Source organism: Hyphomonas sp. CACIAM 19H1, from assembly GCF_003325995.1.
GTDB classification, from domain to species: domain Bacteria; phylum Pseudomonadota; class Alphaproteobacteria; order Caulobacterales; family Hyphomonadaceae; genus Hyphomonas; species Hyphomonas polymorpha.
Genome location: NZ_CP016437.1, coordinates 878,578 through 932,250, shown reverse-complemented (window position 1 = coordinate 932,250; position 53,673 = coordinate 878,578). Strand labels below are relative to the sequence as shown.

The following is a 53,673-nucleotide window of genomic DNA, read 5'->3' as shown; positions in this document are numbered from 1 at the left end:
ATGGAAAGGCTCGCCCGCGCCGGCGCGGAGCTGTGCCTGCCCCGCATGGAGGAAACCGGCATCAGCTGGCGGCTCTGGTCGCCGGGTGAGCCGCTGGACCGGCGCCCTTTCGGCCTGTCGGAGCCCCCGGCGGATGCACCGGAAGTCACCCCAACCCTCGTTCTGACGCCCTTGCTGGCCTATGACACGATGGGAAACCGCCTCGGCTATGGCCGGGGCCATTATGATGGGGCCCTGGAAAAGCTGCGCGCCAAAGGCCGGGCCTTTGCCTGCGCGGTCGCCTATGCGGCCCAGCAGATCGACAAGGTGCCCGCCGAGCCGCATGACCAGCCCCTCGACTGGGCCATCACGCCGATTGGATCGGTTCCGCTGTTCATGATGCGAAACCGCAGCGCCCTGACAGCCCCCGCCAATGGCGGCGAAGACGCCTCCTGATACTCCCGGATGGGGCGAAGGGGTTTTGCTTAACAAATAGTTGGCGCATAACTTGCTCTTCACGAAGGATTAACCTTCGGAGGCAGTCATGGCCCACATCGGCAACACTCAGTCCGCAATCTGGACCCGGTTTTCCAGAAGCATCGATCTGGCTGTTGTGGCTTGCCTGGCGATTGTTGCGGCCACCGGCGCGATTGCGCTGTCGCCCCCGGCGCCTGTCGCAGAAAAGACTGTAATTGTTGCTGAAATCTCGGCACCGCCTGCCCCGAAAGCCCCTTCCGTCCGCCAGCGTGCCCCGCAGCTTCAGCCTCAATTCTTCCCTTGGAAGGCCCCGGAAACCTACACGCCGGTGCTGCCCGAAGCGCCCAAACCCGCGATCCCGAACCGCCAGCAGGAGGCTTTCCTGACCCGCATGCGCGGCCAGACACCTTTCCGGGCCTCCACCCATGATAACCTTGCGACCCATTATGGTGGCAACTGGCGCGAGGATAACGTCAGCGAGACGTCCAGCGGCACGCTGCTCTCGATCCACCGGGTAAAGGGCGAGAGCATGCCCTACACGATCGCCGAGCTGCAGAGCCCCGGAAAATACGGCTATGGCCGCTATGAGGTGATCATGCGCCCCGCCCGCGGCTCAGGCACCGTCTCGGCCTTCTTCACCTTCACCGGCGCGCACTTTGGCGATCCCCACGACGAAGTCGACATCGAATTCCTCGGCCAGGACACGACCAAGGTTCACTTCAACTATTTCCGGAAAGGCAAACGCGGCGCCTTTGAGGGCTTTGACCTGCCCTTCGACGCCGCTGACGCAGATCGCCTCTATGCCTTCGAATGGACCCCGGACCGGATTACCTGGTTCATCGAGGGACAGCCCATCTATTCGACCCCGACGGGAGACGCAGGTATCCCCGCAGCCCCCGGCAAGATCATGATGAGCGCCTGGGTGGGCAAGCCCTTTATCGAGGGCTGGACCGGAAAGCCGACCTTCACCTCCGGAACCGGCGCCCACTATAGCTGCGTGTCATTTGTGCCGATGGGTGGCACGGGCCCCGGCTGCGGCGATAACTATACGCCGCCGGTGGTCCTTAGCCCTTGATATCGTTGATGATCTGCTCGCGCGCGACGGGCAGAAGACGGGCCATTTCCTCACGGATTTGGACATCCGTGCGCACAATCCCGGCCTTTTCGAGGTCGCCGCGCACCTTGCGCACGACATCATCATCGCCGGCCTCTTCCAGATCCGCGATCACAACTGATTTGGCATAAGCCTCAGCGTCGCCGTCCTTCAGGCCCAGAAGTTCAGCGGTCCAGAGGCCCAGCAGCTTGTTGCGGCGGGCGTTGATCTTGAACTGGGTTTCCTGATCCAAGGCGTAACGGGCCTCCTCTGCGCGTTCACGATCATCGAATGTGCTCATGGAGGTGGCCCTTTCACATCTGCCGGTGTCTATCGGCGCTGATATAGGGTGGATGCTCAGGTGTTCGCAATAATTGTTTCTGTCGCGGGTTTGGCGTAACAGTCCGCGCTTCAGGGGAGCGGGGTGAATGATTCCCGTTGGCAACGCTATCCCCGCAGAACGCGCAGGAAAGGCCGGTTGAGATGAACAAGCGCCGCGTCATCTACGAAGGAAAAGCAAAAATCCTCTATGAGGGCCCCGAACCGGGCACGCTGATCCAGTATTTCAAGGACGACACAACTGCGTTCGACGCGACCAAGAAGGCCGTGCTGGATGGCAAGGGGGTTCTGAACAATCGCATCAGCGAGTTCGTGATGACCCATCTGACCAGCGTGGGCGTGCCCAACCACTTCATCCGCCGCCTCAACATGCGTGAGCAGCTGGTGCGGAAAGTGGACATCATTCCGCTGGAAGTGGTCGTGCGCAACATCGCTGCAGGCTCGCTCTCCACGCGCCTCGGCATTCCGGAGGGTCAGTCCCTGCCCCGCCCGCTGGTCGAGTTCTACTTCAAGAACGATGCCCTGCACGATCCGATGGTTTCCGAAGAACACATCGCCGCCTTCGGCTGGGCCACAGCCCAGGAATATGACGACATCATCGCCCTCGCCCTGCGCGTGAACGATTTCATGTCCGGCCTCTTCGCCGGTGCCGGCATCCGCCTTGTCGACTTCAAGATCGAATTCGGCCGCTGGTTCGAAAACGATCACGACATGCCGCGCATCCTGCTGGCCGACGAGATCAGCCCGGACAGCTGCCGCCTGTGGGACGCCAAGACCGGCGAGAAGATGGACAAGGACCGTTTCCGCCGTGATATGGGCGGCGTTACGGAAGCCTATGCCGAAGTCGCACGCCGTCTCGGCATCATCCGGGAATCAGGCGAAGAGACCGACAACGTCATCCACTTCACCGGGGGCAGCAAATAATGAAAGCGGTCGTACACGTATCCCTCAAATCCGGCGTGCTGGACCCTCAGGGCAAGGCCGTGGCCGATACCCTGGCCCGGATGGGCTATAAGGAAGTCGACGGCGCGCGCGTTGGCAAGGTCATCGAGCTGGACCTGACGGGCCAGACGGACAAGTCGGCGGCCGAGGCCCGCGTCAAGGAAATGTGCGAGAAGCTGCTGGCGAACACCGTGATCGAAAGCTACCGCATCGAACTGGTCTGAGCCTTGGCGGCAGAACGTTTCAGGGGGCCTTCCGGCCCCCTTTTTTTGTTCCGGCATCCGCGCAAGGCCATTTTGTGAGCGATTGATCACTTGCAATCATTGCATGCCTGTGTAATACACGGGGCACGAAGATCAGAGGAGCTGTCGCCCATGGCCCGCAAAGCCACCCCCGCTTCCCCGTCCGGCAAACCGTCAAGGCGCGCCCCTGCCAAGGGCGCACGCACCAAAACAGCAGCCAAACCGGTCGTCACGAAAACGGACGCTGCCGGCCGGCGCCCGCGTGTGCGTGATGCCCGCCCGAAAATCGAGCGCGCGGCGCTCGAACTGTTCGTGAATGTCGGCGTCGATGCCGCCACCACGCGGGAGATCGCCGAAAGCGCCCAGGTTTCGGAAGGCGCTCTCTATCGCCACTATAAAGGCAAGGAGGAGCTTGCCCTCGCCCTGTTCATGGAAACCCACAATCGCCTTTCGGTCATGCTGGCCGAAGCTCTGGGCGGGACCGGCACTCTGGATGAGAAGGTGCATGCCGCCGTCGCCGCCTATTGCGCCCTGGCGGATGAAGATTTCCTGCTCTTCTCCTTCCACCTCGTCTCGCTTCACAAATACCTCCCCTATGACCGGCGGCGCGAGGATGATCCGGTATCCGTCACGGAACAGATCATTTCGGGCCTGATGGATGCCGGCGCCGTTCCGAAGGGAGACCCCGCCCTGAAGGCCGCCATGGCACTGGGCGTGGTGATGCAGGCAGGTCAGAACAAGATCTACAACCGCCTGCCCGGCCCGCTTTCCCGGCATGCGCCTGCCCTGGCGCGCGCCGTTCTCGCCGTTTTGAAGTCCTGACAGCCCCCTGACCGTTCCCCCTACGGAGCATTTCCATGCGTGGCACTCTCTTCCAGCTGGCCTATTGGGTTCTCTCGATTGGCTATGTGCTCGTCTCGCTGCCTTTCCTGGCCTGGCCCGGCCATGGCCCGGTGCGCGCCATCATCCGCAGCTATACGCGGGCCATGAATTTCGCCCTGCGCCACATCGCCGGCATCCGCAAGGAAGTCCGCGGCCGTGAGCGCCTGCCCGAAGGCGCCTTCGTGATCGGCGCCAAGCACCAGAGCTGGGGCGACGGCTTCCTGATCTATCCGGAAATCAAGGATCTGGCTTTTGTCACCGGCGATCATCTCGAACGCTTCCCACTGGTTGGCGGCATCCTCAAGAAGCTCGGCGCCATTGTCATCGACACGTGCGGCGGCGGCGAGAAGAAAGCGTCTTCGCTGGCCAATGGCATGCACAAGGCCAAGGCCGATGGCCGCCGTGTGCTGATCTATCCCGAAGGCCACCTTGCCCCGGTTGGCTATCATTTCCGCTACAAATCCGGCGTCTGGCACATGGCCGAGGCGATGGGCGTGCCCGTCGTGCCGGTTGCCACCAATATCGGTGTGTTCTGGCAGCAGCAGGAAAGCCCTCGCCGCCAGGGCACTGCCGTCATCGAATTTCTCGAGCCGATCCCGCCCGGCCTGCCCCGGGACGAGTTCATCGCCCGGCTGACCGAAGCGGTTGAAATACGCACGGCCGAACTGGTGGCTGAAGCGACCGGTGAGCCCGCCGCCCGCGCCCGCCTCATTCCAGACCCGCCCAACGGCTTCGAGGCTGCCCCGACCCTGGAAGACCTTGCCGCCTACAAGAAGGCTTGAGCCTCGCCCCGGAATGACTATCTAAGCAGTACAGGCAGGAGGACGGCCTCCCCCATACCGGGAACGCTTCGGGACGGCCCGTTTCTGCGGGAGCTTCCCATGCCTTGGGGCCTTCTTGTCGTCGCCGGTCTGCTGGAAATCGTCTGGGCCGCTGCAATGAAACAATCGGCTGGTTTCACCCGGCCCATCCCCACCCTCATCATGATCGCGGCCATGCCGGCCAGCTTTGCGCTGCTGGCAATGGCGATGAAATCCCTGCCGCTGGGTACGGCATATATGGTCTGGACCGGTATTGGCGCGGCGGGCGCGTTCATCTTCGGCGTCATCTGGCTCGGCGAAGCGGCCACCCCGATGCGCATCCTCGCGGCAGCCATGATCGCGGGCGGCATCGTGTTGATGAAGCTGGCGAACTGACGCGCGGGGCTATTCCTGAGGACTGCCCAGAAGGCCCGATCGCCAAAGCGCCAGCTTGTCCTCGAAGCGGCGCGCGGCATGGGCGGGGCTGGTTGAAGGCAGTGTCACGGCCTCTGCGCCCGGCGGCACATGAACCGCCGCGTATTTCCGGAAACTCGCGGCCGCCTTGCCGCCATTAAGGCCGATCCGGCGAATACGCGGATGGACGGCAAAGAAAGCGCCAAAGTCATTGGGCACCTCCTCGCGGATATCTGCGTCGAGGCTGCCCGCCCGCAGGCATAGCTGCAGCACATCCCACACCGCGACCTTTTGCTGGCGCAGCCGCATGGCGCGGTCAGCATAGGCAAGCTGCGGGCCGGCGCCGAAGAGGTGGCCCATGATGGGCCAGAAGGCATTGCGGGCATGGGCATAATACTGCCCCGCTTCCAGCGAGGCGATGCCGGGCATGCTGCCGAGAATCAGAAGCTCAGCGTCTGGCGCCGAAAGAGGGGGAAATCCGCGAACCTGCATCAGCCCGCCGGGCAGATTACTCGGCCCCGGCCGGCACGATGGTCACGCTCTCGCCGCAGCCGCAGGCATCGGTCTGGTTGGGATTGCGGAACACGAATTTCTCATGGAGCAGCGTGGTTTCATAATCGACTTCGCTACCAAGCAGGAACAGCACCGCCTTGGCATCAATCAGGATGGTGACGCCATTATCCTCAACTACCTCGTCCAGCGGCTGAGGCGCCTCGGCATAGTCCATCACATATTCCATGCCCGCGCAGCCGCCATTCTTGACGCCGACGCGCAGGAAACCCAGACCGCGCTCGGCCATGATTTCCTTTACGCGCGCGGCAGCGGCGTCGGTCAGGCGAACGGGTTTGGGGCGGGGTCTGCGGGCCATGGTCTGTAGATAGGGGCGCAAAGCCCCTCCTTCAATCAAAGCATGTTGAGCGCGAGGCGGGCCTCATCCGACATCCGCGAAGGATCCCAAGGCGGATCGAAGGTCAGGGAGACTTCGACAGCCTCGATTCCCTCAACGCTCTTTGCGGCGTTCTCAACCCAGCCAGGCATTTCGCCGGCCACGGGGCAACCGGGCGCGGTCAGCGTCATTTCGATGTCTACCTTGCGGTCGTCATCGATATCCACCTTGTAGATCAGGCCCAGCTCATAGATGTCGACCGGGATTTCCGGGTCGAAAACAGTCTTGAACGCAGCGATCAGCTCATCGGTCAGCCGGTCGAGTTCCTCCTGCGGAATCGCAGAGACAGCCGCAGGATCGCGGACACCGAGCAGGTCTTGGGAGGTCATATCATCGGCCATATACGTATTTATACCAGCATTTTGCGCGCTTTGGCGAGCGCTTCGCCCAGCGCGTCCACTTCAACCTCGGTATTATATAGGGCAAAGCTCGCCCGGGCCGTAGCCGGGACGCCTAAATGCTGCATTAAGGGCTGCGCACAGTGATGGCCCGCGCGGATGGCGACGCCGTAGCGATCAAGGATCTGGGCAAGGTCGTGCGGGTGGGCGCCCTCAAGGCTGAAGGCCAGCACAGCGCCCTTGCCGGCGGCCTCACCATGGATGCGGATGCCGTTGACCTGGCGCAGAATGCCCGCCGCGCGCTCGTAGAGGGCATGTTCGTGGGCGGCGATCTCCGCCTTGTCGAACTGCCCCAGCCAGCGCAGGGCGGCGCCAAAGCCAATGGCTTCCAGGATCGGCGGCGTGCCCGCCTCGAACTTGTGGGGCGCGGTGTTGTAGGTGACCCGCTCCCTCTCGACGATCTCGATCATCTCGCCGCCGCCCTGATAGGGCCGGGCGCGGTCCAGCGCAGCGGCGGTGCCATACAGCGCGCCGATACCCGTCGGGCCATAGATCTTGTGGCCGGTGATGACATACCAGTCACACCTGATGGCCTGCACATCGACGGGCAGATGAACCGCCGCCTGGCTACCATCGATCAGGATTTCGGCGCCAGCGGCATGGGCAAGCTGCGTGATCGCGGCCACATCCGTCACCGTGCCGAGCACATTGCTCATATGGGTGATGGCCACCATCTTCGTCTTCGGGCCAATGGCATCCGCCATCGCCTCCATATCAAGCGAGCCATCTTCCTTGAGGCCGACCCAGCGCAGCACGGCGCCATGACGCTCGCGCAGGAAGTGCCAGGGTACGATATTGGAATGGTGCTCCATGATGGAGAGCACAATCTCATCGCCGGGCTGGATGCGTGCGGCGAGCGCAGAGGCAACAAGGTTGATGCCCTCGGTAGAGCCTTTGGTGAAGATAATATTATCCGTAGACGGCGCATTCAGGAAAGCGCGCACGGTTTCCCGCGCAGCCTCGAAGGCTTCGGTCGTCTCGTTGGCCAGCGTGTGCAGGCCGCGATGCACGTTGGCATACGCCGTGCGCATCTGGCCGGCGAGCGCGTCGATGACAGCATTGGGCTTCTGCGCGCTGGCAGCGTTATCCAGATAGACCAGCGGATGGCCATTCACCTCACGCGAGAGGATCGGAAATTCAGCGCGGATGGCGGGGATATCGAGCTTGCGGGACATGGGCTTCAGACTTCCGACAGCCAGGACTGTGCCTCTGCCCGCAGGGCCTCTTGATGATCGCCGGCCTCTTCCAGAGCTTCGGCAATGAAAGCTTCAGTCAGCAGCGCGCGGGCCTTCTCCAGAGGAATGCCGCGCTGACGCAGATAGAACAGCTGGTTCTGGTCCAGCGCGCCTGAGGTGTTTCCGTGCGCACACTGAACATCATCTGCCAGGATTTCCAGTTCCGGCTTGGCGAACACTTCCGCGCCTTCTTCCAGCAGCAGCGCGTTATGCTGCATCGAGGCGTCGGTCTGCTGGCCGGCATTGCGAGGCACATGGAACTTGCCCTGGAACACGCCGCGCCCGCCATCCAGCACAGCGCCCTTGGTCACCTGCCTTGTCACGCAGGCACGCGCGCCATGGCGCACATGGCTGGTGAAATCGATGTGATAGCCGTCGCCCGCCAGATAGGCCGCATTGAGCGTGGCGTGAGAGCCGGTTTCCTGGTGCACGAGGCGCGTCTCGATGCGCGCGACCTTCGCGCCGAATGCCAGCACGGTCTGCTTCGTTTCAGCGTCCGCATCCTGATGGATCAGCGCCGTGATCGCCTGCGCTTCGGTCTTGCCGCCGCGCTGATAGACGACGCGGGAGAGCTTTGCGCCTTCCTGCAGGGTGTATTCGACCAGCGCCGTGGAGAAGGCCGCGCCGCCCAGATGGCTTTCGGAAACCTCAAGCCGGGCGCCGGGGCGCAGCAGAAACACCACACGCGCCGCATTGATGGCGCCGGGGCCGGAGAACACCATGTGCAGCCGCACAGGCGCCTCATCCGTAACTTCCGCGAGCAGCGTTGCCGGAGCGTTCTTCGCTCCGGAGAGCGCAGCGGCCAGCGCACCGAGGGGCGCGTTTTCAGCGCCGCTCATCGCCTGAGCCTCATCCTTCGCCAGAAGGCGGAGGCCGGGTGGCAGAGTGGCGGGCGCGGTATAGCCCTGCGGGGTAAATTTCAATGTGGTGACACCGTCCGTAGCCAGAGGGTCCGCTGCGGGCGGCGCAGCTGGCACGTCCAGCCCGGTAACCGCCGCTTTGAAGTCGCTCCAGCGCCACTCCTCATTGCGGCGATGCGGCAGGCCGGTCTGCGCAAAGGCTTCAAACAGGCGCTCGCGGCGCGGGTCTGCCTTCAGGGCGGCGTATCGCGCGACCAGTTCGAGTTCCGCAACCGTCGGATTACGGATCATATCTTTCAGGGCGGCGCTCACACTGCCTCCGCCAGCACGCCGTCATAGCCTTCTTCTTCAAGGCGCAGGGCGAGTTCCGGGCCGCCGGTCTTGATGATGCGGCCTTTGGCGAGAACGTGCACCTTATCCGGTTTGATATGGTCCAGCAGGCGCTGATAGTGGGTGATGACCAGCATGCCGCGCTCTGGCGCACGCAGGGCGTTGACGCCCTCGGCCACGGTGCGCAGGGCGTCAATGTCGAGGCCGGAATCTGTTTCGTCCAGCACCATGAAGCGCGGCTCCAGCATCAGCATCTGATAGATTTCCAGACGCTTCTTCTCCCCGCCGGAGAAGCCGACATTCACCGGACGCTTCAGCATGTCGGCGTCAAGGTTCAGCATCTTGGCCACTTCACGGGACTTCTTGAGATAATCCGGCGCGGAGATTTCCGCCTCGCCGCGCGCCTTGCGCTGGGCGTTCATCGCCGTGCGCACAAAGGTCATCACCGGCACGCCGGGGATCTCCACCGGATATTGGAAGGAGAGGAAAAGGCCGGCTGCGGCGCGGTCTTCCGGCTCCATGGCCAGGATGTCCTGCCCGTCGAGCGTGGCGGCCCCTCCGGTAACCTCATAACCGTCCCGCCCGGTCAGCACATAGGACAGGGTGGACTTGCCAGCCCCATTCGGCCCCATGATGGCATGAACTTCGCCCGCAGGCACTTCCAGCGACAGACCATTGATGATGGTCTTGGCCGCTTCGCCTTCGCCAACCGTGGCGCTCAGATTCTGGATCTTCAACATGGCGGGGATTTAGGGCGCCCTGCGATGATTTGAAAGCGCAAAGCGCCGAAAAGCCGCTGCAGCGCCCCTAACCGATCACAGCAGCCAGCAGCGGAGCGGCAAAAATGGCCAGCGCCAGCAGCACATAGCCGCCAATTTCCTTGAATAGTCCCGACATGGGTGATGCTCCCTCAGGTGGCCCCACCGGCCCCCGCCGGGCTGTCATCAGCAAGAATTGTGCCCGATTGAACCGTTCAGCGGGCCGCGCAAAAGCCGGCGGGCTCAAGCCCCGGCGCAAGCCGGAGGATTTCGCAGCGCCCTCCGCGCCGGGGTGGCTGGCTCCCTGCCGCGTGGACCAGGGCGAGCTCCTGAAGCGCGGCGCCGGTCACGCGGTAATAGGCGGTTTCCCAGTCTGACGCGCCGGTGCGGCTGGCTGCGGCGATCATGCCGCCGGCTGTCCAGGCGATTTCGGCGCCGGTCACCTGCCCGGCATGAAGAAAATCGCCGCTCTCCTGCTGTATCCACAGGGCATAGACCATATTTACGGCGTCCGTAGAGCGGGGAATGATGAGGTCCGCGCGCCGGTCGCCGTTCACGTCCAGCAGCTGTGGATAGACGTACAGCCCGTGGATGACTTCGGAGAAATCGGCGATAGGGCGGCCTTGGCGATCCATCACCGAAATACTCACAAAGCCCGAAGGACCGAGCATTTCCCAGTCCAGAGGGTCGGTTTTGAGGATCAGGTGAAGGCCTTTCACCCCGCTGAAGCGGCAATCGGGGAGCCGCTCGGCACGGTCACCAGTAAGGGTTTGAGCCGCCGCGCAGTCCGGCAGCAGCGACACAGCGGCCAGCCGGGCACGGCGCTCGGCTGTTTCTTCGGGCGAAATGTCTGGATTTGTGGCGCAGGCAGCCGTCAGCATCAGGGCGGCGAGGCCCAGACCAGCAGCGATTTTAACCAGGTTTTTCATGCCAGAGTCCCTGCGAGCCGGCGGTTTCCTGCCGCCAGCCCAGCAAGTTTCGTGCCTGCCCGGCTTTATTCGGTGGGCGCGTCAGCAGCCGGCTGGCAGAAAGGCGCGATATCCACCCCGTCGGCAGATCGGATGACTTCGCAGGCGGGCCGGTCTGACGCCGGCTCGCCTTCCTCCGGATCGGCGCGGGTCACCACGACGGCAATCTCCTTCAGGGCACCATTCTCGACCGAATAATAGCTCGTCTCCCATTCGAAGGCAGAAGAACGGCCAGACGCAGCGATCAGGCCGTCGCTGCCCAGCGTGATGTCAAAGCCCCCAAGCTCGCCGGCCCGGCTGAACAAGCCATCAGCGCCCTGAATCCAGAGCGCATAGCTGATGTTCACCATGCCGGAGAGTTGCGGCAACATCAGGTCCGCCGCGCCATCGCCGGTCAGGTCTTCCAGGAAAGGATAGTTGTAGAAACCGGTGGCCGCTTCTTCGATGACCTGCAGCGAGGCGCCATCAGCGCCTGTAAGCTCGGCGCGAAGCGTGCCTTCGCCATCCGTCATCTGTGTAGAGCCGACCACAACATTCCTGCCATCGCCCAGTTCCAGCCGGCAGCTGGTAAGCTGGGGCAATTGCCCGCCGCTCGTGGCCTCGGCATCCGCGCAGGTGGGAAGGCTGGCGGCCGTGACGGCGGCTTCTTCCGCAACGGGGGCGGTTTCACCCGGCGCCTCCGCTTTCGGCGTACAGGCGATCAGTGCGACAAACGGCAAAGCCGCAAGCAGTTGGAATTTCATGGGTCTCTCCTCCGGCACTGATCCTATCGCGCGCCGGGAGAAAAACGCAATCTAGCCAACGCTGCCTTCGAGGCTGACTTCCAGAAGTTTCTGCGCCTCGACAGCAAACTCCATCGGCAGTTCCTGCAGCACTTCGCGGACGAAGCCGTTGACGAGCAGCGCCACTGCCTGCTCCTCGCCGATGCCGCGCTGGCGGACATAGAAAAGCTGGTCTTCGGAAAGCTTGGTCGTCGTCGCTTCATGCTCGAGCTGCGCGTCGGCGCGGCGGTTTTCGATATAGGGCACAGTATGGGCCCCGCACCGGTCGCCGATCAGAAGGCTGTCGCACTGGGTGAAATTGCGCGCGCCTTCAGCCTTCTTGTGAATGGAAACAAGACCGCGATAGGTGTTGTCGGATTTGCCCGCCGAAATGCCCTTGGAGATAATCCGGCTTTTCGTGCGCTTGCCCAGATGGATCATCTTGGTGCCGGTATCGGCCTGCTGGCGGCCATTGGTGACGGCGATGGAATAGAACTCGCCGACAGAATCGTCGCCCCGCAGCACGCAGGACGGATATTTCCAGGTGACGGCAGAGCCGGTTTCCACCTGCGTCCAGGAGATCTTGGAGCGCGCGCCGCGGCAATCGCCGCGCTTGGTTACGAAGTTGTAGATGCCGCCCTTGCCATCCTCATCGCCCGGCCACCAGTTCTGCACCGTGGAATATTTGATTTCGGCGTCATCGAGCGCCACGAGTTCAACCACGGCGGCGTGAAGCTGGTTCTCGTCCCGCATCGGCGCGGTGCAGCCTTCAAGATAAGAAACGTAGGCGCCCTCATCGGCGATGATCAGTGTACGCTCGAACTGGCCGGTATTCTCCGCATTCATGCGGAAATAGGTCGACAGCTCCATCGGGCAGCGTACGCCCTTGGGAATATAGACGAACGACCCGTCGGAAAAGACAGCCGAATTGAGCGTCGCATAGAAATTGTCGGAGGTCGGAACGACAGAGCCGAGATATTTCTTCACCAATTCCGGATGCTCATGCACGGCTTCGGAGATCGACATGAAGATCACGCCGGCTTTCTTCAGCTCCTCGCGGAAAGTGGTGGCCACAGACACGGAGTCGAACACCGCATCGACAGCCACCTTCGGCCGCTCGCGCGCCGTCGCGGCTGTTTCGGCCGCGCCTTCGACGCCGAGCAGCACTTCGGCCTCGCGCAGAGGGATGCCGAGCTTCTCATAGGTCTCGAGAATCTCTTTGGGAACTTCGTCCAGCGACTTGTATTTCGCGCCGGCCTTGGGCGCCGCGTAGTAATAATAGGCCTGGAAGTCGATCTTGGGATAATGGACGCGCGCCCAGGCGGGCTCTTCCATCGTCAGCCAGCGGCGATAGGCTTCCAGGCGCCATTCAAGCAGCCATTCAGGCTCGCCCTTCTTGGCGGAGATGAAGCGGACGGTATCCTCGGAGAGGCCCTTCGGGGCCATGTCCATTTCAATGTCCGTGACGAAACCGGCAGAATAATTCTCCGACTCCAGGCGCTTTGCCGCCTCGACCGTCTTTGCATCAATGCCTTCCTTCACCTTCACCTCGGTGCACTCGTCATCATGCTCTTCAATTCCGCCGCAGCATTCCATACCGGTCCATCCGTCTGCGCCTAGTGAGAGCCCTAGACATGGCTGTCATCGAGCCAGCTTCAAGGTTCGCGCGCCGTTCTTTCGGCAGCATTAGCCGGAGACATCTTGCGGCGGAACCCCGCAAAAACGCAGCCGGCAGGAAAGCCGAACGCCGCACAGAAACAAAAGCGTCAAGAAAAGACGAGCATCCAGGCAATTTATGGTTGGCATATTGACAACAAATACCTGGCCAATAAGCGTTCCGCCTGCAATCGGGGGGGTAACTCATGACTCATCGCTCTTTCGCGGCGTGCGCCGCAGTACTTTGTTTTGTATTCGCTTCTCAGGCGAACGCGCAATCCGATAAAGATCCTGTTCTGGCCCTGGATGCCGAACAGATTCAACTAAACCGTGTGGTTCTTATGTCTACGGGCATGCCTGAGCGGGCAACCGGGGAAGACATGCCCATAGACATGTCGGTAGGCAACGCGACGGCCCAGTCGATGGTCAATTCGGGTCAGGTCTCACCAGGCGCCGGCGCCGCAGGCGGCATTCTGGGCGCGCTGGTGGTGGCCGCAATCGATGCAGGCATAGACTCCAATCGGAACGGCAAGATCGAGCGGATGCTGGCCGAGCAGGGCTTCGATGCCCGCGCCATTTTTGAGGAAGCTCTAGTGAGCGCTCTTTCAGCAGGCCATATCGAAGCCAGCCACAAGCCGGTCTCGCGCGCGAAGGGGACATTCGTTCCCGTAACGGCGGACCCTGCCGCCGAACACGATGCGTCAGTGGATGTCCTGATCCGCCAGTATGGTTTCACCATCGACAACATGGTCTGGTATCCTTCCGTCTTCGCCCAGGTGAAGATCCACGACGCCAAGACGGGCAAGCTGCTGATGAACGACGCGCTGAGCTATGGCCGCCCAGGGCTGCAGGCGCCCGTCCAGATGAATCCATACCAGCCCGCAGACCCCAATGTTGGCTCCACAACAATCGTCGTGCCCTATGTTCTGGACAGCGCCTTCAAGAATGTTGACGCCTACACCCAGGATGAGCCCGAGCGCGCCATGGCCGCGCTGACCCACGCCCTGCAACGCACCGCGCAGGCAACTGCCGCCCTCATTCTCGCAGCGGCGCCCGACACAGACACGGTAGCCGAAACGCTGTGATCGCAACTTTCCAGAAGGCTTTGTTCCAGATGAAACTTTCCCACTTGCAGGCCGCCTCTGCGGCCGCCGCCCTCTGCATGGTTGCCGCCTGCGCGACGCCGCCACCACCACCGCCTCCGGCCAGCCTGTCATTTGATGGGGCGGCGGGCTGCACGCAGAACATTGAGGCGCATACAGCTCAGACGGTGACCATCAAGAAGCGCCAGCGCGCCGGCACCCTGTCAATCATCGCTGGCCCGGAAACCGCCTGTCAGGTCGTCAACGAGACCAAGCTCCCCTACGTGCTGTACAAGCTGCCCGGCTCCGTCGAGATTTCCACCATTCAGGCTGGGGGCGTATTCGAGGCCAAACGCCTGTTTGCCTCTGAAGTCGTTACCCTCGACGCGGAACTGGCGCCTGTTCGCACATTCGGCCCGGAAGCCTTCCTGCAACGCGGCGGCACATGGTCCGTGTTCTTTCCATCCCGCGCCAACGAGCGGTATGTATTGATCCGCGCAAATCCCGACCTCATCGGCAAGGCTTACCTTTTCACGGAACAGCCCGCCAACCCTGCCGAAACGCAAATTGGGACCGCAGCAGATGCTGGCCCCAAGACTGAGTATTCCTATGGAGGCTACGTATTCGCCAGGGTCTTCCTGGAAGAGCCCGCAGCCGTCGGCCCCAAGGAACAGTAAGCGCTGGGCTGTGAACGTCAGGGTCAGGCGCCCAGTTTTGAGCTTGCCCGCTGGTTTACCTGAAGCCAGGCGTCAGCGACGTTGCGGAAGTCTTCCGGTTGGCTGTTCCAGCCAAAACTGGTGCGGATGGCCGATTCCGCAAGGGCGTCATCTGCGCCCATCGCCATAAGCACAAGCGATCTTTTCACCTTGCCCGAGGAGCAGGCAGAGCCGGCGGAGACACAAACCCCTGCCAGATCAAGGGCCATCACCTGGGTTTCCGCCCGAAAGCCAGCGCGGGCGAAGCAGGATACCCCCGCAAGGCGCGGGCTGCCTTCGCCGATCACGGTGACGCCGCCTTCGGACTTCAGGCGCGCCTCCATCGCGTCACGATGGGCCCCAAGCGCGGCATAGCGCGGCAAATCCTGGACACTTTTGGACACAGCCACCCCAAAACCGGCAATTCCGGCGACATTCTCGGTGCCTGAGCGCAGGCCGCGCTCCTGGCCGCCGCCATACTGAACGGCTTTGAGCGGCGCGCCCGCCCGGTGCCACAGCGCGCCCACCCCTTGCGGCCCCCCGATCTTGTGGGCGGAGAGGGCGATGTAATCGACACCCAGCAGGGCGGCATTGACCGGCACCTTGCCGAGGCCCTGAACGGCATCACACACGGTGAGGCCGCCCGCCTCACGCATCAGGGCGGCGGCCTCCTGAACGGGCTGGAGAATGCCGGTTTCATTGTTCGCCAGCATCAGCACGATGATGGGCGTGCCTTTCAGGCTCCGGTCCCAGGCGGTGAGGCGGGCCTTGAGGTCGTCAAGGTCAACCTGGCCGCTGGGGAGGACGTAGGCGGTCTCGACTGGCACGCCGGCATGGGCGGCGGCCTTGGTGGCGGCATCATGCTCTATGGCGGAGACGATGAGGGTGGCGGCGCCATCGAGCGCGGCAACGGCGCCCTGAATGGCAAGGGCGAGAGATTCGGTGCCCCCGCTGGTAAATACGATGTCTTCAGCGCGGCTGCCGATAGCGGCGCCGACCTCGGCGCGGGCCTTCTCCACCACGGCGCGCGCCGCCCGCCCGGCCTTGTGGACGGAGGAGGGGTTTGTGGCCCCCAGATCAAGGGCAGCCAGCATGGCCGCCCGGGCCTCTGGCCGCAGGGGGGCGGTGGCGTTGTAATCGGCGTAGATCATGGTTCCTTTTATATAGTGTTTTCCGGGCAATCCCGCACCCTGCAGAAAAATTTGCATTTTGAAGGCGAGTTGGCCTATCTACCCCCCCTTCTGTGGAAATAATGCCGAGGTTTGCGATGGCCGAGATCATCATTCCTGGCCCTCAGGGCCGTATTGAAGCGCGTTACACCGAGCCGCCGTATCCGGGCGCGCCGATTGCGCTGATCCTGCACCCCCACCCGAAAGCGGGCGGCACGATGCAGGACCCGATCACGATCATGCTCTACCAGCTGTTCGAAAAGCATGGCTTCGGCGTGCTGCGCTACAACTCCCGCGGCGTGGGCCGCAGCCAGGGTGCCTATGACCAGGGCATCGGGGAACTGGAAGACGCCGCCTATGTGCTCGACTATCTGGAAAACCTGTCGGAATCGCCGCGCTTCGTCTGGTGTGCGGGCTATTCCTTCGGCGCGTGGATCACGCTGCAGCTGCTGATGCGCCGCCCGGAGATTGACGGCTTCCTCGCCATCTCGCCGCCGGCCAACCATTACGACCTCTCCTTCCTGGCGCCGTGTCCGGCCTCCGGCCTGATCGTGGCCGGCGACAAGGATTCCATTGCGTCTCCCGAAGATGTGGAACGCGCGCTGACGAAAGTCCGCGTACAGAAGGGCCAGAAGGTTGACCGCGCCAAGGTGGCCGGCGCCAACCACTTCTACCAAGACCGCCGTGACGAGCTGATCGCCGTGTGCGAGGAATACCTGCTGCGCCGCCTGTCAGAAGCCGAACAGGAACTGCGCAACGAAGCCGACGAGGATAGCGGCGCGGATGTCGTCGTTGAGGACGAAGATTTCGAGGATTGATCCTTACCGGAAAGGCCCGCCCCCAAGGCGGGCCTTTTTGTATCTGACAGAAGGTTTCAAGACATGCACCGCATTCGTTTCGCGCAGGCGGCCGATACGCCTGTGATCCTCGGCTTCATTCGCGCGCTGGCTGAATATGAAAAGCTGGAACACGAATGTGTGGCCACGGAGGAAGCCCTGCGCGCCACCCTGTTCGGGGAAAAGCCTTATGCCGAAGTCCTGCTGATCGAGGAGGAGGGGAAGCCGCATGGCTTTGCCCTGTTCTTCCACAACTACTCCACCTTCCTGGCCAAGCCCGGCATCTATCTGGAAGACCTGTTCGTAGCCCCCGCCGCGCGCGGCAAGGGCTATGGCAAGGCGCTGCTGGCAAAACTGGCGGAGATTGCCATGGCGCGCGGCTGCGGGCGTCTGGAATGGTCCGTGCTGGACTGGAACCAGCCGTCGATCGACTTCTACCTCGCGCTCGGCGCGCGGCCGATGGATGAGTGGACGGTTTACCGGGTGGATGGCGACGCACTGGGCGCGCTGGCGGCGCAGGCAGGATAAGCGGACATCCACCAGCCGATACGGAACCCGCCGAGATGACAGGGGCGCGAGACGCGCTAGAATGAACCATGACCCAGACCTTGCCACCGATATTTCTCGCCGCCGTCAAAGACCTGCTCGGCCCCAGGGGCTGGACGCAGGAGCCGGAAAAGCTCGATGCCGCCGCAACGCCCTGGCGGGGCACCTATAAGGGCGAAACGCCGCTGATCGCGCGGCCCGCCTCGACCGCAGAGGCCGCCGCGCTGGTGAAACTCTGCGCGCAGCATGGCGTCGCGATGACGCCCCAGGGAGGCAATACCGGCCTGATCGATGGCGGCACGCCGCATGGCGAAGTCTGCGTGTCGATGACGCGGATGACCGCCCTGCGCGAGACCGACCCGTTCAACAATTCCCTGACCATAGAGGCAGGCGCGACGCTCGTTTCCGCGCAGGCAGCGGCCGATGCGGCGGGCCGGCTGTTCCCGCTCTCGCTCGGTTCGGAAGGCACCGCGACGATTGGCGGCCTCATCTCCACCAATGCCGGGGGCGTGGCCGTGCTGCGCTATGGCATGATGCGCGACCTGATCCTGGGGCTGGAAGTGGTGCTGCCTTCCGGCGAGGTGTGGGACGGGCTTTCCGGCCTGCGCAAGAACAATACCGGCTATGATCTCAAACATCTTTTCGCAGGCGCCGAGGGCACGCTGGGGCTGATCACGGCAGCGACGCTGAAGCTGTTCCCGCAGGTGCAGCGGGCAAGCGCCTGGGTGATCTGTGCGTCTGCGGAAGATGTGGTGAAGCTGCTGGCCCTGGTGCGCGGGCGGGTGGGGGATTCGGTAACAAGTTTCGAGATCATCCCCGGCAATGCGGTGGATATGGTGGTCGCCGATATCCCCACCGCGCGGGATCCCATGCCCTCGAACGCGCCCTGGCGGGTGCTGATGGATATTTCGCAGACCGATGGGGCCTATGCCCGCAGCCTGCTGGAAAGCGCGCTGGAAGCGGCGATGGAGGAAGGCCTGATCCAGGACGCCGTGATTGCGGAAAGCGAAACCCAGGCGAAAAGCTTCTGGCATATCCGCGAGACAATTCCGCTGTCCAAGCGCGCCTACGGGGCGGCGCTGAACCAGGATATCTCCGTGCCGGTGAGCCGCATTCCGGTATTCATCGAAGCGTGCAACGCGGCTGTGCGCGATGTTCTGCCTACGGCAGATTTCGTTATCTTCGGGCATGTGGGTGACGGAAATCTGCACTATTCGGTGGTTGAAGCCCTGGATGCGGCAAGCCCGCAGCTGAAAGCGAAGGAAGCGGCCATCACGCGGGTGATCTATGATACGGTGATGGCCCATGGCGGCTCCATCTCTGCCGAGCATGGCGTGGGGCGCCTGAAACGGGACGAGTTGGCCCGCCTGCGCCCGCCCGCGGCCACAGACGCCATGCGCGCGATCAAACGGGCGCTGGATCCACAAGGCATCATGAACCCTGGCCGGGTTGTGACTGTCTGACACCCTGCCCCGCCCGGCGAATCGGCGGCATATTAACCCTTCGTTAACCACGGCCTCCGCAAAGCAGGCCAGCCGCAGAACGCGATGGGGACATTATGGTCTGGTATACCGACCTTCGGAATCGCAAGCTTTTCTCGGAGGCCGAGAGCGACTGGACCTCGCGCCGCCTGCTGGAGCTGCGTGCGCAACTCGCCTCGCCGCCTCCACGCGGCGTACCCCGGCGAACGAAGGATGCCAGCCTCATTATCGGCACCTGGAACATCCGCGATTTCGACAACAACAAGTTCCGCCACGGCCCCCGCCGCCGCGAGAGCCTGCATTATATTGCCGAAGTGCTCTCCTCGTTTGATGTGTGTGCCCTTCAGGAAGTGAACGAGGATCTGGGGCCGTTGAAGGATGTGATCCGACTGATGGGGCCCGGCTGGGACTTCATCGCGACGGATGTGACGACCGGCGCCAGCGGCAATCGTGAACGCATGTGCTTTGTGTTTGATGCCCGCAAGGTCCGCTTCCGGAATATCGTGGGCGAAATCGTGCTGCCCAAACACGCCCTCTTGCCCGGCGAGCAACAGTTTGCGCGCACGCCGTTCATGGTGAGCTTTCAGGCGGGATGGTTCAAGTTTTCACTGTGCACGGTGCATATCTATTTCGGGGAGGCATCGAAGGGGAGCGATGGCTATGCCCGGCGCGTGTCGGAGATCGACTATATCGCCCGCGAGATGGCCAGCCGCGCCGACCGGGAGAACGAGAACTACATTCTTCTGGGCGATTTCAACATCAAGAACCCGGTTGATGAAACAATGGGCGCCCTGACCAAGGCGGGCTTCCAGTTGCCGCCGGAACAGTATCCGTCAAACCTTCTGGGAACCCATTATTATGACCAGATCGCGTTCCGCACCCAGAAGGATGAGTTGACCTTCCTGTCGTCCGGGGTGTTCGACTGGAGTCAGACCGTGTTCCGGCCGGATCATTACGAGCATTATGCGCCAATCCTGCCCACGCGCCACCGCGACCTCAAGCCCGATGGCAGCCCGCGCGACGCCGGCAAGGACAAGGACTATTACGCCAAACGCTGGCTGACCTGGCAGATGTCCGATCACCTGCCGCTCTGGGTGGAGCTGGCGATCGACTTCTCCGACGCGCACCTGCTGAATAATCTGCAGGCGGAGTTCGAGGGTGGGGACGTGCCCGCGCAGGTGGAGTTTACAGAGGATGAGGCACCCCTGGAGAGCCCGCCCAAACCCGCCGAACCTGTCCGCCCCCTGAAGAAGAAACGCAAACCGCCGAAAGTGGCCCAGCCCGAGAAGCAGGGCACGCTCGCTCCGGCGCCTAAGATGACGTTCGCGGAAGGGTGGCGCATCTTCTGGTGGGTCGCGAGCGGCGGGGCCGACCGGGCCCGCAAGGCGAAGGAAGCGGAGAAGAAAGCCGCCAAACCGCGCAAGGCGAAAAAGAAATCCGGCTGAGACCGGCTTGCGCGCTGCAAGAGCAGAGATAAGGGTGGGGCGGGTTTTCCGGGAAGACGCCTACCATGAAATTTGCCGCCACCTCTGCATTGCTGGCTTTTGCCGTGAGTTTTTCAGCCTGCGCGATGCCACCGGATCCCCCAATGGTGGGCGGGCCGTGCAGCTATGAGACCAAGGTGATCGGCGCGACCGTTACCGGCGTTGGCGACCCCGAGATTGACCTTGTCGATGAAGACGGCGTGACCTTTTACCAGCGGGCCGAAGCGTTCCGGGAGCCTGTTGAAGTTGGGCAATACTATCTTTTCGAAAAGCGCTACATCGTTGAGGGAACCTGCACGCCCTATAACTTCCTGCTGATCGGACCGCCGCCGAAGGCTGCCGTGCTAGAGAGCGGCGAGTAAGGTTTCCGCGGCCGCCCAGAGCGGCTCGGTCGCCTTGATCATCACGGGATGATGGACTGATCTTTCTGTACCGGACACGGACGTTCCCGTGACAGCAAAGGCGATTTCAGCCTCCAGATCGGGCGCGTGGAAGGCGGCGGAATATGATCCATAAGCTTCGCCCTGATGGCCGATGAGCTTTACGCCCGGGATCGGCGAGGTGTCTGCCTGATAGGTCTGGACGCCCGGAAGGTCTGAGGTTCGCCCCGCTGCCCGGGCGAGGCTGGCAAGGCCCAGAAAGCTGGCGCCGGCGCATTCCCCAGCCTCTGTCTGTACCTGCCACAAGCCCTCATCTTCGCGGGTATAGAGCGTGGCGGCAGGTCCGCGCGGCGCGAAGCGGGGATCATGGGGCGCGGCGGCAAGCGGCGAGAGCGCAGCGGCACAGAAAGCGGTTTCCGGCGTGAAGGGCGCGCGGTCTGCTTCCCCGGCGGCGCCCTGGGCGAGGCCTTCTGTATGGGCGAAAACAACCTCGTCGCGATAGCGCACGACCAGACCCGCGGCGGGCACCATGGCCGAATAGACCAGATCCTCGATGCGGCGGCGCGCGGAGGCCGCGGGGATGCGCAATGCGTCCGCGCCGGAGCGGTGGGCGCAGGCCGAGAGAGCAAGGCCGGAAAGGCCAGTGAGGACGGCGCGGCGCGTGAACATGGGCACCAGGCTAGCGCGCGCTCAGGGCGCTGGCAATTTCGCGGTGGGAGCTGAAAACGCCGTGCGCGCCCGCCGCTTCAAGGCGCTGGGCAAGCCCTGCGTCGGCATGGCCCCCGCCGGTAAAACCCCAGGCGGTCATGCCCGCGGCGCGGGCAGCCCTGATGCCGTTGATGCTGTCTTCGATGACGAGACAGGCTTCGGGCGCGGCGTTCAGCTTGTCCGCCGTAAGCAGGAAGAGATCCGGCGCAGGCTTGCCATTGGTGACGAGATCGGAGGAATAGATATGCGGCACGAAAAGGTCATGCAGTCCAGCGATCTGCAGCTTACGGACGAGCTTGTCAGCTTCCGATGAGGACGCAACCGCAAGGGCCCCGCCGAAAGCTTCGGTCACGCTGGCGACGCCTTCGATGGCCGTCAGCTCCGTCTCGTACCGCTTCCAGTTATTGGCCTGCAGCGCCGGGCCAAAGCCTTCAGGCAGCGCAAGGCCGAGCGCGGCAGCGTCCGCCGAAAGCGCCGTGTAAAAATCCCGGTTGTGCAAGCCAACAAAGCGGGAAACGAAGGTCTGGAGATCGTAGTCCAGGCCCCAGCCCGCAAGCATCTCGCGTTCGGCGGCAATGGCAATCGCCTCGGAATCCACCAATACCCCATCACAGTCAAAGATCAGGACACTGAAATTCATCGCGGGGTTACCCTCTGCGGCCAAAGAGGCGTTCAATGTCGGCCAGCTTCAGCTCGACATAGGTGGGGCGGCCATGATTGCATTGGCCCGAATGGGGCGTGGCTTCCATCTGGCGAAGGAGCGCGTTCATCTCGTCCCCATTCAGACGGCGCCCGGCGCGGATGGAGGAGCGGCAGGCCATGTTGCCCATCACTTCCTCGAAACGCTCCGACAGGGTGAGCCCGGCTTCATATTCGGCAAAATCATCGGCAAGGTCGCGGATCAGCCCGGCAGCATCCATTTCCCCGAAGAGGGCGGGGGTAGCGCGCACGGCGATGGCGCCCGGGCCGAAGGGCTCGATTTCGAGGCCGAGAGCCGCGAGCTCCTCGGCGCGGGCGCACACGCGGTGGGCCTCGTCTTCGGAAAGCTCGACAATATCCGGGATCAGCAGCGCCTGGCGGCGCACGCCGCCTTCGGCCATCTGGCGCTTCATCGCCTCATAGACGAGGCGTTCATGGGCGGCGTGCTGATCAACAATGACGATACCGTCCGCCGTCTGAGCAATAACATAGGTCTCATGAACCTGCGCGCGGGCCGCGCCGAGAGGATATTCGGCAAGCGTGCCGGGGGCGGGCATGGAGCCGGTCTCAACCCTGGCCATGGGCGCAGCTTCCAGCGCGCCCGGCTCCGGCACATAGCCGCGCGGGGTGTACTCTTCTTCCGCCGCGTCTTCCTCCACATGGCGCGGGGCGTAAGCCTGCGGCGGCATGGCGGGGCGCTGCACATAGCCGCCGCTCTGGGGCGCCTGCCACAGGAAGCCCGCTTGCGGCGCAGGCTCGGCGCGCACCTTGCCGAGAGTGTATCCCGCCACCGTCGTGGAGGCGCGGTGACCGGCGGCGGCAAGAGCATGGCGCAGGGCCGAAACCATCAGGCCGCGCACACCGCCCGCATCGCGGAAGCGCACCTCGGTCTTCGCCGGGTGGACGTTCACGTCCACGCCTTCCGGGTCAAGGTCCACAAACAGGGCGACCATCGGATGGCGGTCCCGCGCCAGGAAATCCTGATAGGCCGCGCGGACAACGCCCGTCAGCATACGGTCTTTCACGGGGCGGCCATTGACGAACAGGAATTGCAGCTGGGCATTGCCGCGATTGAGCGTGGGCAGGCCGGCAAAGCCTGACAGGCGCACGCCCTCGCGCGTGGCGTCCACGGCAACGGCATTCTCCGAAAACTCCCGCCCCATGATGGCGCCGAGACGTTTCAGGCGGCCTGCATCGCCGGGGCCTTCGGCGGCGTAGCGGAAGAGGCTGCGGCCATTGCTTTCCAGGCTGAAGGCAACTTCCGGATTGGCCATGGCGAGGCGTTTGACCACGTCGGTGACAGCCATCGCTTCGGCGCGTTCGCCGCGCATGAATTTGAGGCGGGCGGGCGTGGCGTGGAAGAGGTCGTTGACGTCAATGCGCGTGCCGGTGGCGCTGCGGCCCGTATAAGCCGCCGGGCGCGGGCCATCGAGACGCCCGGCCTCGGAGAAGATTTCGGCAGCCTCTTCCCCGGTCGCGCGCGAGACAATGCGCATACGGCTGACCGAGGCGATGGAGGGCAGCGCCTCACCGCGGAAACCCATGGTGTAGATGTTGAGAAGATCAACGCGCCCGTCGGTATCCGGCACAAGTTTCGAGGTGGCGTGACGCTCCAGCGCGATCAGCAGGTCTTCGGCAGAAAGGCCGCAGCCATCATCCTCAATGGTGATGCGCTTCAGGCCGCCTTCCTCGATGGCGATGGCAACATTGCGCGCGCCAGCATCGAGGGCGTTTTCCACAAGCTCCTTCACGGCCGCGGCCGGGCGCTCCACCACCTCGCCGGCGGCGATGCGGTTGACCACATCCGCAGGCAGCTTGCGGATCGTAGGGCGGGGAGGAGCAGAATCAGCCATGGGCCGAGGAGAGTAGCCGATCGGGGGCGGGCTGTCCTGCGCTTCGCTGCGCCCCGTCCCGCCCGCCCGGGGACTGGCTGCCAGCGCCTTGTTTCGGCAGGCTTTGAGAATTTTCGCCGCTGCGGCAGGCTGTCTGTTGAGTTTGGGCGGCTGCGGCGCGAAGATGCTCCCGGATGTATCCAGGCCGTTACAAGGTATTGAAAACCCATGCGCTTTTCTGCTGCTGCCCCGCTCGCCCTGATTGCTGCGCTCGCCCTTGCGGCGTGTGGCGGTTCTGACCCCGCGCCTGCCCAGCCGGCAGAACCGGCGGCAACCGCCCCGGCCGCTGCGCCGGTTGCGGCCCCAGCCACTCCCGCCGCCGCCCCTGGCGAGCCTAGCCCCGAATTTGCAAACCTGCCGGCTCCTTACAACACGGCCAACTATGCCGTGGGCGCGCGCACCTGGAAGCTCTGCCAATCCTGCCACCTCACCGCAGAAGGGGCGGGGCACCTTGTTGGCCCGAACCTTCACGGTGTGTTCAGCCGCAAGGTCGCCAGCGCCGAAGGCTTTGCCTATTCCCCCGCGCTGCAGGCAGAAGACTTCACGTGGACGCCCGAGCAGCTCGATCACTGGCTGGAAAACCCGCGCACCTTTGTTCCCGGCAACCGGATGAGCTTTTCCGGCGTGCGCCGCGAAGCCGACCGTCTGGGCGTGATTGCCTATCTGATGGTCGAAACGGGCTATCAGGGCGAAGCTGCCCCGGCGGAATAAGTCCGGCGCGTTAGCGCCGCATGACGACAGCGATGAGGACGGCGTTTTCGTTGAAGGCGCCGCCAATCTCTTCGCGGTAGCCAAGGGAGACATCGGCTGGCCCGAAATGTACGCCCAGCTGGGTTTCGGTCTTCACGGAGCGGCCGCTGATCTCGCCTTCCTCGAACCAGACCTGCTGGCCGATAAAGATGTGCCGCGACAGATCCTGGCCATAGCCGGCCTCAATGCGGTTGCGATTGCAGCCGCCATCCTGGGCCAGATGGGCCGCATCCACAAAGGCGTATAGCGGACGGCCGCGATAGTTGCCTGACCACCCTGCGCCTACACGCCCCTCGAAGCCTGTGCCTTCACAGAAGACGAGGCCTTGCGCGCCGCTTCCGCTCAGGGTGCTGCCGTGAAAAGCACCGAACTCGGCCCCGGCGGTCCATCCCTTGTAACTGCCAAGGGTGCGCCGCGCGGTGAGGCGCCAGGTGTCGCGGTCAAAGGCGCGGAAGTCGGGATAGGTGACGGCTTCGTTCTTCAGGGTGACGGTGATTTTGTCTGTGACGCCGTATTCGCCGTAAAGATCGAGGCGCCAGCCGTCGGCGCCGTTCAGCGTGTCGTGAGCGCCCAATACGCGGGCATACCAGCCGCCATCTTCGCGTACCCAGGGGGCCGCATCGGCTGTGCCGGCCGCGCTGGCGCCGGCGAGTATGATGGAAGCGATCCCCCGCATGGCCACCACCCTAAGGAGAAAATTCCACAGGGTTAAGCCTTGATTTAACAGAGGATCAGAAAATTATTCCATCCCCCCCCGGCCCGATCAGAGCTTGATATAGTCCGACACGATGCGGCCGGGCGTCTCCCCGGTAGCGGGATGGTCAAGGCGCAGGTGCCAGCCTTCGCTGTCCAGCAGGTCGCTCACATCGATCACCTCATCGATGCAGACGAAATTGTCCTTGTGGCGGCCGGTCCATTCCGGGGAGAGCGCGCGGGCGCGGCTCCAGACTTCAGCTTTGTCCGTGCCAGCCAGGAAGAGATAGTTGTGCTGCTCGCCGAAGAGGCCGGGCGTGTAGCCGCCGAGATTGACAAACCAGAGACGGCGGGCAGGCGGAGCACCCGCCTTGCCCGGCGCAAGAACGACCTGCCAGCCATCCACTTCGGTCAGTTCCGCATAGCCATCAATATGCAGGGACCCGGGCGTCCCCCACCAGGCGGCCCGCAGCGCCGGGAGGGTGTCCTCAAGCGTTTCGCCCACCACAAAGCGCAAGTCGTGGACCTCGATACTGGCACGGGGATGATCCCCCCCGACAAAGACGGCAAAGAGTTTCATGAGGGTCGCCTCTAATCCTGACGCCAGATTAGAGACTGGGGCCTTTGGAGCAAGCCCCCCTATCGCTCCCCTTCTCGCCCCCTGCCGCGCGCGGCGCCGGGCAAATCCGCCGGGTACAGTTGATCCGTCTACATACAAGTAAACCCCGGAGCGCCTTGTCCGCGCTCCGGGGTTTTCCCGTCTTCTTCCCCCCCCGAAAGAACCTAGAGACGATAACGGATCTGGTCAGACCAGAAGCGCTCGAGACGCGAAATGGTTTTGTTGAGCTGCGAGAGGTCGTCAGCACGGACGCTGGCGGTCGGCTCAAGCGCAGTTGCCTGCTTCTCGAACAGCTTTTCCACACGTGCACGGACTTTCTTGCCGCGGTCGGTCAGGCGCAGGGTAACCGTACGCTTGTCATCTTCCGAACGCGTCTGGACGAGATAGCCGCCCTCCTGAAGCTTCTTCACGTTGTAGGAAAGGCTGGTGCCGGCAAAGGCGCCGCGAGCGCGAAGTACCGAAGCCGGGGCTTCGCCTTCACCAATCTCGTAAAGGAGCAGAGCCTGAACGCCGGTCAGCGAACGTTCGCCGGCGCGTTCCAGATCATCCTTCACCACATCGTGCAGACGGCGATGCGCCTGCTCAAGAAGGGACAGCGACTTCAGGAAAGATTCGCCGATTGTGCCTGTTGCAGTGTCCTGCATGTCGATCATCATCATATTCACCACCACTCAACTTTTACTCAACTTTTGTTGTAGTTTGAGTAGATTTACAGGATCAGGCCTAATAAATTGATAAGCACAATGCGGTTTCAAATGATGTTGGTAAACAAATCAGAGCATTCATTAACCGTTACTGGCCCGTAACGTGTTTTTGCGCCGGATTCCGTTTCATTCTGAAACAAGGGATATAAAAAGACCGCCTCGAAAGTATCGGGGCGGTCTTTATCTTGAATAAGACTGAATATCTGGAGACGCTGCTTCTAGTCTTCGAAATTCAACTCATTCTCACCCAGCTGCTCAAAGTATCGCGCCACCTCTGCCTCGCTGACATCTTCCAGGCGCGCTGGCGACCAGACAGGCGCGTTGTCCTTATCGATGATTACGGCCCGCACACCTTCCTGGAAGTCATGGCTCTGAACCTTGCGCCAGCCAATGCGGAACTCCATGCGCATATTGTCTTCAAAGGTTTCGCAGCGCCCGCCTTCACGCAACTGGCGCAGGGCAACCTTCACCGTTTCGGGAGATTTGGCGCGGATCGTGGCCGCCTCGCCCTCTGCCCAGTCACCGGGATCACCTTCCAGCGCAGCCACAATGGCCTCGGCGCTCTGGCCGGTGAAACAGCGATGGATGGTTTCGCGATGCGCGCCATAGGACGGCGCCGGGATGGGATGAGTCAGACCACGGAGTATCTCGTTCAGCATGGCGCTGGCATCCATCGAGAAGTCCGCCGCTTCAAGCTGCCTGCCGAGGGCCGGCACAAGCTCGGACGGGAGATAATGGGTGGCCACGCCAGCCGCAGCCACATCGGCGCCTTTCAGGCGCGCGCCGGTCAGCGCAAGCCAGGTGCCCAGCTCGCCCTCCAGCCGCGGCAGGAACCAGCCGCCGCCCACATCAGGAAAGAGCCCAATGCCGGTTTCCGGCATGGCAAACAGTGTGCGCTCGGTGGCAATGCGGTGAGAGCCATGCACGGAAAGCCCCACGCCGCCGCCCATCGTAACGCCATCCAGAATGGAGATGACCGGCTTGGGAAAGGCTTTCAGCGCGGCATTCATGCGATATTCGGTGCGGAAGAAATCCCGCGCTTCGGCCGCGTCGTCCGCGCCGCTTGTCGCAAGCATCCGGATGTCCCCGCCAGAACAGAACCCCCGCGTGCCTTCCTGATGATCGATCCATATGATATGAATGGAGGGGTCATCTCTCCAGGCAACCAGCGCCTTGAGGATGGCCGCGCACATCGGCGTGTTGAGCGCATGAAGCGCGGCCGGGCGCGTCAGCGTGATACGGCCGATGCCACCTGCGGCTCTGATGTTTACGTCTGCGCTCAATTTGCTTCTCCCCAATCATGAAGTCCGGATGACCGGAATCTGTTCAATTAAATCAATGGCTTTGGACAGGGCTTTACTTGGATATGTCATTATAAAGATATGCCATTCCCCTGATGGCTCAACATCCTACCCATGACCGCCTGGCCATCCCCATGACCCAACAGCGCTCTCAAATCAACCATCAGCCCTTCCTGCAATATAACAGGCGGGGCCAGCGGATACGTGTCGAAGGCAAGGCGTATGTGCGCCTCGGCCTGTTCAAGCGTGTGGAATGCGAGCTGCGGGACATATCCCCCGGCGGCGCGCGCATCTGCGTACCGGAAGGGATCGCGCTGCCCGATCAGTTCGTGATGACACTGCCGCAATTTAAATATCCCCGCACCTGCATGAAGCGCTGGGAAAGCGGCCGGGATGTAGGCGTCGAATTCCGGATGGACTGAACCGGCGGCGCTAATTCAGCGCGCAGCCTTCAATCGTGATCCGGTGCATCAGGCGCCGCTCTCCATGATAGTCGTTCATCGCCCAATGCCATGTCGAGCGGTTGTCCCAGAAGGCAACGGAGCCCTCGCGCCATTTGAAACGGTGAGCATGATCGGGGTTCATCGCATGGGCATAGAGGCGCATCAGCAGGGCGTTTGACGCGTCATCATCATAACCTTCAATGCGCGTGGTGAAGGCCGGATTTACATAGAGCGCCTTCTTGCCGCTGAGCGGATGAGTGATGACGATGGGATGGGTTACATCCTGCAATGCATCCGCCGCCGAAGTATTGCCAATGCGCCCGCCGGTATCTTCATTTGCCTTGTAGAAATTGTTCTCTGCCGAACCGAAGATATGCTTGGCCGAATGCACGGCGCGCAGGCTGGATATCTCTTCCTTCGTGGCGTCGTCCAGCGTGTCGTAAGCAGTATACATGGAGGCAAACCAGGTGTCGCCGCCCGCATCGGGCAATTGCCGGGCGACGAGGACAGACCCCATGGCCGGTTCGGCATCATAGGAATGATCCGTATGCCAACCACCGCCGATATTGGTTTTCTGCTCCTTCTCCTTCAGCACGAGCGCAATTTCCGGATAGCGCTCATGCGCCAGGAAGAAGCGGTTGATATTGATCGGGCCAAAGCGCCGGGCAAAGGCGATGTGGTCGTCCTCGGTGAGCGATTGATCGCGAAAGAAGATGACGCCGTGATCGGCATAGGCCTGCCGGACGGCAGCAAAGTCCGCATCTGACAGCTGGCGGATATCGACACCGGTAATCTCTGCGCCGGCGCCATCAAGGGATGTGATCTGCATGGTTCCTCCCTGCCCGCTCTCTGGAGTGCGGCGGGCTGCTGAACGCAGACTAACCCCAGCGGGCGGGAATTGGCAATTACCCTGCCTAAACCCTGCCTATACGCCCGCTGGTTTGCCACTGAGCATCCGGGCCAGCGTCCCGTCCCTGTCGATGAAGGCATGCTTCAGCGTGGCAAGGATGTGCAGGCTGATCAGGGCGATGAAGGCGTAGGCGACGAGGCCATGGATCTGGCGGCCGATGGGACGAATGCCGTCAATGTCCATGATCGGCGAAATGGTGAGGAGGCCATAGATATTGATGGGCCGGCCACCCAGCAACGACATCAGGAAGACGCCTGAAAGCGGCATGGCCAGCATGCAGAAGATCATCCCCCAATGCGTCACACGCGCTACGGTGACCTGCCAGGCAGGCACACCCGCGACCGGCGGGGGAAAGCCCTGGCGAATGCGCCACCAGACGCGCCAGAGCGCAAACAGCAGCAGCACGGAGCCAGTGGCCCGGTGCATCGCCATGATGGGCGCGCGGTCTTCACCTTCAACGCCGCTATAAGCGAGATAGAGGCCCACCAGAATGACCCCTCCAAACAGGAGCGCGCCGAGCCAGTGGTTCAGCCGCGAGAGGCCACCATAGGTGGCATTTGTCTTGTCCGTCATCGCTCCGTCTCCCCTTGTTCTTCCAAGGGAACACTAGCGCATCAGGCGATGGCGGCAATCTCGCACAGGAGATCAGCCCAGGCGGCTTCCTCCTCTGCCGTCCAATCGGGCAGCAGAATATCCCGGAACACATCGCGGATGCTGGCGAACATCACATCAAACTCCGCCCCCTCCACGCCATAGCCGCCATGGGAGAAGCGGGCCGCCGAAAGGATGACGCGTTGAGAGCCCGATCCCTCCACCAGGCCCAGGATCGCCTCGAAACAGGTTTCCAGCATCGAGCCGCGCACGCCGCCATCGGTGTCCATATCAAACAGCGGCTTGAAATCCGGCCGCAACGCGAAAAGGCGCGCATAAACGAGCGGCGCAGGGTCCGCGCAGGCCTCAGCGGCCCGCTCGAAGGTCGCTTGGATGATCTCTGCATTTGGCATCTGCGCCCTCCCCGTTTTTTATCGCCGCAACAGAACCCGGCCTACGGGACATCCACAATAGGGGGCCACCCTAATTGACGTCACCGAGGGATTCGATCCGGTCAGTCCAGACATAGCCGCCAAAGCCTTTGGGAACCTTGCGCAGCTGGGCGGGTGTGTCGATGCCGGGCGCGCCGTCATTGCCTGTCCCGCCAGGCGTTCCGAACAGGATCACCTCACTGCCGGCCGCGCTCATCCGGGCCTCGAAGGCGCGCGGCCACCCCCAAAGCAGCGGGGCATAATCGACGGGCATCAGCACGAGTGTGTTCTTGCAGCTATCAGGCACAAACCCTGACCACCCCATCAGCAGATAGTCTACCGGGCAATCTTTCGCGCTGCCCTTGGTGAAATGTTTCATGTCCGGAATGCGTTCGACCAATGCTTCCACCGGTATGGGCCCGCCATAGACGCCCCAGACCTGCGCGCGCCAGCGCGGGTTTGCCTCCAGTATCTCAGCCAGCACCCGGCCTTCGACGGCGCGGCGGCTTTTGAAATTGATGAGGAACTTGCCTTCCGGGAAGGCGTCCAGAACTTCAGGAAGCGACTTGATCATGCCCACCCCCTTGCCGCGCAGGGGGAAGGTTTCCCCGCCATCGGCAGTGTAGCCATAGCCGGCGTCCAGCGTGCGGATGAGGCTCATTGGCGTCTTGTTGGTCTGGCCTTCCGCCTCCGTGCGGCAGTCGAGCGTCCAGTCATGGAACACGGCGAATTCACCATCCGGCGTGAGATGCACGTCAATCTCGATGACCTCAGCCCCCGCCTCGAAAGCCGCCTGCATGGAGGGCAGCGTGTTCTCGATGAAGTCGTGCGTAGGCGGATAGATGCGGATGGCGGTGCAGGTGTCGCGCTCAAGGTCTTCGCGGTGGTAGGTCTGGTGAACCCCGCGATGGGAAATGAAGCGGAGCGGGCCATCGCTGGCGGGCGGAGTAAAGACGCTGGTGTTGCGCAGCCAGAGGGCGGCGATGACAACCAGAAGGCCAATCAGGATTTTCTTCAGCATATGTAAGCCCCGCATTTTCGTGAACGCCGGTTTCGCGGGACATCACGGCGCCAACAAGGCAGGCCTGAGATTCTTTCCGGTCCAATTCCGGGCGCAGGCCTGACGCCGCGTGAAGCCGGTTTGCTGATTGCGCAGGGTCTTTGCCGGGCGCATGATTTCAAAAAAATCGGGAGGAAACCAATGAAGCATCTGGAAGGAAAAGTGGCCTTCGTCACGGGCGCCGCCTCGGGCATCGGCCTCGGCATTGCCACGGCGCTGGCGCAGGCGGGCGTAAAGGTAATGCTGTGCGACATCGAGAAGGCAGCGCTGGACAAGGCAGTGGCCGGCCTGCGCGAGACCAATGCGGACGTGGACGGCGTAATCGCGGACGTGTCGCTGAAGGACAATCTGCAACGCGCAGCCGATGAGACCATCGCGCGCTTCGGCAAGGTCCACATTCTCGTCAACAATGCCGGCGTGGGCGGCGGGGGCGACTATGGCAGCTGGAATGATGCGGGCTGGAACTGGGTGGTGGGGGTGAACCTCATGTCGGTCGTCTGGGGCATCGAGATTTTCGGGCCGCTGATCGAGGCGCATGGTGAAGGCGGGCAGATCGTGTCCACCGCCTCCATCGCCGGCATGGTGGCGCTCACCAACCCAGCCTATGACGTGACGAAGTTTGGCGTGGTGGCGCTCTCAGAAGACCTGCGGCCGAAACTGGCAGCGCGCGGCATCGGCGTCTCGGTGCTCTGCCCCGGCGTGATCCGCACGAATATCGTGGATTCAGGCCGTAACATTCCCAGCCGCTTTGCCGGGCAGATACAGACAACGCCAGTCGAAGGACCGGGTACGGAAGTTCTGAAAGCCGTCACCGAAGCCATCGCCGCCGGGATCGACCCACTCTATGTCGGCGAACTGGTGCGCGAAGCAATCGAGAACGACTGGCCGCACATCTTCACGGATTTGCAATTCGAGCCACATATCGACGCGCGCTTTGCGGCGATCAAGGAAGGGTTTGACCGGATACGGGACCGCGTACCGCGGCACTAAAAGCCCCTTCTCCCTGAGGGAGAAGGGGTTGGGGATGAGGGGGTGCTACGCCTACCCATTTCGCAACAATTCGGCGGCGCGCCCCCTCACCCCCGCCCCTCTCCCCCGTTCCGGGGGCGAGGGGTTCTGAGGCTGCGCTCCGCCTACCCCTTCAACATATCCCGCGAGATGATCACCCGCATCACTTCATTCGTCCCCTCCAGGATCTGATGCACCCTCAGATCACGGACAATGCGTTCGACGTGGTAGTCGGCGAGGTAGCCATAGCCGCCATGGATCTGCAGGGCGTCGTTGGCGACCTTGAAGGCGGTGTCGGTGACGAAGCGTTTGGCCATGGCGCACCAGCGGGTGGCGTCCGGCGTCTTGCCGTCAAGGCGTGCCGCCGCCTCATACAGCATCAGGCGCGCGGCCTGCAGCTCAGTTTCCATATCGGCGAGTTTGAACTGGGTGTTCTGGAAGTCGGCGATGGCCTTGCCGAATTGCTGGCGTTCCTTGGCATAGGCGACCGCCTTGTCGAGGGCGAGTTGCGCGCCGCCCAGCGCGCAGGCGGCGATGTTGAGGCGCCCGCCATCCAGCCCCGCCATGGCGAAGCGGAAGCCGTGCCCTTCTTCGCCGATGCGGTTTGCCGCCGGCACGCGCACGCCGTCCAGGATCACCTGCCGCGTCGGCTGGGATTTCCAGCCCATCTTGCGCTCATTGGCGCCAAACGACAGCCCCGGCGCATCCTTCTCGATGATGAAGGCGGACACACCCTTGGCGCCATCGTCAGAGGTGCGCGCCATGAGGACGTAAACATCCGACGTGCCTGCGCCGGAGATGAACTGTTTGGTGCCGGTGATGACATACTCGTCGCCGTCTTTCACGGCCTTGGTCTTCAGGCTGGCCGCGTCAGAGCCCGCGCCCGGCTCGGTGAGGCAGTAGGAGGCGATCAGCTCCATCGAGGTAAGGCGCGGCAGCCAGGCAGCGCGCTGCTCCTGTGACCCAAAGGTGTCGATCATCCAGCTCGCCATATTGTGGATGGAGATGAAGGCGGCGGTAGAAACATCGCCATAGGAAAGCTGCTCGAAGATCAGCGCCGCGTCCGTCCGCGTCAGGCCGGAGCCGCCCACATCTTCCTTCACATAGATGCCCGCAAAGCCGAGTTCTGCAGCAGATTTGATCACATCGACAGGGAAATGGCTGTCCCGGTCCCAGGCTTCGGAATGGGGGGCAAGCTGGTCAGCGGCGAATTTGGCCGCCATATCGCGGATCATCTGCTGTTCGTCTGTGAAGATGAGGCTCATTGGCGTGGCCCTCCGATTGGCTTAAGTCTTTGGCCCGCTTGTCCTGTGAGCCCTGATATATGTCAATCCGACGCCCTCCTGCCGGGTATGAAACCGCCGGCGCCGCGCCTGAAGAGATCCCCGCCCTGATCGCGATCGATCTGGCGGCGGGGAAAATCTTCGAAGGCACCGGCCTGCTGCCCGAGGCGCAGCTGGACGACCATGTGCCCGCCAATGTGCTGCGTGAGGCCATGCAGACCGGGCATCTCCACACTGTGCGCGACCGCAAGGGCAATCTGGCCGGCTTCGCGCTGACCTCCGTGCGCGAGGGATGGCTCTATCTCGATCAGATCAGCGTGGACCCCGCCTATGGCCGCCAGGGCATCGGCAGCGCGCTGATCGGTCGGGTGATGCTGGAAGCCAAGGACCGGGGCCTGAAGCGCGTGACCCTCTCCACCTTCCGCGATCCGCCCTGGAACGGGCCGTTCTACCGCAAGAACGGCTTCCGGGAGCTGCCGCGGAAGAAGATGGAAAAATGGATGATCGAGATTGAATCGATCCAGGATGATAACGGCCTCAACGTGCGCGACCGGTGTTTCATGGCGCGGCGATTGGGCTGGTTGTGAGGGCGCCGCATTCGGCGCTAGGAGGAAGTATGACCCCGTTTCCCCAAGCCTTTCCCGGCACCCGTATGCGCCGCCTGCGCCAGGCCCCCTGGGCGCGCAGCCTTGTGGCAGAAAATGTCCTCACCCCGGCAGATCTGGTCTGGGCGGTGTTCGTGCATGATGGCGAAGGCCGCGTGCCCGTCAGCTCCCTGCCCGGCGTAGACCGCCTCAGCGTCGCCGAAGCGGCCCTCACCGCCAAGCGCGCCAAGGCGCTTGGTATTCCGGCCATCGCGCTGTTCCCCTATATCGGCCCGGAGGGCAAAGATGCAGACGGCATCGGCGCGCTTTCCCCTGACGGCCTCGTGCCCCGCGCCCTGAAGGCCATGAAGGATGCCGCGCCGGAAGTGGGCCTCATCACCGATGTGGCGCTTGATGCGTATACGTCGCATGGCCATGACGGCCTGCTGGATGAAGACGGCACCATTCCCAATGACGCGACGGTGGAGCGGCTGGTGGAACAGGCGCTGGTGCATGTCAGCGCAGGCGCGGATGTTGTGGCCCCGTCCGACATGATGGACGGCCGCATCGGCGCCATCCGCTACGCCTTCGAGGAAGAAGGCTTCTCCAACGCCATGATCCTCGCCTATGCCGCCAAATATGCCAGCGGCTTTTACGGGCCTTACCGCGAAGCCATCGGCTCCGCCGCAGCCCTCAAGGGCGACAAGAAAACCTATCAGCAGGACCCCGCAAACTCGGATGAAGCGCTGCGCGAAGTGGCCCTCGACCTTGCCGAGGGCGCCGACATGGTGATGGTGAAGCCCGGTCTTCCGTATCTGGACATTGTGCAGCGCGTCTCGTCCACCTTCGGCGTGCCGACGCTCGCCTATCAGGTGTCGGGCGAATATGCGCAGATCATGGCCGCCGCGCAGAATGGCTGGATCGACGGCGACCGCGTGATGATGGAAAGCCTGATGTGCTTCAAACGCGCGGGCGCCAGCGGCATCATCACATATTTTGCAGAACGCGCCGCCGAGAAGCTCGGCGGATAGGCCAGAGCCGCCGCCTCACGTCTCGTTCCAATCCTATTTCAAACCATCAGCAGGCTGAGGGGATCCCCGCCTCAGCCGCTGAAGGTGCCCGTCCTCGGGAAGCCCTTGGGCACGACCTTGCCCGCTTGCGCGCGCTGGCCTTTCCACTCTTTCCATTCCTCGAAGGCGCGGTGGCGGCCACCGGTGACGACGATCAGGCCGTCGCGCTTGTCGAAGGTGATCAGGTCAGCGAGCTCTGCCCCGCCGCTATAGGATTGCAGCTTGTTGCCTTTGCCGCGCGGCATCTCGGGCAGATCCTTCAGCGGGAAGATCAGCATCTTCCGGTTGGTGCCAACCACTGCGATCATGTCGCCCAGCACAGGCACGCAGACATTGAGATGCCCGCCGCCGGTGTTGACGATCTGCTTGCCCGCCTTGCGGTTTGACTCAAGCTCCGTCTCCGGAACAACGAAACCATAGCCCGTGGACGAGGCCATCACGCGTTTACGCTCGGGCTCAAACTTGAACATATTCACGATGGCGACATTGTCTTCCAACTCGATGGAGAGGCGGATGGGCTCGCCATGGCCGCGCCCGCCCGGCAGCTTGTCTGCCGCCAGCATGAAGGCCCGCCCATCCGAGGACATGAAGACGAGCTTGTCGGTGCTCATCACCTCTTCCATGAAGCCGGGACCATCGCCTTCCTTGAACTTGATCGATTCCGGATCAAGCCCATGGCCTTTCATGCCGCGAATCCAGCCTTGCGCGGAGAGCACCACGGTAACCGGTTCCTTCGGGCGCGTCGCTTCAAGCGCAGCGGCAAGGTCAACGGTGGGCGCATCTTCAAAGGTCGCGCGGCGGCGGCCAAGGTCCGTTGACGGATCGAACTCGTCGCGCGCGGCTTTAAGCTCTTTTGACACGCGCGTCCATTGACGGCGCTCAGAACCGAGCAGTTTCACCAGCTCGTCGCGTTCCTCGGTGAGCTTTGTGTGCTCGCCCTGGATTTCCATTTCCTCCAGCTTGCGCAGCGCGCGCAGGCGAAGGTTGAGGATAGCTTCGGCCTGAATGTCTGAAATCTTGAACCGCTTCATCAGGACGGGCTTAGGCTCGTCCTCCGTACGGATGATGCGGATCACTTCGTCGATATTGAGATAGGCTTTCAGGAAGCCTTCCAGGATGTGCAGGCGCTTCTCGATCTTGTCGAGACGGAACTCAGCCCGGCGCACCACCACTTCACGGCGATGGTCGAGATAAGCCTGCAGCACATCGCGCAGGCCCATCACCTGCGGCGCGCCCTTGTGCAGCACGTTCATGTTCATGCTGAAGCGCGTTTCCAGATCGCAGGTCTTGAACAGGCTTTCCATCAGCACGTCCGGCTCAACCGTCTTGGCGCGCGGTACAAGGACGAGGCGGACATCCTCCGCAGACTCGTCGCGCACATCTTCCAGCAGCGGAACCTTCTTCGCCTCAAGCAGCTCCGAAAGCTTCTCCAGAAGCTTTGACTTCTGCACCTGATACGGAATTTCGGTGACGATGATCTGATAGGTGCCCCGGCCGGTATCCTCGACATGCCATCGGGCGCGCATGCGGAAGGCGCCCCGGCCGGTCTCGTAAGCCTCCAGCATCGAGGCGCGATCCTCGACGATCACCCCGCCGGTCGGAAAGTCCGGCCCCTGAACGAATTCCATCAGCTCTTGGGTGGTGGCCTTGGGCTTGTCGATCAGGAAGCGCGCCGCATCGATCACCTCGGCAACATTGTGCGGCGGAATGGAGGTGGCCATGCCCACGGCGATGCCCGTGGCGCCATTGGCGAGGAGATTGGGGAAGCCGGCGGGAAGCACGACCGGCTCCTCATCATTCTCGGCATAGTTGGGGCGGAAATCGACCGCGTTCTCGTCGAGGCCCTCCATCAGCAGCTCGGCGCCGCGCGTCATCCGCGCTTCGGTGTAACGATAGGCCGCCGCGCTATCCCCGTCGATATTGCCGAAATTGCCCTGCCCATCGACCAGCGGATAGCGGACGTTGAAATCCTGGGCGAGGCGGACCAGCGTGTCATAGATCGAGCTGTCGCCATGGGGGTGGTAGTTACCCATCACATCGCCAACGATCTTGGCGCATTTGCGATAGCCGCCTTCGGGATCCAGCCGCAGGACGCGCATGCCATAAAGGATGCGGCGTTGAACGGGCTTGAGGCCATCGCGCACATCGGGCAGCGCGCGGGACGTGATCGTGGAGAGCGCATAGGCGAGATAGCGCTTGGAGAGCGCCTCGCTCATCGGCTCATTGATGATCCGGTCCTCTGGGGGCTCGGTGGTGCGTTTGGACATTCTGGCCTCTTTGCAGGTCTCGCCACATTCTGGTGCGGGTTTGCGGGTCAGGATGCCCCGACTCGCTGGAAACAGCGCAGGTTAACAGAAACCTGCGTTTGGTTAAGGAACATCAAAGGCCGCTGCTGCAGATATGCGTGGAATCAGCATTCTCCTGACATATGCCTTCCTGATTGGCGCCATTGTCGTGATCCTCGCCCGCACATTGCCGGCGCGGCACAATCCCTTGGCGCCGATTGACCTGTCGGTGCGCCCGGGGCTGGCCATTTCCGCTCAACTGACCCGCCTGAAGGGTGACCGGGAAGCCTGTTTCGTGGCGCTCGACAACGCCGGCGTGGGCTATACCCCGCTGGAGGACGAGCCTCGCGGGGAAAAATGCGGCCTGTTTGACGCCCTGACGCTGGACCGGACGCTGACGCCCTATTCGGCCACGTTGCAGATGACCTGCGCGCAGACGGCGGCGGCCTATATGTGGGAGCGGCATGTGGTGCGCCCGGCGGCTGTGGAAATCTTCGATTCGCCGGTCGCCCGGATCGAGACCTATGGCAGCTTTTCCTGCCGCACCATTGCCGGCAGCCGGCGCCTTTCGCAGCATGCCTTCGGCAATGCGCTGGATGTCTCCGGCTTTCGCCTGGAGGATGGGCGGCTGATCGATGTGAAGGCGCACTGGGACAAAGGCGGCAAGGAAGCCAAGTTCCTCCGCCGCGTGCATGAGGGCGCGTGCGACCTCTTCTCGGTAACCCTGGGCCCCGAATACAACGCCGCCCACGCCGATCATTTCCACATGGATATGGGGCCGGGCCGCGTTTGCCGGTGAGACAGCAAAAAGCCGGAAAGCGATGCTCCCCGGCCTTCTTTGAGCGCAGGCTCTGCCTTGGCCCTGCTCAGTTTACCTTGCAGCGATAGCCCTCGCGGCTCACCTCGGCGACATTGCCTGCCCCGCCGCAGACGCGGACGGCGATGTCTGTATTCTCCTGAACCTTGGTGGAAGCCGCCGAATTGTCGGAGACGGAGATGCAGCCCGTGAGGGCAAGGGTGAGCGCGGCGCTCGCGGCGATCAGGATCGGTTTCATGTCATCAGCCTTTTGTTGATAGCTATCAACTCCCCGCCCGGACGTTTGGCGAAGGCGAATGAATGATCCGTGAATGGAGGGTCAAGCCTGCGGGGCAATGCGCCTGAGCAGCCGCTCCCGCTCTGCCGGAAGGCCCCGGTGGACGGACGCAAAGAGCCGCCCTTCGATGAAATGCCCCGTCAGGCGCAGGCCGGCGGCGATGTCTCCGGGGAAGATGTCGGCGCGGCTGTCGATCAGGAAGGCGGGCAGCGCGAAGAGGCGGTCGACATATTGTTCCGCCTCCGAGCCCCGCACGGCGCGGCCTGTGCGCGGGGAGACATGGGTGAGGCCGTCATTGGCGCCGCTGACGGCGCATTCATCAAGGTCCAGCCCGAAGCCGAGGGCAGAGAGAAGCCCGAGTTCCCAGCGCACATAGAGCGCCGGCCAGACTTCCGGATGGACCAGTTCGTCCAGCAGCAGGGTGGTCGCTTCATAGAGGCTGGAGCCGGCCGCATCGCCCTCATTGAGCCCCCCGCGCAAGAGCGCCGTGATCGAGGCAAGCGCCGCCAGCGCCGCAGGGTCATCCAGCAGGCGCGAGGCGCGGTCCCGGCTCGCCTCGGCAACATCGAAGCGCCCCAGTTGATCGTCCAGCCGCCCGCTCCAGCTCAGCGCCACCGTGTTGCCCGCTTCAAACTGGGCCCGCTTGCGGCGAGAGGCGCCGCCATAGACAAGGCCGGAACGGCGTCCCCTTTCACGGGTCAGTACATCCAGGATGAGGCCGCCTTCCCCAAAGCGGCGCCCTCCGAGTACTATTCCGTTATCGGACCAGTTCATGCACCCTCAGACATCAAACTCCAGGCCGATCCCCTGATAGCGCTCACGCTTTTCCTGCCAGCGCTCATCCACCTTCACGAAGAGAAAGAGATGCACCGGGCGCTCCAGCATCTGGGTCAGCTCCAGCCGTGCCTGGCGGCCGATTTCCTTGATCAGGCTGCCGCCCTTGCCCAGCACCATCGCCTTGTGACCTTCGCGGCCCACGATGATAACCTGCTGCACACGAACGGACCCGTCGGCGCGCTCTTCCCAGGCTTCGGTGTCGACCATCAGCTGATAGGGCAGCTCCTGATGCAGGCGCAGCATCAGCTTTTCGCGGGTCACCTCCGCCGCCAGAAGGCGCATGGGCAGGTCGGCAATCTGGTCTGGCGGGTAAAGCGCCGGGCCTTCGGGCATCCGCGCCGCGATGGCCGCTTCCAGCTTGTCCACGCCGTCGCCCTTCTCGGCAGAGATCATGAAGATCTCATCATAGACGCCCGCTTCGTTCAGCGCCGCCATGACGGGCAGCACCTGATCATGCGGGAACAGATCAATCTTGTTGAGCGCGAGGAAGGCGCGCTTGCCCGCCTCCTTGAGCTGTTCGATCACGCGGCGATCATCCTCGATGGAGTGGCGCTGCGCCGCGCTGAGCCGGCCCGCCTGCTCGGCCACCCAGGCCGAGGCATCGACGAGGTGAACGATGCAATCGGCCTCCTCGGCCCCGCCCCAGGCGGCCTTGACCATCGCCCGGTCCAGCCGGCGCTTGGCGGCGAATATGCCGGGCGTGTCGACGATCACGATCTGCGTATCCCCCACCTGCGCCACGCCGCGCACAGGGAACCGCGTCGTCTGCACCTTATGCGTGACGATGGCGACCTTGGCTCCGACAAGGCGGTTGGTGAGGGTGGATTTGCCGGCATTCGGCGCGCCGATGACGGCGCAAAACCCGGCGCGGCGGATATCTGTTTCGCTCATTCTGTTCCTGTCAGTGTTCGGAGCATCAGGGCGGCAGCATGACGCTCCGCCTCGCGCTTGGAAGAGCCGGTAGCGGCAGCCTTGCCCATGGCAAGGCGAACTTCAACTTCATAAACCGGGGCGTGATCGGGGCCGGACCGGCCGGTGACCACATATTCCGGCAACGGATGTCCCTGCCCCTGCGCCCATTCCTGAAGAAGGGTCTTGGGGTCCTTGGTTTCAGCCGGAACGTTTTCAAACTGCGGCGCCCAGGCGCGCTCGATGAACTTGCGCGCGGCATTGAGGCCGCCCTCCTGATAGATCGCCGCGATGATCGCCTCGCAGGCGTCGCCCAGCGTCGATTCCCGCTCCTGCCCGCCGGCCGCCGCTTCGCTCTCGGACATCAGAATGAAGCGCTGCAGCCCCAGATGCCGCATCGCCTCGGCGCACGCACCCTTCTTGACCAGCCGGTTGAGGCGCGGCGCCAGATCACCTTCACTGTCAGACTGGCGGCGCTCGATCAGGCGTTCGGCAATGATGAGGTTCAGCACCCGGTCGCCCAGAAACTCCAGGCGCTGATTGGAAAGCTTGACCGTATCCCCCGACGGCGCAACGGCGCTCGGATGGGTCAAGGCGCGCTCAAGGCTCGCGGCCTCCTTGAAGCGGAAGCCGATAATGTCCTGCGCTTCCTTCAGCGCTTCGAGCGCCAATGACGGCCGGATCGCCTTGACTGCGGCGCGCTGGCGGGTGCGTTTCGGGCGGGCGGGTTTCATTGCGCATCTGCCATGGCAATGGCCTCGATGATCACCTGCGCTTCGGCCCAGGGATGATCGTCCGTAAGCGTCAGATGCACCAGAGCGCGGTGGCCCGGCGGGGTCAGCTTCGCCAGGCGCGTAGCGGCCCCGCCCGTCAGTTCGAATCCCGGCTTGCCCGAAGGCAGGTTGATAACGCCCATATGCTGCCAGTGGACGCCCGCGCGCGGCACGCCCGTGCCCAGAGCCTTGGCCATCGCCTCCTTGGCGGCAAAACGTTTGGCATAAGTCTCCGCCACGCGGCGGCGCCCGCGCGCCTTGGCGATCTCATAGGGCGTGAATACGCGCTGCTCGAACCGCTCGCCGAAACGATCCAGCGAGCGCTGGATGCGTTCGATATTGCAGAGATCGTTCCCGATGCCGATGATCATCCGCGCGCCTCGTCCATGCGGCGGCGCATTTCGCGGATCGCTGCGTCGAGACCGATGAAGATCGCTTCCCCGATCAGGAAATGGCCGATATTCAGCTCGGCAATCTCCGGAATAGCGGCAACGGGGCCGACATTCTCGAAAGTGAGGCCATGGCCGGCATGCGGCTCGATGCCCCGGCGGCGCGCATCGGCCGCGGCTAGCTTCAGCCGTTCCAGCTCGGGCGCGGCGGCCTCTGCCCCGCCCTCGATCCAAAGCTCCGCATAGCGGCCCGTATGCAGCTCCACCACCGGCGCGCCGAGCACTTCGGCCACAGCAATCTGCACCGGGTCGGGCTCGATGAAGAGGGAAACGCGCGCGCCCGCTTCGTTCAGACGGCTGACAATCGGCGCAATCTGATTGTGCAGGCCGGCCACATTGAGACCGCCTTCAGTCGTGCGCTCCTCGCGCCGCTCCGGCACGATGCAGGCCGCATGCGGACGGAATCGGATGGCGATTTCCGTCATCTCTTCGGTGGCCGCCATCTCCAGATTGATCGGCAGATGTGTGGCCGCGCGGATCGCGTCGAGGTCGCCATCGCGGATGTGGCGGCGGTCTTCCCGCAGGTGGATGGTGATGCCGTCTGCCCCGGCGGCGGCGGCAATCTCTGCCGCGCGCATGGGATCAGGATGGGCGCCCCCGCGCGCATTGCGAATGGTCGCCACATGATCGATATTGACCCCGAGGCGGAGGCGGCCGGTCATCAGGCAAGGCCCCGCGAGCCGGGCTTGATCGCTTCCAGATTCTGAAGCTCCGGAGGCAGATCATCGGGCGCGTAATCCGGGAAGTTCACCTGCGCCAGCGAGATCAGCTTGCAACCGACATCGGCGCGCCCGCCCGAACGGTCGATGATGCACGCCCCGCCCACCACTTCGCCCGGCAGCTTGGCCAGCGCTTCCACCGTCTCGCGGAAGGAAAGCCCGGTCGTCACGATGTCTTCGGCAATCAGCACGCGCTCGCCTGCGGCAATCGAAAAGCCGCGGCGAAACTGAAGCTGCCCGTCCACGCGCTCGGCAAAGATGGCGCGGGCGCCCAGATGACGCGCGAGCTCGTAGCCCGGAATGATGCCGCCCACGGCGGGGCCGGCTACCACATCGATCTTGCCGAAGCTCGCGGTCAGTTTTTCCGCCAGCGCCTTGCAGAGCTTTTCGGAAAGATCGGGCCGGGAGAAGACAAGCGCCTTCTGCAGGAACACAGGGCTGCGCCGCCCGGAGGAGAGGATAAAATGCCCCTCCAGCAATGCACCCGCCTCCTTGAATACGGCGAGTACGTCTTCACTGGTCATTCTGCCCCTCCTGGTCGCGTATGGCTCTGTCTACCACGGCCAACGACCGCAGTGCCGCAAGGATTTGCGTCATACGCTTCAGGTCTTCAACCTCAATATCCATCACCAGCTCAATGAAATCCGGATGCCGCGAGGCCGTCGAGATTCCGATGATGTTGCCGTTCGATTCGGCCACCGCCGCGCAGAGCTTTGCCAGCACGCCGCGCTGGTTGGAGGCGTTGATGCGAATGCGGGTAACGGCGACGGCATCGGTGCGTGCCAGCTCCGTCCATTTCAGGTCGTGCCACAGCTCCGGCCGGTCATCATATTCGGCAAGGCGCGGGCAGCTCGAGACATGCACCATCAGGCCCTTGTCGGGCACCTGCACGCCGATGATCCGGTCGCCCGGCAACGGGTGGCAGCAAGTGGAGAGATGCAGCGTAACGCCCGGCGTCAGCGTGCGCCCCTCAACGAACAGCGGAACATGGTCGCTGTCGATCGGCGTCTTGGCGGTGTCGTCGGTGCGCTCGGGCTGATAGCCGGGGAAAACAAGCTTGATCACGGCGGAGGTCTTGAAGCGTCCCCGGCCAACAGCCTCGCGCATGTCGTCCACATTCTTGAAGCCGGACTTCTGCGCCACATCCAGCAGCATCACGTCCACCGGATCAGCGCCCGCGCGGCGCAGGGCCTGGTTGATCAGGCCCTCGCCCAGCCGGCGGAATTCGGCAACCTCACGCTCCCGCTCCAGGCGCCGGAGGGCGGATTTTGCCCGGCCGGTATGGGTCAGCATTTCCCAGCCGCGGATCGGCTCAGCCGTCTTTCCACGGATGATGTCCACCACATCACCATTCTTGAGCGGGCGGCGGAGGGATTTCTCCTCGCCATTGATGCGCGCGCCGATGGTCGTGTCGCCCACGGCCGAGTGAACGGCATAGGCAAAGTCGAGCGGCATGGCCCCGGCCGGCAGGATGATCAGCTTGCCCTTCGGCGTGAAGGTGAACACATGCTCGCGGTACATCTCCAGCTTGGCATGCTCAAGGAATTCGCCGGGCTCCGCCCCGTCACGGACGAGCTCGGCGAAGGCCTTTAAGTTTGCTTCAGGATCAAGACCGGCAGCGCGGGCCGAATCCAGGTCAAAGCCATAGGAGCGGTTCTTGTAGCCCCAGTGAGCGGCCACGCCATATTCGGCTGTGAGGTCCATCGTCTCTGTACGGACCTGCAGCTCCACCCGGCGGTTGCCGGAGGCGCGCACGGTGGTATGGAGACTGGCATATCCGTTTGGTTTGGGCACGGAGATGAAATCCCGGAAGCGTTCGGGAATACAGGCCCAATGCGTATGCAGCACGCCCAGCACGCGGTAGCAATCAGCCACATCCGGCACGATGATGCGGAAGGCGAAAAGATCGGCCACATCGCGGAAGGAGATCGATTTGCGCTCCAGCTTGCGCCACAGCGAATAGGGCTGCTTGCGGCGGCCTCTCAGCCGGTAGCGCAGGCCCGCCTCATTCAGGATGCGCGTGAGGTCCGCGCGGATCCGTCCGAGGTCGTCCTTGTTTTCGCGCTCGAGCTCTTCCAGCCGGTAGATGATGGCACGGCGGGCTTCCGGATTGAGTTCCTTGAACGCCAGATCGTCCATCCGGGCGGCCATATCATAAAGGCCGATGCGCCGGGCGAGCGGGGCATAGATGTCCATGGTTTCGCGCGCGGTCCGCTGCCGGCTTTCCGGCTTCTTGCGGAAGTGCAGCGTCTCCATATTGTGCATCCGGTCCGCCAGTTTGACCAGCAGTACACGGAGGTCACTCGTCATCGCCAGGATGAACTTCTGGAAGTTCTCCGCCTGCGCGGCTTCCTTGGAGGTGAATTCCAGCTTGTCGAGTTTGGTGACCCCATCGACGAGCTCAGCCACCTGCGGGCCGAAGCGCACCTCGATGTCGCCAATGTCGATCTCGGTATCCTCGACCACATCATGCAGCAGGCCGGCAACGATGGTAACTTCGTCCAGCTTCACATCGGCCAGCAGGCTCGCCACCTGAACCGGGTGAGAATAATAGGCCTCGCCGGAATCGCGGGACTGTTCGCCATGATGCTTCTTGGCGAAATCATAGGCCAGGCCCAGAAGCTCGGATTTGACGCGCGGGTGATAGGCGCGGACCTTGGCGATCAGCTCTTCCCGCGAGAGAACCGGCGGCAGGTCAGACGCAATATCGCTGGCAGGAGCCGGTGTGCCAGCCCCCGTGCCAGCCCCTTTTTCCGGTCCGGAAAGGGCGCTGCCGTCCATTGGTGCTCCTAGAGCCGGTCGTCGCGCCCGGATTCGAGTTCTGCCTGATAGGCGCGCAGAACATCTTCTTCGGTCGCAGCCGGCGCTGCCTGAAGCGCAACACGGTCAGCTTCACGCTCGTTCTCCTCGCCCGGACGGATGTCCTGCAGGTTGGAGATGAGGGCTTCCTTGACGACTTTCAGGTCCACCGAGGTCTCAGCGATTTCACGCAGGGAAACGACCGGATCCTTGTCATTGTCCCGGTCGATCGTCAGCGGCGATCCTTCACGGATCATGCGGGCGCGATGCGCTGCGAGCAGAACCAGCTCGAAGCGGTTGGGAACCTTCTGGATGCAGTCTTCTACGGTAACGCGGGCCATACGGGGAAATACTCCTGAAGAACCGCCCTTTATATGCGCTGCAGCACGCCACGGCAACCCGTCCTTGCAGAGTCTGCAGGGGACCGGTATTCCGGACGTAAACGCGTCTGGGCATGAATTTGGCCCTTCCCTATTGGAAGAAGAGGATAAAGCCAATGGCTTTTTACAAGGATGAACGCCTGGCGTTGTTCATTGATGGGGCCAATCTTTATTCTGCGGCCCGGTCCGTCGGGCTGGAAATTGATTTCCGCAAGCTTCTCAAGGAGTTCCAGTCGCGCGGACGGCTGGTGCGGGCGAGCTATTACACTGCCCTGGTAGAGAATGACGACTATAGCCCGATCCGCCCCCTGGTGGACTGGCTGGCCTATAACGGTTTCAACGTCGTGAAGAAACCCGCCCGCGAATTTGTGGACCGCGAAGGCCGCAAGCGGGTGCGGGGAAACATGGATGTGGAACTGGCGGTCGATATGCTGGAAGCGGCCACCTACTGTGATCACATCGTGCTTTTCAGCGGCAATGGCGACTTCCGCAGGCTGGTGGAAGCGGTGAAAATCAAGGGCGTTCGCGTGTCGGTCGTGTCGACCATGAATGCAACCCCACCGATGATTTCAGACGATCTGCGCCGGGAGGCGGATACCTTCATCGAACTGACCGATCTGGGCGATCTGGTGGCCCGGCCGCGCCGCGACACGAGCGACGCACCGCCGCTCGATCACGACGACTAACCCCTGGAAAAGCCGGTCAGACGCCGGACATTTCCGGACACGTCCGGGTCATCTGGCGGACGTTTTAGGCAGAATCAGGCCCAGCAGCCCGCCCGAAGTGAGCAAGGCCACCGCCATCAGCGCAAAGGGCAGCGACACCCTGGGCGGGGCAGCGATGAACAGGGGCTGCCAGTCCGGCGCAAATTTCGACTTGTAGGCTCGCAGGCCCCGGAAGCCGTAGAGGCTCTCGCCCCGGTCATAGGCGATGTGGCCGACATTGGTGAGGGCGGGCGAATACCGCCCCGGCCGAAGGCCCGAGAGCGGCGCCATGCCAAGGTCGAAAACCTCAACCCCTTGCGTCTTGGCCCACAGGGTCACTTCCAGGAACAGGAAATCCATCACCCCATTGGGCGCGTCTGGGCCATGGCGCATCAGGTCGACCGCGATCTCCTTGCCGCCCGGCGCCGGCCAGAGCGAGGCGAAGGCCACCGGCGCCCCGCCCCCTCCTTCCTGCCGCACGATGGCAATGGGGAAGCGCGCCAGATAGGCCTCGTCATAGCGGCCGAGCGAGAAGGCCTTCTCGGTGCCCGAATGCGCTTTCAGCCAGGCGTCCGAGATCTGGCGCAGCGCTTCCCAGGGGACCGGGCCGCCCGGCGGGATGACCTCCACCCGCCAGCCATCGCGCAGCGCCCGGTTGCGTGCCTGGCGCAGCCGCGCGCGGGAGGATCCCTCCAGGCTGAACCCCGGCACATCGATGCAGGCCGCCTCCCCGATCTTGCGAATGGTGTACCCCAGATCGACCAGCGCGGGCAGCAGATCCCCGCTGGCGCCATAGATGACCGGAGACTTGCCCGCATGATCGGCCGCTTCATGGAAGGCAATCAGGGCTTCGGCCTGCTCCTCTGCGGCGCCGACCGGATTGCCCATGGCGATCCAGAGGCCCCCGCGCCGGCCATACATGACGAAGCTTTTGCCCGAAGGCGTGAACACGAAGGACTTGTCGCCCACAAACATCAGATTGGCATCGGGATGGCCTTCGCGCGTGGCGGAAAAGATGGCCTCTGCCCTGGCAAGGTCTGCGGCGGTGTGACCGTCAGCCTTCCGGCTCTGCCGCACACCGATGATCTGCCAGGCGGCCACGACGCAGCCGAGCGTGACGGCGCCTGCCAGCGCCCGCATGGAGCGCGGCGCATCGGAATCGCGCAGGAACGTCCACCAGAGATCATCCTGATAAGGAACATTCTCATAGGCCGCCAGCAGTCCCCAGATGGCTAGGCCGGTCACCGCGAAGATGGCAATCAGGCTGGGCAGCGACAGCAGCCCGTCCGACATATGGCCCCGGCGGTAGAAGGAGCGGCGCAGCGGCATCAGCGCCCCCGCGATCAGCGCCAGCGCAAGGGCTTCCTCCCAATGCAGCGCCTTCAGCAGGGAGAAAGCCGCGCCTGCCAGCAGCACTAGGATCGCCGCCCACCAGGCCGTATCAATCCGCCGCCAGAGGCCCGCCGCCAGGAAGAGAAGCAGCATCCCCAGCAGCGAGGCCACGAAATGAGACACCTCAACCAGAGGCAGGGGCAGCACGGCGAGCAGATCGCCCATCCGCCCCGCCAGGTTTGGCTGGGAGGCCGAGAGCAGCAACAGCACACCAGCCGCAAAACAGATAATGGCCGCCGCCGGCGGCACAGCGGCATCCACAAACACCCGCCAGCCAAACTCCCCGCTGCGGGTTGTGGCGGGGAGCTCGCTTGACTGCCTTTCGGGGGTCTCTGCCAGTTCTTTCTCAGCCATTGCCCAGCCTACCCTGCGTACGGAAAAGGAATTCCTGAGCTGTTGACTTGCCACGAATTGCGGCGAGCGACCACATGGGCAGCGCGGCGGAGGGATATATCAGTTAGGCATGCCAATGCCGTGGACCTATCGACATGCCAGCGCCGAATGGCAACGCTTCCTTGAAGTCGCCAGAGAGGAAATGGATCTCGTCAGCAACAATTCCGCCTACACCGCCATTGAAGGCGTGCTGCTGGCCTTCCGACGGCGCCTGACTGTGGACCAGGCGCTGCGATTTGCCGATGCCCTGCCCAGTGTTGTGCGCGCCATCTTCCTCTACCGCTGGCATCCGAAAGCCCCATCGCCCTGGGGCAACCGCGAGGCGCAGACTGCCGAGGCAAAAGCCTTGCGGCCACGTCACAATCTGACGCCTGACAATTGCATTGAGGCGGCGGCAATTGCCCTGCGCGCGGTGGTCAGGCCCGATGAAATAGACCCGGTTCTGTCTGCCATTGGCCCGGAAGCCGAAGCCTTCTGGCGCGTCGCGCCAGAACGGCTGCGCCCGGTTGATTTTCCCTGAGCGTGCAAAACCCTGGCGCGGAAAAGCTAACCCATACGGCAGAAACGTCAGGCACGGGATACCATATTTTTCAGTATACTGATTGCCTGTGGGTCCGGAGCCTCAAGGCGATCTGCCTTGTTGGTACTGGTGGCAGCCCTGGCAGCAGGCCTGCTCAGCGGCGCATCGTGAAGGTAATGCCCGCAAAGTCCTCGGTATCCTTGAGGCTGCGGTTGCGGTCGTCAAACTTCATCTCGCGGCGGATATAGCTGAAGGACAGCTCGCCCCCTGCCCGCTGGATCGACACGCCGGCCTGAAGATCACCCACAGTGACCTGATCGGTGACCTGGACATCGAAGACATCCGACAACGACGGCGTGGAGCCGGAATTATCCCAGACGAGCGCTTCGCCATCGGCGCCGACAAAGAGATACCAGCCTTCCGGCTGTCCCTTATTGTTCGTGAGGTTCAGGCCCTGACCGAAGCGGACTTCACCGCCGAAACGCTGGCTGGTGAGATCGCCTTCATCGCGGATGGCAACGCGCGGGGCGAGGCCAACGTCAAAGGCAAGGCCGGTGCGCGAGGCAGGCGCAGCAATGGAGAGGCCGAGCGACATATCCTGCACCACCTCAACCGAGCGGCCCGCGCGGCGGGTGGCCAGATCGGCGGCAACGCGCGACAGGGCAGAGCTGCCGGTCCAGGCGAGGTTGGAATCAACGACCGACACGCCGGTGGTGCCAGAACCCGTAAGGCTGAAGGCCGGCTGCGGCCCGGACATGGCAACAACGCTGATCGGGGCATCCGCGCTGGTCAGCGGCGTGATGACAGTGGTGTTTGCCGAAGCGGCAAGCGCGGCGGACGCTGCATCGGAAGGGGCGTTCAGCGGGCCTGCGCCCATCGCGCCCGGAACTGCGAGCATCATGCCCAGCGAGGGTTCGGCTGCGGCTTCGGCGTACGCATGCCCGGCGACATCGCCAGAGACACAGCCCTGGCAGGCTAATGATGCAAGACTGGTTGCGAATGCAATCATCATCACTCGGACGCCTCTCAAGGTAGAACCTCGCCACTGTTTCTGTAACGAAGTTCGCCCTTATCAGTTCCAATATCATGAAGAGAAATCGAGCCCAACACAGATTTCGGCCCGAATTGATTAACGGATCGCCTGCCCGCCCATTTCTGCAGAAAACGCTACAGGTTTCGGAAATAAAAAAATTTTTTGACTTTCCTACCCCTGCGGCAAGCCCGGGATTTGCATTAACGCGTTGAGAAAATAGACAAAACCAAGGCAGTGCCGGGGTTTACCTCCCCAATGAGAAAGGGCGCCTGCCGTTAACGGCAAACGCCCCTTGATGGAAATCACTTATGTGAGCGGCCCTTACTGGCAGGCGAGGCACTCGTCATAATCGGTGCTCTCGATTTCCAGCTTCTCGCCTTCGATCTTTTCCGATCCGGCAAAGGCTGCGCGCTGCACCGATTTGGAGCGGCAATAGTAAAGCGATTTCAGGCCGCGCTCCCATGCTGTCCAGTGCAGCATGTGCAGGTCCCATTTATTGATGTCGCCGGGCAGGAAGAGGTTCAGCGACTGGGACTGGCAGATAAAGGGCGTGCGGTCAGCCGCCAGCTCGATGATCCAGCGCTGGTCGAGTTCGAAGGCAGTCTTGTAGATGTCCTTCTCGTCCGGCGTCAGGCAGTCGAGATGCTGCACCGAGCCCTCATGCTCGAGGATCGAGGTCCAGACCTCGTCCGTGTCGAGCCCCTTGGAGCCGAGCAGTTCCTGCAGCTGCTTGTTCTTCACCGTGAAGGAGCCCGAAAGGGTCTTGTGGGTGTAGACGTTGGCCGGGATCGGCTCGATGCCGGCCGAGGTGCCACCGCAGATGATCGAGATCGACGCGGTGGGCGCCACGGCGAGCTTGTTGGAGAAGCGCGCCATCATGCCGACATCGCGGGCGTCCTCACAGGGGCCACGCTCCTTGGCGAGTTTCACCGAAGCCGCGTCCGCGCCCTGGCGGATATGCTTGAAGATCTTGAGGTTGAGCGCCTTGGCAGTCGCGCTTTCCAGCGAAACGTTCATCGCCTGCAGGAAGGAGTGGAAGCCCATGACGCCGAGGCCAACCGAGCGCTCGCGCTTGGCGGAGTAGACGGCGCGGGCCATTTCCGGCGGGGCGCGCTGGATGAAGTCTTCCAGCACATTGTCGAGGAAGCGGAAGATGTCCTCCAGGAACATCGGTTCTTTCGACCATTCCAGGAACGTCTCGGCATTGACCGAGGAGAGGCAGCAAACGGCCGTGCGATCCTGGCCGCGATGATCAATGCCGGTCGGCAGGGTGATTTCCGAGCAAAGGTTCGACTGGGTGACTTTCAGGCCGAGGCGCTTCTGGTGGGCCGGCATGGCATTGTTCACGGTGTCGGTGAACAGGAGGTAGGGCTCGCCGGTCTGCATCCGCAGCTCGAGGATCTTCTGCCACAGCTTGCGGGCGTTGACGTATTTCAGCACCTCGCCGGATTTGGGCGAGATCAGACCGAACTCTTCGTCATTGCGGACGGCTTCCATGAAGGCGTCGGTGATGTTGAGGCCGTGGTGCAGGTTCAGGGACTTGCGGTTGAAGTCGCCGGACGCTTTGCGGATTTCGAGGAACTCCTCGATTTCCGGGTGGTGGATGTCGAGATAGCACGCCGCCGAGCCACGGCGCAGCGAGCCCTGGCTGATCGCGAGGGTGAGCGAATCCATCACGCGGATGAAGGGGATGATGCCCGAGGTCTGCCCGTTCTGGCCGACCTTCTCCCCGATGGAGCGGACATTGCCCCAATAGGTGCCGATGCCGCCGCCATTGGAGGCGAGCCAGACATTCTCCGTCCAGGTCTCGACGATATTGTCCAGCGAATCGCCCACCTGGTTGAGGAAGCAGGAAATCGGCAGGCCGCGATCAGCGCCGCCGTTCGACAGCACCGGGGTCGCCGGCATGAACCAGAGCTTGGAGATATAGTCATAGATGCGCTGGGCATGGGCGGCATCGTCGGCAAAGGCGGTGGCAACGCGCGCGAACATGTCCTGATAGGTCTCGCCCGGCAGCAGGTAGCGGTCATCGAGCGTCTTCTTGCCGAAATCGGTCAGCAGAGAATCGCGGGACGGATCGGTCACAACCTGATTGACCGGCACGAGCGCCACTTTCGCGCCCGTACCCGCCTTCGGCTTGCCCTTGCGAGCGGCTTCAGCGGCGACGGATTTAGCGTTGGTTGCCGACATGGCGACCCTCCTCGATGTTCCTGCAGATATAGGGATATCGCGGGAGTTAAACCAGATGTGGTCTCACCCCTTTGCCCCGACACAAGATATAGTGTCCGAAGGTTAATTTCGGGTCAACGCCCCAATTCGCAATTCCGTCAAGAAGGCGTGGAAAACCGGTGAACAAATTCTTAACGCGGGCCGGATCGCCCAGTGTTTTCAGGCGTTTCAGGGCCGCCTGAAGCCCGGTCAGAAACCTCTCAGTCCCGGCGGCCGCCGATAAGAAGGCTATTGCACTTTTAGCCAGATGGTCGCCACTAACAATCAGCAATATTCGTGTGGGGACCCGAATGAAGCTGAACAATCTGCAAGTGCTGCGGGCCATTGCCGCTTACATGGTGCTGCTCGCCCATATCGAGGATATCGAGGCCAAGCGGGGAATCGGCCACATTCTCGGCCGATGGACCGATATCGGCGACTGGGGCGTCGATCTTTTCTTCGTCCTGTCGGGCTTCGTCATGGTGCTGGTGTCCCACCATACGCTGGGGGGCCTCCAGGATGCCGGAAAATTCCTCTGGTCGCGGGTCACGCGAATCTATCCCTTGTGGTGGCTCTGCCTGTCGGCGCTGGTGCCGATCTGGCTTTTCCGTCCGCAACTGGTCTATGGCGGCACCCAGCAGGAGATCAGCCTGCTCAAGGATTACCTGCTGATTCCCAAATCCGAGAGCCCTCTGCTCCAGACCGGCTGGACGCTGATTCACGAGATGTATTTCTACATCTTCTTTGCGGCGCTGCTGATGATCCCCCTGGGCGAACGCCGCCGCCTGCCGATCCTGATTCTCTGGGGCACGGTAGCCGTCAGCCTCGGCCTGATTCTCAATCCCTCCCGCGGCGAAGAACCGGTCCTGCGGCTTCTCACGCACCCTATGCTGCTGGAATTCCTGGCCGGGGCAGCCGCCGCCTTCCTCTGGCGGTCAACGAGAGGCGCCCTGGGTGTGCCGGCCCTGGCAGTGGGCGCCGCCGCCCTGATCATCGGCATGACCCTCTATGTGAACGGCGCGCTGGGCGCAGACTCCGGCGGCTTCATCACCCATGACCGCGCCCGGGTCATCCTCTTCCTGCCAAGCGCCGCGCTGCTGACCTATGGCGCCGCCTCCATCGAACTGCGCCAGGACTGGAAATTGACCGGCCTGCCGGTAAGCATCGGGGACTGGTCCTACTCGCTCTACCTGACCCACATGCTGTCGGCCAACTTCTTCGGCCTGGTCTGGGGCAAGGTTGCCATGCCCGGCCTGCTGGACAATGCGATTGCCCTGCCCGCCATCATGCTGGGCTGCACGCTTGTCGCCTGGGCGAGTTTCACCCTGTTCGAACAGCCGGTGACCGGCCAGTCAAAGAAACTCGGCCAAAGGATATTCGGTCGATTGCGCCCCGCCGCAGCTCAGGTGTAGCCTCAAGCCCACACGACTTACCGGGGACGTACACATGAAATATCTGATCGCCGCTCTGGCGGGCCTTGCAGTTGCCATGCCCGCCCTCGCCCAGCTGACCGATGTTCATATCGCGCAGCAGACGCGGGCCAAAAATGCCTGCCCGGCGCTGGTGGCCCGGCATGATGCCGCCGTCACGGCGGGCAAGGTGAGCAGTTACTACGCGGAAGACTGCGCCTGCCTCGCCGATTCCATCACCTGGGAAGGCTGGGACGAAATATACGAAGA

Annotated in this window: 60 protein-coding genes (2 of these 60 cut by a window edge); 24 read left to right on the top strand and 36 right to left on the bottom strand. The window is 63.0% G+C overall.

The annotated features are described in order from the left end of the window. Positions 1-435, top strand: partial view of a 5-formyltetrahydrofolate cyclo-ligase gene (locus BBF93_RS04545; protein WP_035598578.1) — the 3' portion only. The gene continues 189 nt to the left of window position 1, outside the view; 435 of the gene's 624 nt are visible here — the last part of the coding sequence; its start codon lies off the left edge, out of view; its stop codon occupies positions 433-435. An 88-nt stretch (positions 436-523) separates the two neighbouring features. Further along, a complete protein-coding gene (locus BBF93_RS04540) occupies positions 524-1,531 on the top strand; it encodes a family 16 glycosylhydrolase (RefSeq protein WP_051612541.1) in 1,008 nt (335 codons plus the stop codon). Here the strand turns inward: BBF93_RS04540 and BBF93_RS04535 are convergent. Beyond that, on the bottom strand, positions 1,521-1,850 hold the full coding sequence (locus tag BBF93_RS04535) for a DUF1476 domain-containing protein (protein ID WP_114105110.1): 330 nt from the start codon (positions 1,848-1,850) through the stop codon (positions 1,521-1,523). The two genes, BBF93_RS04540 and BBF93_RS04535, sit on opposite strands and share 11 nt — an antisense overlap. Positions 1,851-2,032: 182 nt before the next feature. On the opposite strand from BBF93_RS04535, the gene purC reads away from it, so the two are divergent. The 5 genes from purC to BBF93_RS04510 all read left to right on the top strand — a co-directional run bounded on the left by purC (position 2,033) and on the right by BBF93_RS04510 (position 5,150). Beyond that, entirely contained in the window at positions 2,033-2,812 is a 780-nt protein-coding gene (purC, locus tag BBF93_RS04530) for a phosphoribosylaminoimidazolesuccinocarboxamide synthase (protein WP_035598583.1), read from the top strand. Further along, positions 2,812-3,054, top strand: a complete 243-nt coding sequence (gene purS, locus BBF93_RS04525; RefSeq protein WP_114105109.1) for a phosphoribosylformylglycinamidine synthase subunit PurS — start codon at positions 2,812-2,814, stop codon at positions 3,052-3,054. Before purC ends, purS begins: the two co-directional genes overlap by 1 nt. A gap of 150 nt (positions 3,055-3,204) precedes the next feature. Beyond that, a complete protein-coding gene (locus BBF93_RS04520; protein WP_114105108.1) occupies positions 3,205-3,894 on the top strand; it encodes a TetR/AcrR family transcriptional regulator in 690 nt (229 codons plus the stop codon). Positions 3,895-3,929: 35 nt separating this feature from the next. Then, entirely contained in the window at positions 3,930-4,736 is an 807-nt protein-coding gene (locus BBF93_RS04515) for a 1-acyl-sn-glycerol-3-phosphate acyltransferase (RefSeq protein WP_114105107.1), read from the top strand. Positions 4,737-4,835: 99 nt separating this feature from the next. Next, positions 4,836-5,150: a multidrug efflux SMR transporter gene (locus BBF93_RS04510; RefSeq protein WP_114105106.1), complete on the top strand. Its 315-nt coding sequence runs from the start codon at positions 4,836-4,838 to the stop codon at positions 5,148-5,150. A gap of 9 nt (positions 5,151-5,159) precedes the next feature. Here the strand turns inward: BBF93_RS04510 and BBF93_RS04505 are convergent, their stop codons facing one another. The 9 genes from BBF93_RS04505 to sufB form a co-directional block, all read right to left on the bottom strand. Beyond that, positions 5,160-5,660 carry a DNA-deoxyinosine glycosylase gene (locus tag BBF93_RS04505; RefSeq protein ID WP_114105105.1) on the bottom strand — a complete coding sequence of 167 codons (501 nt, stop codon included), beginning with the start codon at positions 5,658-5,660 and terminating at the stop codon, positions 5,160-5,162. A 16-nt stretch (positions 5,661-5,676) separates the two neighbouring features. Further along, on the bottom strand, positions 5,677-6,036 hold the full coding sequence (locus BBF93_RS04500; protein WP_035598594.1) for an iron-sulfur cluster assembly accessory protein: 360 nt from the start codon (positions 6,034-6,036) through the stop codon (positions 5,677-5,679). A 35-nt stretch (positions 6,037-6,071) separates the two neighbouring features. Beyond that, positions 6,072-6,455 carry an SUF system Fe-S cluster assembly protein gene (locus BBF93_RS04495; protein WP_114105104.1) on the bottom strand — a complete coding sequence of 128 codons (384 nt, stop codon included), beginning with the start codon at positions 6,453-6,455 and terminating at the stop codon, positions 6,072-6,074. An 8-nt stretch (positions 6,456-6,463) separates the two neighbouring features. Continuing rightward, the gene (locus tag BBF93_RS04490) at positions 6,464-7,687 is read right to left on the bottom strand and encodes a cysteine desulfurase (RefSeq protein ID WP_114105103.1); all 1,224 of its coding nucleotides are present in this window, start codon (positions 7,685-7,687) and stop codon (positions 6,464-6,466) included. 5 nt (positions 7,688-7,692) lie between these two features. Then, a complete protein-coding gene (locus BBF93_RS04485) occupies positions 7,693-8,919 on the bottom strand; it encodes a SufD family Fe-S cluster assembly protein (protein WP_114105102.1) in 1,227 nt (408 codons plus the stop codon). Continuing rightward, positions 8,916-9,677: a Fe-S cluster assembly ATPase SufC gene (sufC, locus tag BBF93_RS04480; RefSeq protein ID WP_114105101.1), complete on the bottom strand. Its 762-nt coding sequence runs from the start codon at positions 9,675-9,677 to the stop codon at positions 8,916-8,918. Before sufC ends, BBF93_RS04485 begins: the two co-directional genes overlap by 4 nt. A 233-nt stretch (positions 9,678-9,910) precedes the next feature. Beyond that, the gene (locus tag BBF93_RS04475; protein WP_114105100.1) at positions 9,911-10,624 is read right to left on the bottom strand and encodes a hypothetical protein; all 714 of its coding nucleotides are present in this window, start codon (positions 10,622-10,624) and stop codon (positions 9,911-9,913) included. Between the two features lie 65 nt (positions 10,625-10,689). Beyond that, a complete protein-coding gene (locus BBF93_RS04470) occupies positions 10,690-11,406 on the bottom strand; it encodes a hypothetical protein (RefSeq protein WP_114105099.1) in 717 nt (238 codons plus the stop codon). A gap of 51 nt (positions 11,407-11,457) precedes the next feature. Continuing rightward, a complete protein-coding gene (gene sufB / locus BBF93_RS04465; protein ID WP_114105098.1) occupies positions 11,458-13,020 on the bottom strand; it encodes a Fe-S cluster assembly protein SufB in 1,563 nt (520 codons plus the stop codon). A gap of 440 nt (positions 13,021-13,460) precedes the next feature. Here sufB and BBF93_RS04460 point away from each other — a divergent pair, with 440 nt between their 5' ends. Then, positions 13,461-14,165: a hypothetical protein gene (locus BBF93_RS04460; RefSeq protein ID WP_162786401.1), complete on the top strand. Its 705-nt coding sequence runs from the start codon at positions 13,461-13,463 to the stop codon at positions 14,163-14,165. Between the two features lie 29 nt (positions 14,166-14,194). Continuing rightward, on the top strand, positions 14,195-14,839 hold the full coding sequence (locus BBF93_RS04455) for a hypothetical protein (RefSeq protein ID WP_162786400.1): 645 nt from the start codon (positions 14,195-14,197) through the stop codon (positions 14,837-14,839). Between the two features lie 23 nt (positions 14,840-14,862). On the opposite strand, the gene BBF93_RS04450 is transcribed toward BBF93_RS04455, so the two are convergent. Beyond that, positions 14,863-16,008, bottom strand: a complete 1,146-nt coding sequence (locus BBF93_RS04450; protein ID WP_233349269.1) for a cysteine desulfurase family protein — start codon at positions 16,006-16,008, stop codon at positions 14,863-14,865. Between the two features lie 116 nt (positions 16,009-16,124). On the opposite strand from BBF93_RS04450, the gene BBF93_RS04445 reads away from it, so the two are divergent. From BBF93_RS04445 to BBF93_RS04425, 5 genes are all read left to right on the top strand, one after another. Beyond that, entirely contained in the window at positions 16,125-16,844 is a 720-nt protein-coding gene (locus BBF93_RS04445; RefSeq protein ID WP_035598621.1) for an alpha/beta hydrolase, read from the top strand. Positions 16,845-16,907: 63 nt separating this feature from the next. Continuing rightward, a complete protein-coding gene (locus tag BBF93_RS04440) occupies positions 16,908-17,390 on the top strand; it encodes a GNAT family N-acetyltransferase (protein ID WP_114105094.1) in 483 nt (160 codons plus the stop codon). A 68-nt stretch (positions 17,391-17,458) separates the two neighbouring features. Next, positions 17,459-18,871, top strand: a complete 1,413-nt coding sequence (locus BBF93_RS04435) for an FAD-binding oxidoreductase (protein ID WP_114105093.1) — start codon at positions 17,459-17,461, stop codon at positions 18,869-18,871. Positions 18,872-18,966: 95 nt separating this feature from the next. Further along, on the top strand, positions 18,967-20,334 hold the full coding sequence (locus BBF93_RS04430; protein ID WP_051612544.1) for an endonuclease/exonuclease/phosphatase family protein: 1,368 nt from the start codon (positions 18,967-18,969) through the stop codon (positions 20,332-20,334). 65 nt (positions 20,335-20,399) lie between these two features. Beyond that, on the top strand, positions 20,400-20,735 hold the full coding sequence (locus BBF93_RS04425) for a hypothetical protein (RefSeq protein WP_035598630.1): 336 nt from the start codon (positions 20,400-20,402) through the stop codon (positions 20,733-20,735). Here the strand turns inward: BBF93_RS04425 and BBF93_RS04420 are convergent. Genes BBF93_RS04420 through mutL form a run of 3 tightly spaced genes read right to left on the bottom strand, consistent with a single transcriptional unit; the run spans position 20,718 to position 24,013 of the window. Continuing rightward, positions 20,718-21,422, bottom strand: a complete 705-nt coding sequence (locus tag BBF93_RS04420; protein ID WP_114105092.1) for a hypothetical protein — start codon at positions 21,420-21,422, stop codon at positions 20,718-20,720. The two genes, BBF93_RS04425 and BBF93_RS04420, sit on opposite strands and share 18 nt — an antisense overlap. Positions 21,423-21,432: 10 nt before the next feature. Continuing rightward, positions 21,433-22,101 (bottom strand): HAD family phosphatase, encoded by a 669-nt coding sequence (locus BBF93_RS04415; RefSeq protein WP_114105091.1) that lies wholly within the window; start codon positions 22,099-22,101, stop codon positions 21,433-21,435. Positions 22,102-22,108: 7 nt separating this feature from the next. Then, positions 22,109-24,013 carry a DNA mismatch repair endonuclease MutL gene (mutL, locus tag BBF93_RS04410; RefSeq protein WP_114105090.1) on the bottom strand — a complete coding sequence of 635 codons (1,905 nt, stop codon included), beginning with the start codon at positions 24,011-24,013 and terminating at the stop codon, positions 22,109-22,111. Between the two features lie 207 nt (positions 24,014-24,220). Here mutL and BBF93_RS04405 point away from each other — a divergent pair, with 207 nt between their 5' ends. Next, positions 24,221-24,763 (top strand): cytochrome c family protein, encoded by a 543-nt coding sequence (locus BBF93_RS04405; RefSeq protein WP_035598640.1) that lies wholly within the window; start codon positions 24,221-24,223, stop codon positions 24,761-24,763. A 10-nt stretch (positions 24,764-24,773) separates the two neighbouring features. On the opposite strand, the gene BBF93_RS04400 is transcribed toward BBF93_RS04405, so the two are convergent. The 4 genes from BBF93_RS04400 to BBF93_RS04385 form a co-directional block, all read right to left on the bottom strand. Then, entirely contained in the window at positions 24,774-25,478 is a 705-nt protein-coding gene (locus tag BBF93_RS04400; RefSeq protein ID WP_035598644.1) for a hypothetical protein, read from the bottom strand. 87 nt (positions 25,479-25,565) lie between these two features. After that, a complete protein-coding gene (locus tag BBF93_RS04395) occupies positions 25,566-26,075 on the bottom strand; it encodes a DUF1543 domain-containing protein (protein WP_035598647.1) in 510 nt (169 codons plus the stop codon). 203 nt (positions 26,076-26,278) lie between these two features. After that, positions 26,279-26,773, bottom strand: coding sequence for a MarR family winged helix-turn-helix transcriptional regulator (locus BBF93_RS04390; RefSeq protein WP_051612545.1), 495 nt, complete (start codon positions 26,771-26,773; stop codon positions 26,279-26,281). A gap of 263 nt (positions 26,774-27,036) precedes the next feature. Beyond that, on the bottom strand, positions 27,037-28,101 hold the full coding sequence (locus BBF93_RS04385; RefSeq protein WP_199288435.1) for an enoyl-CoA hydratase/isomerase family protein: 1,065 nt from the start codon (positions 28,099-28,101) through the stop codon (positions 27,037-27,039). A 113-nt stretch (positions 28,102-28,214) separates the two neighbouring features. Between BBF93_RS04385 and BBF93_RS04380 the strand changes: the two genes are divergently transcribed. Further along, positions 28,215-28,541: a PilZ domain-containing protein gene (locus BBF93_RS04380; protein ID WP_035598653.1), complete on the top strand. Its 327-nt coding sequence runs from the start codon at positions 28,215-28,217 to the stop codon at positions 28,539-28,541. A 10-nt stretch (positions 28,542-28,551) separates the two neighbouring features. Here BBF93_RS04380 and BBF93_RS04375 read toward each other — a convergent pair whose 3' ends face one another. The 4 genes from BBF93_RS04375 to BBF93_RS04360 form a co-directional block, all read right to left on the bottom strand. Next, entirely contained in the window at positions 28,552-29,391 is an 840-nt protein-coding gene (locus BBF93_RS04375; protein ID WP_035598655.1) for a TauD/TfdA family dioxygenase, read from the bottom strand. A 96-nt stretch (positions 29,392-29,487) separates the two neighbouring features. Continuing rightward, on the bottom strand, positions 29,488-30,045 hold the full coding sequence (locus BBF93_RS04370; RefSeq protein WP_035598657.1) for a cytochrome b: 558 nt from the start codon (positions 30,043-30,045) through the stop codon (positions 29,488-29,490). Between the two features lie 41 nt (positions 30,046-30,086). Further along, on the bottom strand, positions 30,087-30,476 hold the full coding sequence (locus BBF93_RS04365) for a globin (protein ID WP_114105087.1): 390 nt from the start codon (positions 30,474-30,476) through the stop codon (positions 30,087-30,089). Between the two features lie 70 nt (positions 30,477-30,546). Next, entirely contained in the window at positions 30,547-31,512 is a 966-nt protein-coding gene (locus BBF93_RS04360) for a glycerophosphodiester phosphodiesterase family protein (protein WP_199288443.1), read from the bottom strand. Between the two features lie 183 nt (positions 31,513-31,695). Between BBF93_RS04360 and BBF93_RS04355 the strand changes: the two genes are divergently transcribed. Then, on the top strand, positions 31,696-32,544 hold the full coding sequence (locus tag BBF93_RS04355; RefSeq protein ID WP_114105085.1) for an SDR family NAD(P)-dependent oxidoreductase: 849 nt from the start codon (positions 31,696-31,698) through the stop codon (positions 32,542-32,544). A 143-nt stretch (positions 32,545-32,687) separates the two neighbouring features. Here BBF93_RS04355 and BBF93_RS04350 read toward each other — a convergent pair whose 3' ends face one another. Next, positions 32,688-33,827 (bottom strand): isobutyryl-CoA dehydrogenase, encoded by a 1,140-nt coding sequence (locus BBF93_RS04350; protein ID WP_114105084.1) that lies wholly within the window; start codon positions 33,825-33,827, stop codon positions 32,688-32,690. Positions 33,828-33,886: 59 nt separating this feature from the next. On the opposite strand from BBF93_RS04350, the gene BBF93_RS04345 reads away from it, so the two are divergent. Together BBF93_RS04345 and hemB are read left to right on the top strand one after the other, a co-directional pair. After that, on the top strand, positions 33,887-34,432 hold the full coding sequence (locus BBF93_RS04345) for a GNAT family N-acetyltransferase (RefSeq protein ID WP_051612546.1): 546 nt from the start codon (positions 33,887-33,889) through the stop codon (positions 34,430-34,432). 29 nt (positions 34,433-34,461) lie between these two features. Then, a complete protein-coding gene (gene hemB, locus BBF93_RS04340; RefSeq protein WP_114105083.1) occupies positions 34,462-35,460 on the top strand; it encodes a porphobilinogen synthase in 999 nt (332 codons plus the stop codon). A gap of 71 nt (positions 35,461-35,531) precedes the next feature. Here hemB and parC read toward each other — a convergent pair whose 3' ends face one another. Continuing rightward, positions 35,532-37,766, bottom strand: a complete 2,235-nt coding sequence (gene parC, locus BBF93_RS04335; RefSeq protein WP_114105082.1) for a DNA topoisomerase IV subunit A — start codon at positions 37,764-37,766, stop codon at positions 35,532-35,534. 133 nt (positions 37,767-37,899) lie between these two features. Here parC and BBF93_RS04330 point away from each other — a divergent pair, with 133 nt between their 5' ends. After that, on the top strand, positions 37,900-38,583 hold the full coding sequence (locus tag BBF93_RS04330) for an extensin family protein (protein WP_114105081.1): 684 nt from the start codon (positions 37,900-37,902) through the stop codon (positions 38,581-38,583). Positions 38,584-38,650: 67 nt separating this feature from the next. Here the strand turns inward: BBF93_RS04330 and BBF93_RS04325 are convergent, their stop codons facing one another. The 9 genes from BBF93_RS04325 to rpoZ all read right to left on the bottom strand — a co-directional run bounded on the left by BBF93_RS04325 (position 38,651) and on the right by rpoZ (position 45,705). Next, positions 38,651-38,839: a hypothetical protein gene (locus BBF93_RS04325; protein WP_114105080.1), complete on the bottom strand. Its 189-nt coding sequence runs from the start codon at positions 38,837-38,839 to the stop codon at positions 38,651-38,653. Between the two features lie 81 nt (positions 38,840-38,920). Further along, on the bottom strand, positions 38,921-39,652 hold the full coding sequence (recO, locus tag BBF93_RS04320) for a DNA repair protein RecO (RefSeq protein WP_114105079.1): 732 nt from the start codon (positions 39,650-39,652) through the stop codon (positions 38,921-38,923). Positions 39,653-39,658: 6 nt separating this feature from the next. After that, positions 39,659-40,606, bottom strand: coding sequence for a GTPase Era (era, locus tag BBF93_RS04315; protein ID WP_035598683.1), 948 nt, complete (start codon positions 40,604-40,606; stop codon positions 39,659-39,661). After that, positions 40,603-41,358 carry a ribonuclease III gene (gene rnc / locus BBF93_RS04310; protein WP_114105078.1) on the bottom strand — a complete coding sequence of 252 codons (756 nt, stop codon included), beginning with the start codon at positions 41,356-41,358 and terminating at the stop codon, positions 40,603-40,605. Before rnc ends, era begins: the two co-directional genes overlap by 4 nt. Beyond that, positions 41,355-41,768 (bottom strand): holo-ACP synthase, encoded by a 414-nt coding sequence (gene acpS / locus BBF93_RS04305; RefSeq protein ID WP_114105077.1) that lies wholly within the window; start codon positions 41,766-41,768, stop codon positions 41,355-41,357. The genes rnc and acpS overlap by 4 nt, the downstream gene beginning before the upstream one ends. Beyond that, complete coding sequence (locus tag BBF93_RS04300; protein WP_114105076.1) at positions 41,765-42,508, bottom strand: pyridoxine 5'-phosphate synthase; 744 nt, start codon at positions 42,506-42,508, stop codon at positions 41,765-41,767. Before BBF93_RS04300 ends, acpS begins: the two co-directional genes overlap by 4 nt. Then, the gene (pyrE, locus tag BBF93_RS04295; protein WP_114105075.1) at positions 42,508-43,089 is read right to left on the bottom strand and encodes an orotate phosphoribosyltransferase; all 582 of its coding nucleotides are present in this window, start codon (positions 43,087-43,089) and stop codon (positions 42,508-42,510) included. Before pyrE ends, BBF93_RS04300 begins: the two co-directional genes overlap by 1 nt. Then, positions 43,079-45,346, bottom strand: a complete 2,268-nt coding sequence (locus BBF93_RS04290) for a bifunctional (p)ppGpp synthetase/guanosine-3',5'-bis(diphosphate) 3'-pyrophosphohydrolase (protein WP_114105074.1) — start codon at positions 45,344-45,346, stop codon at positions 43,079-43,081. The genes pyrE and BBF93_RS04290 overlap by 11 nt, the downstream gene beginning before the upstream one ends. Positions 45,347-45,354: 8 nt before the next feature. Beyond that, entirely contained in the window at positions 45,355-45,705 is a 351-nt protein-coding gene (rpoZ, locus tag BBF93_RS04285) for a DNA-directed RNA polymerase subunit omega (protein ID WP_035598694.1), read from the bottom strand. Between the two features lie 155 nt (positions 45,706-45,860). On the opposite strand from rpoZ, the gene BBF93_RS04280 reads away from it, so the two are divergent. Further along, positions 45,861-46,430 (top strand): NYN domain-containing protein, encoded by a 570-nt coding sequence (locus tag BBF93_RS04280; RefSeq protein ID WP_114105073.1) that lies wholly within the window; start codon positions 45,861-45,863, stop codon positions 46,428-46,430. A 48-nt stretch (positions 46,431-46,478) separates the two neighbouring features. Here the strand turns inward: BBF93_RS04280 and BBF93_RS04275 are convergent, their stop codons facing one another. Further along, the gene (locus BBF93_RS04275; RefSeq protein ID WP_114105072.1) at positions 46,479-48,194 is read right to left on the bottom strand and encodes a phosphatidylglycerol lysyltransferase domain-containing protein; all 1,716 of its coding nucleotides are present in this window, start codon (positions 48,192-48,194) and stop codon (positions 46,479-46,481) included. A gap of 109 nt (positions 48,195-48,303) precedes the next feature. Here BBF93_RS04275 and BBF93_RS04270 point away from each other — a divergent pair, with 109 nt between their 5' ends. After that, on the top strand, positions 48,304-48,753 hold the full coding sequence (locus tag BBF93_RS04270; RefSeq protein ID WP_114105071.1) for a DUF2267 domain-containing protein: 450 nt from the start codon (positions 48,304-48,306) through the stop codon (positions 48,751-48,753). Between the two features lie 154 nt (positions 48,754-48,907). On the opposite strand, the gene BBF93_RS04265 is transcribed toward BBF93_RS04270, so the two are convergent. Continuing rightward, positions 48,908-49,765, bottom strand: coding sequence for a lipid A-modifier LpxR family protein (locus BBF93_RS04265; RefSeq protein ID WP_114105070.1), 858 nt, complete (start codon positions 49,763-49,765; stop codon positions 48,908-48,910). Positions 49,766-50,107: 342 nt separating this feature from the next. Beyond that, positions 50,108-51,976, bottom strand: a complete 1,869-nt coding sequence (locus BBF93_RS04260) for a ribonucleoside-diphosphate reductase subunit alpha (protein WP_035598704.1) — start codon at positions 51,974-51,976, stop codon at positions 50,108-50,110. A 329-nt stretch (positions 51,977-52,305) separates the two neighbouring features. On the opposite strand from BBF93_RS04260, the gene BBF93_RS04255 reads away from it, so the two are divergent. Both BBF93_RS04255 and BBF93_RS04250 read left to right on the top strand, forming a co-directional pair. Next, a complete protein-coding gene (locus BBF93_RS04255) occupies positions 52,306-53,406 on the top strand; it encodes an acyltransferase (RefSeq protein WP_114105069.1) in 1,101 nt (366 codons plus the stop codon). Between the two features lie 34 nt (positions 53,407-53,440). Continuing rightward, positions 53,441-53,673: the 5' portion of a hypothetical protein gene (locus tag BBF93_RS04250; protein ID WP_114105068.1), read on the top strand. It continues 151 nt past the right edge of the window; the window shows 233 of its 384 coding nt (coding positions 1-233); it begins with the start codon at positions 53,441-53,443; its stop codon lies off the right edge, out of view.

Bases quoted from the DNA above. Each gene is read 5' to 3' on its own strand.
- BBF93_RS04540 (WP_051612541.1), top strand. From the start codon at position 524: ATGGCCCACATCGGCAACACTCAGTCCGCAATCTGGACCCGGTTTTCC.
- BBF93_RS04535 (WP_114105110.1), bottom strand. From the start codon at position 1,850: ATGAGCACATTCGATGATCGTGAACGCGCAGAGGAGGCCCGTTACGCC.
- purC (WP_035598583.1), top strand. From the start codon at position 2,033: ATGAACAAGCGCCGCGTCATCTACGAAGGAAAAGCAAAAATCCTCTAT.
- purS (WP_114105109.1), top strand. From the start codon at position 2,812: ATGAAAGCGGTCGTACACGTATCCCTCAAATCCGGCGTGCTGGACCCT.
- BBF93_RS04520 (WP_114105108.1), top strand. From the start codon at position 3,205: ATGGCCCGCAAAGCCACCCCCGCTTCCCCGTCCGGCAAACCGTCAAGG.
- BBF93_RS04515 (WP_114105107.1), top strand. From the start codon at position 3,930: ATGCGTGGCACTCTCTTCCAGCTGGCCTATTGGGTTCTCTCGATTGGC.
- BBF93_RS04510 (WP_114105106.1), top strand. From the start codon at position 4,836: ATGCCTTGGGGCCTTCTTGTCGTCGCCGGTCTGCTGGAAATCGTCTGG.
- BBF93_RS04505 (WP_114105105.1), bottom strand. From the start codon at position 5,660: ATGCAGGTTCGCGGATTTCCCCCTCTTTCGGCGCCAGACGCTGAGCTT.
- BBF93_RS04500 (WP_035598594.1), bottom strand. From the start codon at position 6,036: ATGGCCCGCAGACCCCGCCCCAAACCCGTTCGCCTGACCGACGCCGCT.
- BBF93_RS04495 (WP_114105104.1), bottom strand. From the start codon at position 6,455: ATGGCCGATGATATGACCTCCCAAGACCTGCTCGGTGTCCGCGATCCT.
- BBF93_RS04490 (WP_114105103.1), bottom strand. From the start codon at position 7,687: ATGTCCCGCAAGCTCGATATCCCCGCCATCCGCGCTGAATTTCCGATC.
- sufC (WP_114105101.1), bottom strand. From the start codon at position 9,677: ATGTTGAAGATCCAGAATCTGAGCGCCACGGTTGGCGAAGGCGAAGCG.
- BBF93_RS04475 (WP_114105100.1), bottom strand. From the start codon at position 10,624: ATGAAAAACCTGGTTAAAATCGCTGCTGGTCTGGGCCTCGCCGCCCTG.
- BBF93_RS04470 (WP_114105099.1), bottom strand. From the start codon at position 11,406: ATGAAATTCCAACTGCTTGCGGCTTTGCCGTTTGTCGCACTGATCGCC.
- sufB (WP_114105098.1), bottom strand. From the start codon at position 13,020: ATGGAATGCTGCGGCGGAATTGAAGAGCATGATGACGAGTGCACCGAG.
- BBF93_RS04460 (WP_162786401.1), top strand. From the start codon at position 13,461: ATGCCCATAGACATGTCGGTAGGCAACGCGACGGCCCAGTCGATGGTC.
- BBF93_RS04455 (WP_162786400.1), top strand. From the start codon at position 14,195: ATGAAACTTTCCCACTTGCAGGCCGCCTCTGCGGCCGCCGCCCTCTGC.
- BBF93_RS04450 (WP_233349269.1), bottom strand. From the start codon at position 16,008: ATGATCTACGCCGATTACAACGCCACCGCCCCCCTGCGGCCAGAGGCC.
- BBF93_RS04445 (WP_035598621.1), top strand. From the start codon at position 16,125: ATGGCCGAGATCATCATTCCTGGCCCTCAGGGCCGTATTGAAGCGCGT.
- BBF93_RS04440 (WP_114105094.1), top strand. From the start codon at position 16,908: ATGCACCGCATTCGTTTCGCGCAGGCGGCCGATACGCCTGTGATCCTC.
- BBF93_RS04435 (WP_114105093.1), top strand. From the start codon at position 17,459: ATGACCCAGACCTTGCCACCGATATTTCTCGCCGCCGTCAAAGACCTG.
- BBF93_RS04430 (WP_051612544.1), top strand. From the start codon at position 18,967: ATGGTCTGGTATACCGACCTTCGGAATCGCAAGCTTTTCTCGGAGGCC.
- BBF93_RS04425 (WP_035598630.1), top strand. From the start codon at position 20,400: ATGAAATTTGCCGCCACCTCTGCATTGCTGGCTTTTGCCGTGAGTTTT.
- BBF93_RS04420 (WP_114105092.1), bottom strand. From the start codon at position 21,422: ATGTTCACGCGCCGCGCCGTCCTCACTGGCCTTTCCGGCCTTGCTCTC.
- BBF93_RS04415 (WP_114105091.1), bottom strand. From the start codon at position 22,101: ATGAATTTCAGTGTCCTGATCTTTGACTGTGATGGGGTATTGGTGGAT.
- mutL (WP_114105090.1), bottom strand. From the start codon at position 24,013: ATGGCTGATTCTGCTCCTCCCCGCCCTACGATCCGCAAGCTGCCTGCG.
- BBF93_RS04405 (WP_035598640.1), top strand. From the start codon at position 24,221: ATGCGCTTTTCTGCTGCTGCCCCGCTCGCCCTGATTGCTGCGCTCGCC.
- BBF93_RS04400 (WP_035598644.1), bottom strand. From the start codon at position 25,478: ATGCGGGGGATCGCTTCCATCATACTCGCCGGCGCCAGCGCGGCCGGC.
- BBF93_RS04395 (WP_035598647.1), bottom strand. From the start codon at position 26,075: ATGAAACTCTTTGCCGTCTTTGTCGGGGGGGATCATCCCCGTGCCAGT.
- BBF93_RS04390 (WP_051612545.1), bottom strand. From the start codon at position 26,773: ATGATGATGATCGACATGCAGGACACTGCAACAGGCACAATCGGCGAA.
- BBF93_RS04380 (WP_035598653.1), top strand. From the start codon at position 28,215: ATGGCTCAACATCCTACCCATGACCGCCTGGCCATCCCCATGACCCAA.
- BBF93_RS04375 (WP_035598655.1), bottom strand. From the start codon at position 29,391: ATGCAGATCACATCCCTTGATGGCGCCGGCGCAGAGATTACCGGTGTC.
- BBF93_RS04370 (WP_035598657.1), bottom strand. From the start codon at position 30,045: ATGACGGACAAGACAAATGCCACCTATGGTGGCCTCTCGCGGCTGAAC.
- BBF93_RS04365 (WP_114105087.1), bottom strand. From the start codon at position 30,476: ATGCCAAATGCAGAGATCATCCAAGCGACCTTCGAGCGGGCCGCTGAG.
- BBF93_RS04355 (WP_114105085.1), top strand. From the start codon at position 31,696: ATGAAGCATCTGGAAGGAAAAGTGGCCTTCGTCACGGGCGCCGCCTCG.
- BBF93_RS04350 (WP_114105084.1), bottom strand. From the start codon at position 33,827: ATGAGCCTCATCTTCACAGACGAACAGCAGATGATCCGCGATATGGCG.
- BBF93_RS04345 (WP_051612546.1), top strand. From the start codon at position 33,887: ATGTCAATCCGACGCCCTCCTGCCGGGTATGAAACCGCCGGCGCCGCG.
- hemB (WP_114105083.1), top strand. From the start codon at position 34,462: ATGACCCCGTTTCCCCAAGCCTTTCCCGGCACCCGTATGCGCCGCCTG.
- parC (WP_114105082.1), bottom strand. From the start codon at position 37,766: ATGTCCAAACGCACCACCGAGCCCCCAGAGGACCGGATCATCAATGAG.
- BBF93_RS04330 (WP_114105081.1), top strand. From the start codon at position 37,900: ATGCGTGGAATCAGCATTCTCCTGACATATGCCTTCCTGATTGGCGCC.
- BBF93_RS04325 (WP_114105080.1), bottom strand. From the start codon at position 38,839: ATGAAACCGATCCTGATCGCCGCGAGCGCCGCGCTCACCCTTGCCCTC.
- recO (WP_114105079.1), bottom strand. From the start codon at position 39,652: ATGAACTGGTCCGATAACGGAATAGTACTCGGAGGGCGCCGCTTTGGG.
- era (WP_035598683.1), bottom strand. From the start codon at position 40,606: ATGAGCGAAACAGATATCCGCCGCGCCGGGTTTTGCGCCGTCATCGGC.
- rnc (WP_114105078.1), bottom strand. From the start codon at position 41,358: ATGAAACCCGCCCGCCCGAAACGCACCCGCCAGCGCGCCGCAGTCAAG.
- acpS (WP_114105077.1), bottom strand. From the start codon at position 41,768: ATGATCATCGGCATCGGGAACGATCTCTGCAATATCGAACGCATCCAG.
- BBF93_RS04300 (WP_114105076.1), bottom strand. From the start codon at position 42,508: ATGACCGGCCGCCTCCGCCTCGGGGTCAATATCGATCATGTGGCGACC.
- pyrE (WP_114105075.1), bottom strand. From the start codon at position 43,089: ATGACCAGTGAAGACGTACTCGCCGTATTCAAGGAGGCGGGTGCATTG.
- BBF93_RS04290 (WP_114105074.1), bottom strand. From the start codon at position 45,346: ATGGACGGCAGCGCCCTTTCCGGACCGGAAAAAGGGGCTGGCACGGGG.
- rpoZ (WP_035598694.1), bottom strand. From the start codon at position 45,705: ATGGCCCGCGTTACCGTAGAAGACTGCATCCAGAAGGTTCCCAACCGC.
- BBF93_RS04280 (WP_114105073.1), top strand. From the start codon at position 45,861: ATGGCTTTTTACAAGGATGAACGCCTGGCGTTGTTCATTGATGGGGCC.
- BBF93_RS04275 (WP_114105072.1), bottom strand. From the start codon at position 48,194: ATGGCTGAGAAAGAACTGGCAGAGACCCCCGAAAGGCAGTCAAGCGAG.
- BBF93_RS04270 (WP_114105071.1), top strand. From the start codon at position 48,304: ATGCCAATGCCGTGGACCTATCGACATGCCAGCGCCGAATGGCAACGC.
- BBF93_RS04265 (WP_114105070.1), bottom strand. From the start codon at position 49,765: ATGATGATTGCATTCGCAACCAGTCTTGCATCATTAGCCTGCCAGGGC.
- BBF93_RS04260 (WP_035598704.1), bottom strand. From the start codon at position 51,976: ATGTCGGCAACCAACGCTAAATCCGTCGCCGCTGAAGCCGCTCGCAAG.
- BBF93_RS04255 (WP_114105069.1), top strand. From the start codon at position 52,306: ATGAAGCTGAACAATCTGCAAGTGCTGCGGGCCATTGCCGCTTACATG.